The organism is Streptomyces hirsutus, assembly GCF_001418415.1.
Taxonomy (GTDB): Bacteria; Actinomycetota; Actinomycetes; order Streptomycetales; family Streptomycetaceae; genus Streptomyces; species Streptomyces hirsutus.
The window spans coordinates 1-45,081 of sequence record NZ_LIQT01000057.1 but is presented as its reverse complement, the minus strand read 5'-3'; the positions used below and the strand labels follow the sequence as shown (position 1 = coordinate 45,081).

34 protein-coding genes and 3 pseudogenes are annotated in these 45,081 nt (G+C 70.5%); 21 read left to right on the top strand and 16 right to left on the bottom strand.

The annotated features are described in order from the left end of the window. Positions 1 to 79: 79 nt before the first annotated feature. Positions 80 to 1,756: a TlrC/CarA/OleB/SrmB family ABC-F type ribosomal protection protein gene (locus AOK11_RS05160; protein WP_055592430.1), complete on the bottom strand. Its 1,677-nt coding sequence runs from the start codon at positions 1,754 to 1,756 to the stop codon at positions 80 to 82. A 462-nt stretch (positions 1,757 to 2,218) separates the two neighbouring features. On the opposite strand from AOK11_RS05160, the gene AOK11_RS05155 reads away from it, so the two are divergent. The 4 genes from AOK11_RS05155 to AOK11_RS05140 all read left to right on the top strand — a co-directional run bounded on the left by AOK11_RS05155 (position 2,219) and on the right by AOK11_RS05140 (position 4,601). Continuing rightward, positions 2,219 to 2,608 carry a VOC family protein gene (locus AOK11_RS05155; protein ID WP_055592429.1) on the top strand — a complete coding sequence of 130 codons (390 nt, stop codon included), beginning with the start codon at positions 2,219 to 2,221 and terminating at the stop codon, positions 2,606 to 2,608. A gap of 114 nt (positions 2,609 to 2,722) precedes the next feature. Next, on the top strand, positions 2,723 to 3,139 hold the full coding sequence (locus AOK11_RS05150) for a hypothetical protein (protein WP_055592428.1): 417 nt from the start codon (positions 2,723 to 2,725) through the stop codon (positions 3,137 to 3,139). Between the two features lie 147 nt (positions 3,140 to 3,286). After that, positions 3,287 to 3,745, top strand: a complete 459-nt coding sequence (locus AOK11_RS05145; protein WP_055592427.1) for a hypothetical protein — start codon at positions 3,287 to 3,289, stop codon at positions 3,743 to 3,745. A gap of 166 nt (positions 3,746 to 3,911) precedes the next feature. Then, a complete protein-coding gene (locus AOK11_RS05140) occupies positions 3,912 to 4,601 on the top strand; it encodes an SMI1/KNR4 family protein (RefSeq protein WP_055592426.1) in 690 nt (229 codons plus the stop codon). A gap of 26 nt (positions 4,602 to 4,627) precedes the next feature. Here the strand turns inward: AOK11_RS05140 and AOK11_RS05135 are convergent. Next, a pseudogene (locus tag AOK11_RS05135) lies at positions 4,628 to 4,951 on the bottom strand (transposase); the annotation flags it as partial. 580 nt (positions 4,952 to 5,531) lie between these two features. On the opposite strand from AOK11_RS05135, the gene AOK11_RS05130 reads away from it, so the two are divergent. From AOK11_RS05130 to AOK11_RS46125, 4 genes are all read left to right on the top strand, one after another. Continuing rightward, a complete protein-coding gene (locus tag AOK11_RS05130; RefSeq protein ID WP_240497227.1) occupies positions 5,532 to 6,461 on the top strand; it encodes a hypothetical protein in 930 nt (309 codons plus the stop codon). 151 nt (positions 6,462 to 6,612) lie between these two features. Continuing rightward, positions 6,613 to 7,062, top strand: a complete 450-nt coding sequence (locus tag AOK11_RS05125; protein ID WP_055592424.1) for a peptidase inhibitor family I36 protein — start codon at positions 6,613 to 6,615, stop codon at positions 7,060 to 7,062. A gap of 251 nt (positions 7,063 to 7,313) precedes the next feature. Continuing rightward, positions 7,314 to 11,162 carry an nSTAND1 domain-containing NTPase gene (locus AOK11_RS05120; RefSeq protein ID WP_240497226.1) on the top strand — a complete coding sequence of 1,283 codons (3,849 nt, stop codon included), beginning with the start codon at positions 7,314 to 7,316 and terminating at the stop codon, positions 11,160 to 11,162. 219 nt (positions 11,163 to 11,381) lie between these two features. Next, complete coding sequence (locus AOK11_RS46125; protein ID WP_276204797.1) at positions 11,382 to 12,203, top strand: C40 family peptidase; 822 nt, start codon at positions 11,382 to 11,384, stop codon at positions 12,201 to 12,203. A gap of 261 nt (positions 12,204 to 12,464) precedes the next feature. Here the strand turns inward: AOK11_RS46125 and AOK11_RS05110 are convergent, their stop codons facing one another. The 3 genes from AOK11_RS05110 to AOK11_RS05105 form a co-directional block, all read right to left on the bottom strand. Then, on the bottom strand, positions 12,465 to 13,376 hold the full coding sequence (locus tag AOK11_RS05110) for a helix-turn-helix domain-containing protein (protein WP_055592422.1): 912 nt from the start codon (positions 13,374 to 13,376) through the stop codon (positions 12,465 to 12,467). Between the two features lie 395 nt (positions 13,377 to 13,771). After that, entirely contained in the window at positions 13,772 to 14,092 is a 321-nt protein-coding gene (locus tag AOK11_RS44520) for a group II intron maturase-specific domain-containing protein (RefSeq protein ID WP_240497225.1), read from the bottom strand. A gap of 29 nt (positions 14,093 to 14,121) precedes the next feature. Next, positions 14,122 to 15,204 (bottom strand): reverse transcriptase domain-containing protein, encoded by a 1,083-nt coding sequence (locus tag AOK11_RS05105; RefSeq protein WP_240497224.1) that lies wholly within the window; start codon positions 15,202 to 15,204, stop codon positions 14,122 to 14,124. 769 nt (positions 15,205 to 15,973) lie between these two features. Between AOK11_RS05105 and AOK11_RS05100 the strand changes: the two genes are divergently transcribed. Then, a complete protein-coding gene (locus AOK11_RS05100; protein ID WP_055592421.1) occupies positions 15,974 to 16,456 on the top strand; it encodes a hypothetical protein in 483 nt (160 codons plus the stop codon). Positions 16,457 to 16,776: 320 nt separating this feature from the next. On the opposite strand, the gene AOK11_RS05095 is transcribed toward AOK11_RS05100, so the two are convergent. Next, complete coding sequence (locus tag AOK11_RS05095; protein ID WP_055592420.1) at positions 16,777 to 18,195, bottom strand: sugar porter family MFS transporter; 1,419 nt, start codon at positions 18,193 to 18,195, stop codon at positions 16,777 to 16,779. A gap of 337 nt (positions 18,196 to 18,532) precedes the next feature. Between AOK11_RS05095 and AOK11_RS05090 the strand changes: the two are divergent. Together AOK11_RS05090 and AOK11_RS39175 are read left to right on the top strand one after the other, a co-directional pair. Then, positions 18,533 to 18,760: pseudogene (locus tag AOK11_RS05090) on the top strand (IS982 family transposase); the annotation flags it as partial. A 7-nt stretch (positions 18,761 to 18,767) separates the two neighbouring features. Next, on the top strand, positions 18,768 to 18,992 hold the full coding sequence (locus AOK11_RS39175; protein ID WP_079034643.1) for a DUF397 domain-containing protein: 225 nt from the start codon (positions 18,768 to 18,770) through the stop codon (positions 18,990 to 18,992). 57 nt (positions 18,993 to 19,049) lie between these two features. Here the strand turns inward: AOK11_RS39175 and AOK11_RS39170 are convergent. Both AOK11_RS39170 and AOK11_RS05085 read right to left on the bottom strand, forming a co-directional pair. Next, positions 19,050 to 19,271 (bottom strand): annotated as a pseudogene (locus AOK11_RS39170) (hypothetical protein); the annotation flags it as partial. A 193-nt stretch (positions 19,272 to 19,464) separates the two neighbouring features. Further along, on the bottom strand, positions 19,465 to 20,577 hold the full coding sequence (locus tag AOK11_RS05085; RefSeq protein WP_055592432.1) for an NsdA family TPR-like regulatory protein: 1,113 nt from the start codon (positions 20,575 to 20,577) through the stop codon (positions 19,465 to 19,467). 311 nt (positions 20,578 to 20,888) lie between these two features. Between AOK11_RS05085 and AOK11_RS46120 the strand changes: the two genes are divergently transcribed. From AOK11_RS46120 to AOK11_RS05060, 6 genes are all read left to right on the top strand, one after another. Further along, positions 20,889 to 21,023, top strand: coding sequence for a hypothetical protein (locus tag AOK11_RS46120; RefSeq protein ID WP_276204796.1), 135 nt, complete (start codon positions 20,889 to 20,891; stop codon positions 21,021 to 21,023). A gap of 154 nt (positions 21,024 to 21,177) precedes the next feature. After that, positions 21,178 to 23,016 carry an albusnodin/ikarugamycin family macrolactam cyclase gene (locus AOK11_RS05080; RefSeq protein WP_079034641.1) on the top strand — a complete coding sequence of 613 codons (1,839 nt, stop codon included), beginning with the start codon at positions 21,178 to 21,180 and terminating at the stop codon, positions 23,014 to 23,016. Further along, positions 23,000 to 23,305: a PqqD family protein gene (locus AOK11_RS05075; RefSeq protein ID WP_055592417.1), complete on the top strand. Its 306-nt coding sequence runs from the start codon at positions 23,000 to 23,002 to the stop codon at positions 23,303 to 23,305. Before AOK11_RS05080 ends, AOK11_RS05075 begins: the two co-directional genes overlap by 17 nt. Further along, positions 23,302 to 23,724: a lasso peptide biosynthesis B2 protein gene (locus AOK11_RS05070; protein WP_240497222.1), complete on the top strand. Its 423-nt coding sequence runs from the start codon at positions 23,302 to 23,304 to the stop codon at positions 23,722 to 23,724. The genes AOK11_RS05075 and AOK11_RS05070 overlap by 4 nt, the downstream gene beginning before the upstream one ends. 90 nt (positions 23,725 to 23,814) lie before the next feature. Further along, entirely contained in the window at positions 23,815 to 24,825 is a 1,011-nt protein-coding gene (locus AOK11_RS05065; RefSeq protein ID WP_055592415.1) for a protein-L-isoaspartate(D-aspartate) O-methyltransferase, read from the top strand. Positions 24,826 to 25,081: 256 nt separating this feature from the next. After that, positions 25,082 to 25,672 (top strand): SMI1/KNR4 family protein, encoded by a 591-nt coding sequence (locus tag AOK11_RS05060; protein WP_055592414.1) that lies wholly within the window; start codon positions 25,082 to 25,084, stop codon positions 25,670 to 25,672. 83 nt (positions 25,673 to 25,755) lie between these two features. Here the strand turns inward: AOK11_RS05060 and AOK11_RS05055 are convergent, their stop codons facing one another. Further along, positions 25,756 to 26,796: an IS630 family transposase gene (locus tag AOK11_RS05055; RefSeq protein ID WP_055592413.1), complete on the bottom strand. Its 1,041-nt coding sequence runs from the start codon at positions 26,794 to 26,796 to the stop codon at positions 25,756 to 25,758. A 45-nt stretch (positions 26,797 to 26,841) separates the two neighbouring features. Next, positions 26,842 to 28,392 carry an FG-GAP-like repeat-containing protein gene (locus AOK11_RS05050; RefSeq protein ID WP_055592412.1) on the bottom strand — a complete coding sequence of 517 codons (1,551 nt, stop codon included), beginning with the start codon at positions 28,390 to 28,392 and terminating at the stop codon, positions 26,842 to 26,844. A 128-nt stretch (positions 28,393 to 28,520) separates the two neighbouring features. Here AOK11_RS05050 and AOK11_RS05045 point away from each other — a divergent pair, with 128 nt between their 5' ends. The 3 genes from AOK11_RS05045 to AOK11_RS05030 all read left to right on the top strand — a co-directional run bounded on the left by AOK11_RS05045 (position 28,521) and on the right by AOK11_RS05030 (position 30,111). Continuing rightward, a complete protein-coding gene (locus AOK11_RS05045; RefSeq protein WP_055592411.1) occupies positions 28,521 to 28,718 on the top strand; it encodes a hypothetical protein in 198 nt (65 codons plus the stop codon). Then, positions 28,715 to 28,918 (top strand): DUF397 domain-containing protein, encoded by a 204-nt coding sequence (locus tag AOK11_RS05040; protein WP_055592410.1) that lies wholly within the window; start codon positions 28,715 to 28,717, stop codon positions 28,916 to 28,918. Before AOK11_RS05045 ends, AOK11_RS05040 begins: the two co-directional genes overlap by 4 nt. A gap of 893 nt (positions 28,919 to 29,811) precedes the next feature. Further along, the gene (locus AOK11_RS05030; RefSeq protein ID WP_055592408.1) at positions 29,812 to 30,111 is read left to right on the top strand and encodes an NIPSNAP family protein; all 300 of its coding nucleotides are present in this window, start codon (positions 29,812 to 29,814) and stop codon (positions 30,109 to 30,111) included. On the opposite strand, the gene AOK11_RS05025 is transcribed toward AOK11_RS05030, so the two are convergent. Both AOK11_RS05025 and AOK11_RS05020 read right to left on the bottom strand, forming a co-directional pair. After that, positions 30,105 to 33,683, bottom strand: coding sequence for a WD40 repeat domain-containing protein (locus AOK11_RS05025; RefSeq protein WP_063793418.1), 3,579 nt, complete (start codon positions 33,681 to 33,683; stop codon positions 30,105 to 30,107). The genes AOK11_RS05030 and AOK11_RS05025 overlap by 7 nt on opposite strands. 382 nt (positions 33,684 to 34,065) lie before the next feature. Then, positions 34,066 to 35,979, bottom strand: coding sequence for an ATP-dependent nuclease (locus AOK11_RS05020; protein WP_063793417.1), 1,914 nt, complete (start codon positions 35,977 to 35,979; stop codon positions 34,066 to 34,068). 759 nt (positions 35,980 to 36,738) lie between these two features. Here AOK11_RS05020 and AOK11_RS42685 point away from each other — a divergent pair. After that, positions 36,739 to 40,008, top strand: coding sequence for a type ISP restriction/modification enzyme (locus AOK11_RS42685; RefSeq protein ID WP_157869284.1), 3,270 nt, complete (start codon positions 36,739 to 36,741; stop codon positions 40,006 to 40,008). 28 nt (positions 40,009 to 40,036) lie between these two features. On the opposite strand, the gene AOK11_RS05010 is transcribed toward AOK11_RS42685, so the two are convergent. The 4 genes from AOK11_RS05010 to AOK11_RS04995 form a co-directional block, all read right to left on the bottom strand. Next, positions 40,037 to 40,453 carry a hypothetical protein gene (locus tag AOK11_RS05010; protein ID WP_055592405.1) on the bottom strand — a complete coding sequence of 139 codons (417 nt, stop codon included), beginning with the start codon at positions 40,451 to 40,453 and terminating at the stop codon, positions 40,037 to 40,039. 112 nt (positions 40,454 to 40,565) lie between these two features. Then, positions 40,566 to 42,734, bottom strand: coding sequence for a UvrD-helicase domain-containing protein (locus AOK11_RS05005; RefSeq protein ID WP_055592404.1), 2,169 nt, complete (start codon positions 42,732 to 42,734; stop codon positions 40,566 to 40,568). 64 nt (positions 42,735 to 42,798) lie between these two features. Further along, the gene (locus AOK11_RS05000; protein WP_055592403.1) at positions 42,799 to 44,442 is read right to left on the bottom strand and encodes a serine/threonine-protein kinase; all 1,644 of its coding nucleotides are present in this window, start codon (positions 44,440 to 44,442) and stop codon (positions 42,799 to 42,801) included. Between the two features lie 110 nt (positions 44,443 to 44,552). Further along, the gene (locus tag AOK11_RS04995; RefSeq protein ID WP_055592402.1) at positions 44,553 to 45,017 is read right to left on the bottom strand and encodes an ATP-binding protein; all 465 of its coding nucleotides are present in this window, start codon (positions 45,015 to 45,017) and stop codon (positions 44,553 to 44,555) included. Positions 45,018 to 45,081 lie beyond the last annotated feature (64 nt).

Here is a 45,081-nt window from a genome sequence, read left to right as displayed (position 1 = left end):
GGCGAAGACGCTCCCGATCGGCTCGGTTCGGTCATCCGGGTCCGCAGCACCACACCGGATCCGGGGCGGGACCGAGGAGTCAGCTCGTCCTGAACTCGACGACGCGCCCGTGGTCCACGGCGAGCCGGGCACCGGTGAACCGGGACCGCATCCGGCGGTCGTGGGTGACGACGACCACGGCACCCCGGTAGTCCACCAACGCCTGCTCCAGTTCCTCCACCAGTACCGGGGTGAGATGGTTGGTGGGCTCGTCCAGCAACAGCAGATCCATCGGGTCGCTCACCAGCCGGGCGATCTCGATCCGGCGCCGCTGTCCGTACGACAGGTCCTTCACCCGTCGCCGTAGGTCGGACGGGTTGAACAGGCCCAGGGAGAGCAGTTTTCCGGCATGGTCCTCCAGGTAGCCGTCCCGGCCGTGGGCGAAGGCCCGCAGCACGGTCAGCTCGGGCGACCAGGGCGTCTCGTCCTGCCGCAGGTGCCCGACCCGGCAGCCGACGCGCACCGATCCGCTGTCCGGCTCCAGTTCCCCGGAGAGCACTCGCAACAAGGTGGATTTGCCCGCACCGTTGGGACCGGTGATCAGCAGTCGCTCGCCCGGGCGGATGCTCAGGGAGGCGACGGCGAGCCGGCCCGCAACGCGCACGTCGGTGAGCTCGACCGCCGCCTCCTCCGTCTCCTCCGCCTCCGGGCCCGCGGTGTCGATACGGGCGGCGAAGGACAGCGGGTCCGCGGGGGCCGGGACCGGGTTCTCGGTCAACTGCGCCACACGTTGCTTGGCGTTGCGGATCCGCACCATCGCGCCGTGGTCGCGCCCGCGCCTGCGGTACGCACCGTGACCGAACACGGAGAGGGACATCTTGCGCGGGATGCCATCCATCCGCGCCACGTTGGAGGCGATCAGCCCATGGTTGCGGTCGAGTTCGGCGCGCCACTCCTCGTACTCCCGCAGCCGCCGCTCGCGTTCCACGGCCTTGGCCGTCAAGTAGCCCTCGTAGCCGTTGCCGTAGCGGGTGACGCGGCCGGAATCGACCTCCAGGATCGTGGTGGTGAGCCGGTCGAGGAACACCCGGTCGTGGGTGACCGCGACCACGGTGCCGCGATGGCCCCGCAGGTGCTCCTCCAGCCATTCCGTCGCCCGGTCGTCGAGGTCGTTGGTCGGCTCGTCGAGCAGCAGCAGTTCCGGCGCCGAGGCCAGCGTCGCCGCGAGGGCGAGGCGGGAGCGCTCGCCGCCGGAGAGGGTCCCGAGCTTCCGGTCGCGGTCCAGGCTCGGCAGCCCGAGACCGTGCAGCGCGACCTCCACCCGCACATCGGCCTCGTAGCCGCCACGGGCCTGATACCGCTCGACGAGGGCGGCGTAGCGCTGGAGGGCGGCGGACAGCTCGGATGCGGGGCTGTCCGTGTCGGGGCCGTCCGTGTCGTGTTCGGCCAGTTCCGCCTCAGCCCGGCGCATCGCCGCTTCGAGCTCGCGCAGGTCGGACAGGGCCAGGTCGACGGCGTCCTGGACGGTGGCGTCGAGCGGCAGTTCCAGCGTCTGCGCCAGGTAGCCGACGCCGCCGGGGGCGACCACGGTGAGCAGGCCGTTGTCGGGCTGCTCGCGCCCGGCGAGGAGCTTGAGCAGCGTGGATTTGCCGGATCCGTTGTCGCCGATCACTCCGACCTTCTCGCCCGGCCTGATGGTGAAGCCGACCCGGTCGAGTACGACGCAGTCGTGGTAGTGCTTGGTGATGTCATGCAATGCGCATTGCGCAATCGGCACGCGTGTGTCTCCTGATTCACCGTGAGGATGAGGGAATGCGTGAGCGCGCTCGGCGAAACGGCCGGAGGACGACACCGACGCCACCGCAGCGGACAGAACCGGTCGGCCAGCGGTGTTGTTCAGTGGTATGTCACGAGCACGCTGCTGGATGCGGCAACGGAGTCCAGCTCAACGCCGCGCATCCTCATCCTCACAGAGATCCCATGCGAGAAACCATAGAGGGGCGACTGGAGCCCGGCAAGGGGATAAGGAGGCAGGGGCGCCCCACATGGGCGAGCCGAGGCATCGCCGTCGAGGTCCCTCGGGTAAGGAGCCTCGACGCCTGCGTTCCCGCGTAGGCTTTCCCGCCGAGGTGACGTACGAGAGGGGAATGGTTGGGCCGGGGTGGGGTTGCGTTTCGTTTCGTGGGGTTTGCCGAGGAGGCGTGAGTGTGTCCCGGTGGTTGCCCTGTCTGGGGGAGTCATGACGAGCAGGTTCACCGAGTTGGCCGTCGACTGCCGTGATTCGGAGAGACTCGCGGCCTTCTGGTGCGAAGCCCTGGACTTCGAGGTGATCGACCGGAGCGAGGGCAAGGTCGAGATCGGCTCCTGGGTGCCGACCGTCGAGGAGGTCCGGGCCCGTCAGATGCCGCCTACCCTGCTGTTCATCCGGGTGCCCGAGGGCAAGGCCGTGAAGAACCGGCTTCACCTCGACGTCAGTCCGGTCGACTGCGGCACCGAGGACGAGGTGACCAGACTGATCGGCCTCGGCGCTACCAGGACGGATGTGGGCCAGGGCCCGGACCGGAACTGGGTGGTCATGGCGGATCCCGAGGGAAACGAGTTCTGCGTCCTGCGCACCCTGGCACCGTAGAACCGGGCTGTTTCGTTCGGCTCACCTCGTTGTCGAAGTCGGCTCGTCGAGTGGGGCACGGCAGCTTCGACGGCTTGCGTAGCCTGGCGTGGTCCACATGCCAGGAGGCCAGCGGTGGAGAACATACGGTCTGTGGCCATCGGGGGCGGTCTCGGCCTCCTAGGAGCCGTTTTCGGGTCCTGGTTCACCGCGCGCCGACAGGACCGCATGTGGCTTCGTGAGCAGAAACTCGAAGCAGGGGTCGGTTTCAACACTGCTGCAGGTCAGCTCTTCGACCATCTCCGGGAAGCACAGTTGAGCGACGACGGAGCCGGCGCCAACGAGTTGGTGGCCCGGATGCAGGAAGCCTGCTCGGCCCTGTATCTCCTGTGTGCCCACGACATCATCGATCTCGCTGACGCTCTGGCGCGTCAGATCTGGAGCACCCGGCCTCCCGACGGCAGGAAGGATCGCAAGGCACATCACAGAGAGACCTTGGACCTCCTCCGCCGCTTCACCCGCCGGCTCCGACAGGAGGTCGCCAGACCGTAACTGCCATGGGGTCATCGCACGGGGCGGAGGAAGATACCGGCCACGAGCTGACAGCTTGACGTAGTGATGACAGTGAGAACCGGCGTCGGACCGGTACCAGTCGGGTGGCCGGCCGATGCCGGCTGAGCGCGTTCGTAGCCTTGGGCCATGGCCGACATCTACGAACTCCAGCTCACGCTCGACCTGCCGGACTCCCTCCCGCCACAGGACCTCGCCCTGCTCCGCTGGCACTTGGGAGAGGAAGGCAGCCGTCAGGACGACGGGCACGATGGCCATGACGGGTACGAGTATCCCCTCTGGGGCGCCCGTGGGCCGGCGCGGCGGATCGGTGGCGTCCTGGTGGGGGAGTTGTGCTCCGCCGGCGGTGGTTGGGCGCTGACCGTGCGGCAGGAGGTGCATCCTGACGAGTTCGACGATCTGCGCAGGGTCGTGCTGTGGCTCGGCGCGCGTACGACGAGCGTCGGTGCCGTCGGACACCTGCGCTTCTACGAGTCGGACGTCCCCGACGTGTTGATCGCTCAGGCCGGTGAGGTGCACCGTGCCGTTCTGCGGACGGACGAGAGCGCCCAGTCCCCGACCGAGGTGATTCCCGACCCCTGGGCCTGAGTCGCCGAACGGGACGCCACTGACCGGCATCAGGGGTCAATGTCCGCCGTCTCCTGGTCGAGGGCGACGACCGACGATGCTTTCCCGGCGGTGGCTGCCCTGAGCCGACCGTCCGGCGGAAGACCATCCGGCCCGTTGTGTCAGTGGGGGTACATAGGGTCTGCGCATGGTTGATCAGAGGTGGGCCGGGGTGCGGGAGCGGGTCGCGGCGCTGGGCGCGCTGCCGGCGGGCAGCGAGGTGTTCGGTTCGCACGGACACCACTGGGCCTTGGAGGAGCCGCTTACCGAAGACGAACTCACGGAGCTGGAAACCCAGCTGGGCGTAAGCCTGCCCGCGGAGTACCGGACGTTCCTCACTCAGGTAGGTGGGGGCGGCGCGGGCCCCGCCTACGGTCTCTTCCCGGTACGGCGCGTGCAGGGCCGCTGGCGTTGGGAGGGAGACGGCGCCTACCTGGCGGACCTCTCCACGCTGGCCCAGCCGTTCCCCGAGAAGGGCCCGGACCCGGAACTCCTCGACGCGCTCACGGCCGAGCGCCCCGAAGAGGAGGACTTCGACGAGATCGAGGACTTCGACGACGCCATCGAGGCCTGGGACGAGCGATGGGGAGCCGTCATGTTCGCCCCCGCGCGCACCGCCGGCGCCATCGTGATCTGCCACCTGGGCTGTGCTCTGCGGGAATGGCTGATCATCAGCGGCCCTCACCGCGGCACGGTCTGGTCCGATCCCCGAGTGGACGACGCCGACCTCGAGCCACTCCTGGACACCGAGGGCAAGCCGGTCACCTTCGCCCGCTGGTACACGGACTGGCTGGCCAAGGCCGAACACACCGCACGGCAGTCGGCAGCGGGCACATGAGGAAGGGGGTGCCTCCATGTCTTTCGTCAAGCGAGTCGTGGGGTCCTGGGTTCGTGGAAGGTTCCGTCGCGGAGCATGGCGAACAGGACGCTGATGCAGTGGCGGGCGAGGCGGAGGAGGGCCTGGGTGTGGGTTTTGCCGCGGGCCCGGCAGCGGTCGTAGTAGGTACGGGAGGCGGGATCATGCTGGGCGGCGAACGCGGAGAGGAACATCGCGCGTTTGAGCCGCCGGTTGCCGCTTCTGGGGGCGTGTTCACCGTGGATCGAGGCTCCCGATGACCTGGTGGCCGGGGCGAGGTCGGCGTAGGAGGCCAGATGGGCGGCGGACGGGAACGAGCTGCCGTCGCCGACGGCACCCGTCGAGCCCGGTGACACCACCCCCGGGTCATCGGTTCGACAGGGGGCAACAGCCATGCCGAGCCCGGAGGCCGGCGGCCCTCTTGCAGGACCGCGAAAAAGATAACTGTGAGAGTTCTTCTGCGGCCCGGGATGGGTTGCTGCCAGGCTCGGCGCCGGGCGATCCGGCGGGCGCCTGGTGGAGGGCGCCGACCCGGCTGCCCGGCACGGTGCCCACCACTGCCCACACGGTCTTGCCGGGACCGGAGCAGCGGTCGGTGACGCCCCAGTCGTCGGCCAGGGTGGTGACGAGGAAGAGGCCGCTGTTTCGGAGAGCAGGTGCGGCTGCTGCGGACGAGCCGGGGGCCGACCCGGGCCGCATCGTGACGCGGTGAGGGGGCCGCTCCTCACCCGCACCGCTACCCGCACCGCTTCCGACCGTCCCCACCGCGTTGCCTCCATCCCCGCGTTTCCCCTGCTCACGCCTCGTTTCCCGGGCAGCCGCCCGGCGGGCAACAGGAAACCCGTCGACCTCCGTCGGCAGCGGGGCAAGTCTGGGTTCGTCAGCAAGCGGCAGCGAAGGGAGGTTGGGTCCATGAGACGTGCACTCGTGTCCTTGTGCGCGGTCGTGACGGTCGTGGCGGCCGTCACGACCGGATGCGGCGACGGCGGTGGCGGCGGCGACGGCCGGGCACAACAGGATCCGCGTCCGCGTCCCCGGGCACTGACCTGGCAACAGGAACTGCGCGTCGCCGACGCGCAGCAACGTCTGACCAGGCAGTGCATGAACCGCCAGGGCTTCACCTACTGGGAGGACCGTGGCCTGACGCTCCGGGAGAGCCGTCCGGTGCGCTACGTGCAGGACGACGTGGCCTGGGCCCGTACGTACGGGTACGGCGGCCGGATCGAAGTGAAGAGCCTGCGCGTCCGCGAAAGCAACCCCAACGGAACCTACCGCCGGAACCTCTCCCCGTCCCGGCGCATCGCCTTCGACACCGCGCTCGACGGCGGCGGCAGCGCCCGCATGCTCATGGCATCGCTGCCGGGCGGCGGGGAGACGCGCAAACGCGTCGGCGGCTGCACGGAGGAGGCCGAGCGCGCACTCTACGGCGACCCGGCCGAGTGGTATCGCACCGGCAAGATCGCCACCGGCCTCAACGCCCTCTACGGCAAGGAGTTGATGGAAGACCGTCACCTGACCGCGGCGGTACGGGCCTGGTCCCGGTGCATGAAGAGGGCGGGCCGACCCTACGAGGACCCCCAGGCGGCCCGGGAAGCCGTCCGGGCCAACGCCGTCCGGCTGGGTGCGGACCGCGCCGGCGAGGCGTTCGCCGCCGAGCGGAAGACCGCCGTCGCCGACGCGACCTGTGCCCGCGAGACCTCCCTGCGCGCCGTGGCCACGGCGCGGGAGACGTATTACCTGGACCGCCTGCGCGACCGGTTCGGCAAGGACATCGACACCTACCGGCACCTCGGTCAGCGGGCCTACGACCGGGCGGTGCGCATCGTTCCGGAGCGAGGCTGACCACTCCCCGCTCCTGGGCGGACACCGCCCCCGGTGAGGGCACGCCGGGCCACCGGCCCGGTGCGCCGACACCGACGCACCACCGCCAACGCACCACCACCGATGCACCACATCGTCAGAGGAATCGTCAGAGAAAACGAGGGGAAACAGCATGCGCAAGTTCACCGTCACGGCCGCCCTCCTCGGGCTCACCGCCCTGGGCGTCGTCGTACCCGCCACCACCTCGCAGGCGGCCGGGAACACCGTCGCCGGACCGGGCTGCGACAGCAAGTGGGGGCCACGCAACGGCAACATGTACGCCTGGGAGGACCTGGACTGCTCGGGCGCCGAACTGATCCGCTCCGCGGGCAACAGTGACTGGTGGGTCGGCTCGCAGGACAGGGCGACGTCCGTCATGAACCGCGGCTTCACCGGTGGCCTCGACCACGTCGCGTTCTACGAGAACTCCGGCTTCGGCGGCGGCCACGCCTGTCTCGCGCCGGGTGAGCTCTACGCCGACAACCTGACCGACAACCGGTTCACCAACGGTGTCAACGCGAACGACACCATCTCCTCGCACCGGTGGGTGGCCCGCAGCGCCTGCGGAGCCTTCCTGACCTGACCTGACCTGACCGTCCGTGCGACGGGGAACGAACGTCCGGAATCGCCCTGTGATTCCGGACATTCGTTTTTGCGCCACACGGGTGGAAAGGTTTGGCTGCGCTCACCACCCCGGCAGTACCCTGGGCGTCCACCGTCTCACGGCCGTACTGCATGGGGGACACCGTGGGAGATCCGCAGCACGGGCAGGAAGTCGACCACCAAAGCGGGCAGGATCGGAACGCGCTGACCACGCACTCCTTTCCCGCGCAGTTGAGACGACTCAGACAGGCACGTGGCCTGTCGCTGACCGACCTGGCACGGCAGACGCATTACAGCAAGGGCTACCTCAGCAAGATCGAGACCGGCACGAAGCGGGCGACCGCCGACGTCGCCCGTATCTGTGACCGAGTATTGGGCGCAGAGGGGGAGTTGCTCAGGCTCGTACAGGAGAGACCGCCCGCCGACAGCGGGAGCGGCGCCGAGGCCGCGGCTTTCGAGCGGCAGCCCGACGGGATGTGTCCGTACCGCGGCTTGTCGGCGTTCACCCCGCAGGACGCGCACTGGTTCTTCGGCCGGGAGCGCGCGACGGCCGCACTGGTGGAACGGGTCTTCGAACGGGTGGGGAGCGGCCCTTTGATGCTCGTCGCCCCCTCGGGCGCGGGCAAGTCGTCCCTGCTCAACGCCGGCCTGGTGCCCGCCCTGCGGCGCGGCGACTTCCCGATGCCGGGCGCCGACCGGTGGCCGGTGGTGACGTTCACCCCCACTTCACGGCCCCTGGACGAGCTCCTGGAACGCACCGCGAAAGCGGTGGGCGGGGACCTCGCCGTCACCGTCGAGGAGGTGCGCGAGAATCCCGACGCGGTACTGGACGCCATACGCGCGATGATGGGCGATCCGCCGGAGCCGTCCGGGGGACGCCGGCCCCCGCCCTGTCGATCGGTGCTGATCGTCGATCAGTTCGAGGAGCTCTTCACCCTCTGTGCGGACGAGGACGAGCGGCGCTCCTTCGTCCGGGTGCTCTGCGCGCTGGCGGCCTCCCGGCCGGAGGAGAGCGCACACGGCCCCACCGTCGTGGTGCTGGGCGTCCGGGCCGACTTCACCGGCAACTGTCTGGACCTTCCCGAACTGGCCCCGGTCCTCACCGACGGGCTGTTCGTGCTGCCGCCCATGTCCGTGGTGGAGCTGCGGGAGTCCATCACCCGGCCGGCGGAACTCGCCGGCCTGACCCTCCAACCGGGCTTGATGCCCCTGCTCCTGCGCGACGCGGGGCTGCGCGACGAGCCGGGCAGCACGCTGCCGGGCGGCACACCGCCCGGCAGCGCACTGCGGGGCAGCGGGAAGGACGCCGGTTCCGGAGCCGACGTGACACCTTCCGGCGTACTCCCCCTCGTCTCCCACGCCCTGCTGGCCACCTGGCAGCGGCGCGAGGCGTCCGCGCTGACCGTCGCCGGGTACGAGCGGGCCGGCGGCATCCGGGGTGCGATCGCGCGGACTGCCGAGAACGTCTTCGCCCGGCTGTATCCGGCCGAGCAGAAGACGATCCGCCGCGTCCTGTCCCGTCTGGTGTACGTCGCGGACGGCGGCGGGGCGACCCGCCGCCGGACGAGCAGGACCGCCCTGATGGAGCAGTTCGCCGACGCGGACGGCGCGGCCGCCGCGCTCGACGCCTTCGTACGGGCCCGGCTCATCACCCTGGACAGCGACACGGTCGAGATCACCCATGAGGCCCTGCTGCACGCCTGGCCACGGCTGCGGGACTGGATCCACGCCGACCGCGCCGGGCTGCTCCTCCACCAGCAACTCGCGCACGCCGCCGCCGAATGGCAGCGCGAAGGCCGTGATCCGTCCGCGCTGTACCGCGGCACCCGGCTGAGCACCGTACGCTCCTGGGCCGACGAACTGGACGGCTGGAGCCGGCTCGGCCCCGGCGAGGAGGCGTTCCTCAGAGCGAGCCTGGCCCAGCAGGAAGGCCATGAGGGACAGGCCAGACGCCAGGTCCGGCTCCGGCAGTCGATGCTCGCCACGCTCGTCGTCCTGCTGGGGCTCGCCCTGACCGCCGGAGGCCTCGCCTATCAGCAGCGCGAGAGCGCCCTCGGCCAGGAACGCGTCGCGCGTTCCCAGGCACTCGCCGTGCGTTCCCAGGCACTCGCCGGAGGCCGGCCGGAGGCGTCGATGTTGCTGGCCGGGGAGGCCTACCGGACCCACACCACCGCCGAAGCACGCGGTGCGCTGCTGAGCACGCAGTCCCAGCCCTTCTCCGGCCGGTTGAGCGGTCACCGGGGGCCGGTCAACGCGGTCGCCTTCGCGCCGGACAACCGGTCCCTGGCGACAGCCAGTTCCGACGGGACGGTGACCCTGCGACGGCTGTCGGACCGTCGCACGACCGCCACGTTCGCCGTGTCCGGGCCCGTCCGCTCGATCGCCTTCAGCCCCGACGGCCGCACCCTCGCGGCGACGTCGACGCGCGGGCCCGTGAGTCTCTGGGACGTCGCCGGGCGGCGGAGGAAGGCCGTGCTCGCCGACAGTACGAAGGGTGCCCGGGCGCTGTCCTTCGACCCCCGTGGGCACCGGCTCGCCGTCGCGACCGCGCAGGGGCCGATCCAGTTGTGGGACACCGCGCGCACGCCCCGCGTCACCGCCTCCCTCAGCGGGCACGAGGGAACGGTCAACGCCCTGGATCACGCCCGCGACGGCCGGACCCTGGTCTCCGCCGGAGCCGACCGGGTCGTGCGGCTGTGGGACACCGACCGCGCCCGGCTCCTCGCCGAACTCGAGGGTCACACCGACGAAGTGCTGGGCGCGGCGTTCTCCCCGGACGGCCGGAAGGTGGCCTCCGGGGGCATCGACCGGACCGTACGGCTGTGGGACGTGCGCGGCGGCCGGCTCGGCGCGACGTTGTCCGGGAGCAGCGACGACGTCAACGCCGTCGCGTACACGCACGGCGGCGCCACGGTCGTCGGCGCGGTCGGCGACGGGACGACCAGGCTGTGGGACGTCCGCAGCGGCCGGCAGACCGCCGTGCTCGCCGGTCACACCGACTACGTGATGGGGGTGGCCGTGACCTCCGCCGGCACCCTGCTCGCCACGGCCGGTTTCGACCGGTCCGTGGTCCTGTGGAACCTCGGCGGCCCGGCGCTGACGGCCCGTCCGTTCACGGAGGTCTGGCAGGCCCGGTACAGCCCCGACGGGAGACTGCTGGCCACCGCCGACGCCGACCACACGGTACGTCTGTGGGAGGTGAGCGGGCGCCGGCTCCTGGCGACGCTCCGGGGACACACCGAGGCGGTCTTCTCGGTGTCCTTCGCACCCGACGGGCGGACCCTGGCATCGGCGGGCTCCGACGGCACGATCCGGCTGTGGGATGTGGCCGCACGTGGGCCGCTGGCGGCCCTGACCGGCCACACCGGGCAGGTCTACTCCCTCGCCTTCGCCCCCGACGGCCGGAGTCTCGCCTCGGCCGGCGCCGACCGTACGGTGCGCCTGTGGAACGTGGCGAAGCGTGCGCCGCTGGCGACGCTGACCGGCCACCGGGACTTCGCCAACGGCGTCGCCTTCAGCCCCGACGGCCGGGTTCTGGCGAGCGCCGCCGACGACCTGACCGTACGGCTCTGGGACGTCTCCTCGCACCGCCCGCTCGGCACGCTGAACGGCCACACCGGCGCAGTGCGGAGCGTGACCTTCACCCCTGACGGGCGGACGCTGGCCAGCAGCGGCAACGACGGCACCGTACGACTGTGGAACGTCCGCGAACGTCGCTCCGAGGCCGTCCTGACCGGTCACATCGGCTCCACCCGGGGCATCGCCTTCGCTCCCGACGGCCGCACGCTCGCCAGCAGCGGCAACGACCGTACGGTGCGCCTGTGGGACGTCGCCGGCCGGCGCCCGTGGGCGACGCTGACGGGCCACACCGACGCGGTGTGGAGCGTGGCCTTCGCTCCGGACGGGCGCACGGTGGCCAGCGCCGGCACGGACGGCACCGCACGGCTGTGGGACCTCGACCCCGGGGACCGGCTGGCGGAGGTCTGCCGACTGCGCGCGGGCATCGGTGCGGACGAGCGCGCGAGGCTCCTGCCCGGCACCCCCCTCTCCGACGGGGCGCCCTGCGACGGCCGGGGGTGAGGGCGGCCCACCTGCTCGAAGGGGGTTTCCCAGGTGTTTCCCGTTGCCCATCGGCGGGAGGCGACACCTGGATTCTCGACAACCGCGAGGCACGGCCAGCAGGCTCCTCTACGACCACTCCCTTCACCACCCACAGGAAACGGGGGTCCTGGCATGGTCCGCCGGACCGGTTCCATCCACACACTGATTGCGTTACTGGCTTTCCTCCTCTGGGCGCCGGTGTCCGCTGCCGCCGCGAACACCGGGGCGCCCGCGCGGCCCGCGTCCGCCGCCGCGTGCGGCGTCCTCGCGCCCGGAGCCTCCGCGGCGGCCGAACGCGCGATCGCCGCCGCCTGCGCCGAGGTCGCGGCCGGTACCTGGTACACGTGGGGCGGCGGGCACGGCGCCCAGCCGGGCGCCACGTACGGCCAGGTCGACCCGACCGACCCGGACAGCGAGCACGACCCCGAGCGGCTCGGCTTCGACTGCTCGGGCCTGGTCCGCCACGCGTACGCCAAGGCGGCGGGCTCCGACATCCTCAACGGCATCGCCGGCCAGCAGTACTACACGCACCGCGCCGCCGCCCGCTTCACCGCCGCCCAGGGCCTGGCCCCGCTGCTCCCCGGCGACCTGCTCGCCTGGGGCACCTCGCAGGACCTGCACCACATCGCCATCTACCTGGGCGCGGGCAAAATGGTCGAGGCCAAGGAATCCGGCACCAGGCTCATGGTCAGTGACGTCCGCCTGAGCAACGGCTACTTCGGCGCCGTCCGCGTCAACACCGGGCCCGCCACCGGTCACATCCACCAGACCTGGGGCACCGACGTGTGGACCAAGGCCGAACCCTCCGTCAGGGCCGCCCGCGTCTACGCCTTCCCGTACTCCACCACCATCCGCGTCCACTGCCAGAAGCACGCCGAACCGGTCACCTCCGAGGGCTACACCAACGACGTGTGGTCGTACCTGCCGGACTACAGGGCGTGGGTGACCAACATCTACATCAAGGGAGCGGCGTGGCTCGACGGCGTGCCCGACTGCGGGACGACGCCACCGACACCGTGACGCGCCGGCGCCGACAGCATGAACCCGCGGGCTTGTTGCCCCGATGTCGGGGAACGGATCCGTGGGTTCGCGCTCGACCCGCAGGGTCGACCTCGGCGGGCTGCGCCGGCAGGGCGCGTGCGGAGTCCGCGCAGCGCATCGCGGTCTTCTCATCGAGCCCGAAGACCTCGGCAAGGCGGAGGGGGTCAGGGCCTCGGACCATGGCCTCTTCACGTTGCCGGTCGACGCGTAGTCGCTCCAGGGTCGCCGCCTGCCGGCCGGTCAGGCCTGATCCGCGGCGCGCAGGGCCCGCGCCAGCCACTCCAGCTCCTCGGTCGCGTCGGGCGCCGAATCCTGCCCGCGCACGCGGGCGACAAGCCTGCGGTAGTGCTCCGCCCCTGCCTCGATCCCGGCCTCCAGGCTGCGCAGCACGGCGGTCCGATCGGCGTCGCCGAACAGCTCGGACAGCACCTCGGCCGCCTCCGGTGCCTCGGGGGCGACCCCGCGTTCTCTGACCTCCGCGACGGTCTGCACGATCTGCCTGGCCCACCAGAGGGACGCCCCGGGGGGACGACTCTGCCCCGGGGCGGGCGTGTTGAGCTCCATCCAGGTGCGCAACCGGGCGCGAAAGCCGGGGTCCCGCACCAGTTCGGCCAGTTCGATCCAGGCGTCGACCTGCTCAGGTGCGGGATCGTCGGGCAGTTCGATGCCGAAGGTGAGGATGCGGTCGCGCAGGCGTGGCTCGACGTCGAGACCGCCGAACACCTCCTCCTTGAACTCGTCGATGATCTGTTTGCGTTCGGCGGCGGAAAGCCGCGCCAACCTGTTCATCAGTGCTGTCTCCTCAGCGGTGGAACCACGTGTCGCCACGGTGGACAGGACGGCCCGGCTCACCTTGAGCGAGCGGATCTGCGCGTCGAGCGCGGCCACGTGCGCGTCGGCGACCTCGGCGACCGTGGTCCGACCACTCAGCACCCGGCACACGTCGTCGAGCCCGAGGCCCAGCTCCCGCAGGGTGCGGACCAGTTCGACGCGGGCCACGGACTCGGCGTCGTACAGCCGGTAACCGCTCGCGGAGCGGGCCACGGGCGGCACCGCTCCCTCGTCCGACCAGAAGCGCAGGGTACGCACCGGAAGTCCGGTGCGGTGCGCGAGCCGGCCGATGGTGAGCAGGTCGGGGCGTTCGTCGTCCATGGGCGAGATCCTGGACCCTCCAGCCGCTGGAGACTCAAGCGCCTCGGTGCGACATTCCGTAAGTTCTCCAGAGCTCCGCTGAGTCCCCCTCACCACCGTCGGCGCCGACAGCATGCGCTTCCTCGCCTTCGATCAGGCCGCAGATCGATCAGATCGGATGAGGAAGCTTCAGGAATTCCGGAGTTGCGTCATCAGCCGGCCGAGCACGCGAACGAGAGAAGCCCCGGGCCAGGGGCTCAGGACCCCAGCAGGGGCCACGGGAGCTGTGAAGTCGGCCCGGGGCGCGGTTCCGGTCTTCCGACCGGCCCGTTTCCCCGGACCGCTTCCCGCACCCGGCGTGCCCGTTTCCGGGCACCGGGCGCTCCACAAGCCCTGTCATGGGCTTCCGTGGGTCCTCATCCCGTGACCGGCCAGGGAGTTGGGATCTTCGCTCCCCGGTATCGGTAGCGTGTCGTGCCTACCTTCGCCGGATTGAACAGTGATCGTTCCTCCGAGGCCGGCCACCAGACACCGCCCTTGTAGTAGCGGCGGCGCAGGTCCTTCCAGCTGGACCGGCGGTGTTTGCGGCGCAACCATCGGCCGACCTGTTGCCACGTGTAGAAGCTCAGGTAGCCGAAGGCGGCACTGGACACGCCGGGGCGGAAGTAGACGCACCAGTCCTTGAGCGCCGGATTGAGCTGGCGCAACAGGGCATCGAGCGGCTGGCTCGTGTCCATCTGCCGGCAGAGTGTCCTGACCTTGCCCGTCACGGCCTGCACGGCCTTGCGTGCGGGATAGGTGTAGACGTACTGCTTGGACGTGCCTCGCTTGCAGTGGCGCTGGATGCGCCAGCCCAGGAAGTCGAGGCCCCGTCGATGTGGGTGATCAGGGTCTTCTCCGGTGACAGGCGCAGGCCCATCACAGAGAGGACTCCGGCGATCTCCTCGCGCAGGACCTCAGCGTCGGCTTCGGTGCCTGAAACGACCAGGCACCAGTCGTCCGCGTACCGGATGAGCCGGTAGTTGGGCAGACCTTTACGGCGGCGCTTGGCCCGCTCACTCGCACTGACTCCGGGGCCTCCCGGGGCCTGGGCGATGTGCTCGTCCAGGACCGAGAGGGCCACGTTGCTCAGCAGCGGCGAGAGGATCGAACCCGGCGGGGTTCCGGCGCTGGTCTCTCGCAGTACGCGGTCCTCACCGAGGATGCCCGCTTTGAGAAACGCCTTCACCAGTGCCAGGACGCGTTTGTCCCCAACTCGTCTGCGCACCCGGTCCATCAGGGCCGGGTGCGAGATTTCGTCGAAGCAGGCCTTGATGTCGCCCTCGACGACCCACTCATACGAGCGGGACGTCATGTGACGCACCTCGGCCACGGCGTCATGAGCCCGACGGTTCGGGCGGAACCCGTAGGAAAACGGGAGGAACTCCGCCTCGAAGATCGGCTCCAGCACCAGCTTCAAGGATGCCTGGACCACCCGGTCGGTCACGGTGGCGATTCCCAGATGACGCAGCTTGCCGCCCGCCTTGGGGATCATCCGTTCCCGCACCGGCAGCGGCTGGAAACTACGGTTCTTGACCTGCGACCGCGGTCCGTCGAGGAAGTCCTCGACGCCCTGCCCGGCCTCGACGGAGCGAGCTGTGCGCCCGTCCACCCCGGCCGTGCGTGCACCCTTGTTGCCCCGCACCCGATCCCACGCCACCAGAAGGAAGGCGGGATCGGCGACGAGATTGAAGAGGTCATCGAACCTGCGATGAGGATCATCACGGGCCCAACAGTGCAGCTTGGTCTGGATCCTCAGTACCTTGCGCTCCGCCTGATACACGGCGTGCTCAAGTTCGTCGGTATTCACCGGCGATACCCTCCTGACCTTCCAGTAACTTCTACTGCTGACTTGCTGGCCCCCTTCGCCATGTACGGGCCTCTCGCCCGCTCGGACTACTACGGGGCCTCCGCCCCATCCGGCAGCCCTCGGTCGACAACGGACCTGCCCGCCACCGGACTGGCCGTCCGGCGGGAAGGGCGACTGCGGATGGTTCCCACGTTCACCACGAAATCGATCAAGGAGGGAGGTGCCCACCTATACCCCGGCAGCCTCGCCATGCCTACGCCGCAGGCTTTCGGCATGGCCTCCGCACCGGACCCGCGACCCGGCCTCGGAGTTGAACGCCACCCAAACGAGCGACGGTCACGCGCTGCATCACGACCCGTATCCGTCAGGTTTGAGTCGAGTGCGACAGTTACAGGGCTTCGGACAGTGGTTCCTCGCGTACACCTTCTCCTCGCTGCTAGCCGGACCCGGGCCGTCTGACAGTGCCGGCCCGTCCCGTACGTTGTCGGGGCTGCTCTCACCGTTGCGCGCGTTTCCGCACTTCGGCTGCCCCCAGCTTCACCGGCCAGCTGCGACTGACCGGCGGTGAGGTCCTTTCACCCTCACTCGATTTCATAGCGCCTCGTGGCGCACCACGAGATGTCGCACATCAAGGGGCCTCTGCCCGCTGTGACATGACTGTGACGAGTGGAGTGGCGTCCGCCACAGACGGCCCGGTGCGGTGCTGATGAGGTGGCCGCATGCGTGCCGCCCCCCTCGTCTCTCAAGCCCTGCCCCCGCTCGGACGGGGGTGACGGGCTTGCTGCTGGCGGGTTTAGGCCTCTCCGCGGTCTGTGCCCTCGGCGCGCTCATCGCCGTGGTGGGGGTCGTCGCGATGGCGTTCCCCGGGCGGCCCGAGCCCTGGGCGGTGCGTCTGCTGCGCCGCGCGGCGGGAGCGGCCGCGTGGGCGGCCGTGGCCGTCTACTCTCTGGGGCTCTCCGGCGTTCTGCTGTCGGAGCACGCGTTCAACAACGGCGCGGACTCGATTCCGGCTCCGGCCTGCCGCGACGGCTTCGACGCGGAGACGAGACAGGGCCTCTCCCACCACCGGTCCTCGTACCTGCCGCTCCGCTTCGACTGCGTCCGCGACGACGGCACCGTCTACTCCAGTGAGCCCGGCTACGTGTGGATGAACTGGGCGACCGCGTCCCTCGCCCTGGCCGCTGTCCTGCTCGCCACCGGCGCGGGCTACGCCACCGAACTCCGCGCCCGTAAGGCCGCGAGGGTGTCATGACGCTGCTCCCGGTCTTCGTCGGGCTTGTGATCGGCTGGGTCGCGCTGCGCGCCCATCTCGATCTGATCGCCTTCGGCACCAAGCACCCGCGGACGGCCGAGGAGCACCGGGAGTAGATCCAGCTCCGGCTGCGGATCACCGAGGAAGCCGCTCTGCGAGCCCTGGGGATCGGCGGCGGTGTTCTCATCTGGTGACGTACGGGATGCGGTGGCGTACGAAAACCGCCGCCCCGCTCGGGCAGTGACCGAGCGGGGCGGCGGACGGGACGAGGGGAGGGGCGGCGGGGACTTGGGCCCTTCTCCTCGGGACTGTGCCGGGAGTCACCCCATCTCCTCCAGCGCCTTGCCCTTCGTCTCCTTGACGAACTTCAGGACGAACGGGATGGAGAGCGCCGCGAAGAACGTGTAGATCAGGTAGGTGCCGGAGAGGTTCCAGTCGGCCAGCGACGGGAAGCTCACGGTGATCATCCAGTTGGCGATCCACTGGGCGGAGGCGGCCACGCCCAGGGCGGCGGCGCGGATCTTGTTCGGGAACATCTCGCCGAGCAGCACCCAGACGACCACACCCCAGGACAGGGCGAAGAAGAGGACGAAGAGGTGGGCGGCGACCAGGGCAACCAGGCCCTGGGTGGCCGGCAGCTTGCCGTCGACCAGCGGGTGCGAGAACGCCCAGGCCTCCAGGGCCAGGCCGACGACCATGCCGGAGGAGCCGATGAGCGCGAGCGGCTTGCGGCCGATGCGGTCGACGAAGAGCATCGCGATGACGGTGCCGACGATGTTGATGATCGATGTCGTGAACGAGTAGAGGAACGAGTCCGTCGGGTTGATGCCGACCGACTGCCACAGCGTCGCGGAGTAGTAGAACGCGACGTTGATACCGACGAACTGCTGGAATGCGGACAGGCCGATGCCGATCCAGACGATCCGCTTGAAGAGGAAGCTGCTGCCGAGCAGGTCCTTGAAGGTGGACTTGTGCTCGCGCTTCATGGCGTGCTCGATCTCGGCCACGCGGGCGTCGAGGTCGACGCCCTTGCCCTCGACCTCGACGAGAATCTCGCGGGCGCGCTCGCGGCGGCCGACGGAGAGCAGGAAGCGCGGGGACTCGGGAATGACGAAGGAGAGCATCCCGTACAGCACGGCCGGGACGACCATCGCGCCCAGCATGACCTGCCAGGCCTCCAGGCCCAGCAGTTCGCCGCGCTGGTCGCCGCCAGCGGCGTGGAGCAGACCCCAGTTGACCAGCTGGGAGGTGGCGATGCCGACGACGATCGCGGCCTGCTGGAAGGAGCCGAGGCGGCCGCGGTAGGCGGGCGGGGCGACCTCGGCGATGTAGGCGGGGCCGATGACCGAGGCCATGCCGATGGCGAAGCCGCCGACGATGCGCCAGAAGGCGAGGTCCCACAGGGCGAAGGGCAGGGCCGAGCCGATGGCGCTGACGGTGAACAGGGTCGCGGCTATCTGCATGCACCGGATGCGGCCGATGCGGTCGGCTATGCGGCCCGCGGTCGCGGCGCCGACGGCGCAGCCGATCAGGGCGATGGCGATGACCTGGGCCAACTCCGCGGATCCGATGCCATAGCGGCTCCGGATGGCCTCGACGACGCCGTTGATCACGGAGCTGTCGTAGCCGAAGAGGAAACCGCCCATGGCGGCCGATGCCGCGATGAAGATGACGTGCCCGAGATGTTCGGGGTGAGCCCTACCGGCTCCTGGCCTGGGGGCCTGCTCTGTGCTGGTCACGTGTACTCCTCGGGCGCACCGGCAAAACTGCCGGGGTGGGGTCAGCCCTTCCAGGTGAAACCTGAAGGCAAAAGCAACGCTACAGAGATCGTGCCTTCAAATATCAAATTCGACACCCCTGATTCTGCGGGATTCCATCGCCCTTCGAGCGGGCTTGCGTTCAAATGTTGTAGTCGAATATCGGACATGATCCGACTACCCCGAAGTCGCGGAGGCACGCGGGATCCATGGCACGGGAGTTTCCGGGCAGCGGGGCCTCGGCCCGGGCCCGTGCTTCGGCTGGACGAATCTTTCCGGATGCCTGCGGGCATGAAGCGAGGGTGCTCAAGATCCGTTTGTGACGACGAACTCGACCACCCTCGTGACCGGGCTGTACGTGAAGATCGACGATGACTGGGCCGGGATCGCCCGGCTGCCGGGCAGGCCACCGAGGCTGAGTCACTCCGAGTTGCTGTGCCCGGCCGTCACACAGGCCCTGCTCGGCTTTCACCGCGAGGCCCGCTGGCTGCGGCACGTACGAGCCTACTACCGCGGCATGTTCCCGTACGTCCCGCAGGACGCCGGCGCCCGAACTGGACTGGTTCAAGAGCAGTTGCAGCACAGGCGGCGGTGGTGAATGCGTAGAAGTCGCTTGGGCCAGGAGCAGCTACAGCGGCGCTGAGGGCGGCCAGTGCGTAGAGGTCGCCGCAGTACCCGGAGCGGTTCTCGTACGGGACTCCAAGTGCCCTGCTGAGGCCAGGCCGGCTTTCGGGCCGGAAGCATGGGCCGGACTCGTGGGTACGACCGCCGGGCGCTGACCGGCGGCGGATGCATGAACGGAGGGGCCCGGCGCGTGCCGGGCCCCTCCGTCTGCCTCAGAAGTCGTCCAGACCTTCCTCGCTGCGGATCATTCGCCAGGCCGCGCGGCGAGCGCTGCGGTCCAGGTTGGACTTGAACTCGCGGTCTGCGCCGAAGTAGCGCTTGCCGAGGGTGTCGATGGTGGACACGTGGTCCATCATGTTCTCCTCGAACTTCTTGTCGAAGACGATGCCGAAGTTGGCCTCGTCGTTGACGACGGCGGCGGCGCGGACCTTCGGGGCGCAGCCGATTACCGCTTGCCGTGGTGGTGAGCCGGACGTGGAAGTCCCGGCCGGGGACCCGCCCGTGCCGTACGGCGTCGGCGCACAGCTCGGCGGTGATCAGGGTCGGCGTCTCGTTGACGTCGCTGTCGTACGGGTGGCCCCAGACGTCCAGGCACTGCGAGACGAACAGCAGGGCCAGGCGGGCGCCTCACGCGCGGGCGGCGATGCGCTCGCCGAGCTCGGCGGCGGCCGGGCTGTCGGGGACAGCGGAGAGGCGGGCGACGATGTTGGTCAGGCCGTCGTTGATGCGGACGGACTGGACGCCGTCGGCGCAGTCGAGAAACTCGTTCCAGGTGGCCAGGGCCGTCTCGGTGTTGCCGCGCTTGAGCTGGACGTGGCCGAGGTCGGCGAGCACGATCGCCCGGGTGCGCTTGCGGTCGAGGCCGTGGATGTCCAGGGCGAGATGGAGGTGTTCCTCGGCGGCGGCGAGGTCGCCGAGCTTGGCTTGGATCATGCCGGACTCGTGCGCCCACCGGCCGTGGCTGTAGTGGCTCGCCCACGACTGGCCCGGCAGGGCCGGGGCCTGCTCGATCGCGATCTGCGCGGAGGTGAGCAACTTCGCGGCGGTGGTGTGGTCGCCGTCGGCGGCCGCAGCGCGTGCGAAGGTGTTGCGGTAGTACGCCAGTGCCTTGGGGTTGCTGAGCCCGCGGCCGCGCTGCTCGCATGCCTCGGCGAGCCGTACGGCGGTGGGGATGTGCCCGAGGTCGATGGCCTGGTCCACCAGGCCCCGCAGGGCAGTCGCGGCGAGTTCGTTCTCGCCGGCCTCGGCGGCGAGCCGGTAACTGTGCAGGTGGTACTTCTGGCTCAGGCCCTGATTGCCCTCGTCGCGGGCCATCCAGCCGATCAGGTGCACCAGCTCGCTGGTGGCGGCGAACAGTTCCCGCCCGGTCTTCTCCGTGTAGCGGCCATCCAGCCACCGCTTGACGTCCACGGTCAGGTACCGCACGGCGAGGTGGCGGGCGTGACCGCCGCCGAGCTCGGATGCGGCATCGCCGAGGGTGGTGGCCATTGTGCGGACCGCGGTGACCTCGCCCATGCCGACCGCGACGGGGCCGGTCCGGTTCGCGCGGCGGGTGACGGCCTCGACGTCGGGAAGGTCGAGCGCGGCCAGGCCGACAGCGGCAGATGCCGCGAGGAACTGCCGTCGGTCCACGTCGCTGCCTCCCAAGAGCATGACCGAGGTCACGGTATCGGCGAACTGGCCCCCATTGTCCCCGGAAAGATCGATGTTGAGGACCTGTTCGATGAACGGCAGCCACACCCGGGGAACACGTAACCCCTTCTCCCACCGGTAGACCTGCTGCCGGTCGAGGAACCCGGTCTTTCCCCAGCGCGCCACCGACAGCTCGTCCGCGAGCTTGTCCTGGCTGCACCTGGGGCGCCGTGCTTCGCGTGCGGCGCGGATGCGCTCCCCGATGGTCATGTGCGGCCCGATCGTCGGTTGTGCTGGTTCACAAATGGCCTACAGCTGGCAGACATTCTGGCAGCTATCCACGAATCGTGTCTGCGCGTTGACTGTTGGTAACAGCCCGGCGGGACGGCCGTCGGGCAGCGAGCGAAGGGATGTTCGTCATGGACCACTCCACCACTCAGGTCACCCCCGTCTACCAGGCCCCGGTCGTGCTGGACGCCGGCGTCGTCGTCACGGTGACGCTGGGCACCAACAACTTCGACACCGCCGACGACACCGAGTACAAGAACGCCTGAGCCGCGAACGGCCGGGGCTGGGCGGGGAATCGAGTGTCACGCCCTGGTCCCGGCAGTAAGGAGGCGCCGGGCTGTCCGCTCTCGTGCTGGGCACGGAGCGGCGGCCCGGCGCCTTCGCCTTTCGACACGTACATGAAGAAGGGAGAGGGCATTGATGAGGTGGAGCGCGGGGTGGTACGGGACCGCCGGGAGTGACCGGCGGCCCGCTGGGGGCCGGGTGGTGACCGGCCTGGATGACACGTGGACGTGCGGGTGGGCCACGGCGCGGGTCCGCGCCGTCGGGGAAGGACCCGTAGGGCTGGCGGTGATCGGCGAGTGCGGCGCGGACGACGCCCAGCTCCAGGGCGCGCTGCCGGTCGTACGGGCCAAGGGCTGGCGGGCGCTGACGCGTTGGCCCGGCTCGTACCTCGTCATCGCCCGCAGCGGCGAGACCCTCACCGTCCTCGGCGACCTGGCCGGGCAGCACCCGGTGTACTACCGCACCGACGCGGCCGGTACCTGGTGGGCGACCGCCGCGTCCGCACTCGCGGCGCTGGACGGTGCGCCGGTCGACGTCACCGCGCTTGCCGCCCACCTGGCGTTCGGGCAGCCCGACGTGCTCGCCGGCCGGAGCCTGTTCCGCGACGTGAAGCGGGTGCCCGGCGGGCATCTGCTGCTGCTCAGCCCCGACGGGGCGGCGGTGGAGAGGTACGAGCCGGTCACCTACCCGCGGGTCGACCTGCGACAGCAGGCCCCAGTGGTACGGGCCGCGCTCGCCGAGGCGGTCGCCGCCCGGGTCGACGGCCGGCCGGTCAGCGCGGACCTGGCGGGGCTGGACTCCACCACGCTCGCCTGCCTTGCCGCCCAGCGCGTGCCGGTGGCCACGGTGACGTTCGCCGACGCACGCCTGCGTGACGACGACCTCGCGTTCGCGCTCCGCACTGCGGCCACCGTGCCGAACCTGGCCCACCATACGGTCCCCGGCGCTGCCGGCACCGTGTACTACGCGGGCCTTGACGACCTGTCCGGGCTGCCGATGACCGATGCTCCGAACGCGTACGTGGTCACCGCCTCCATCAAGCGGGCCGTCCTGGACACGGTCGCCGCCCACACCCCGGGGCCGGGGGTGCACTTCACCGGCGCGGCCGGGGACGCCGTGCTCTCCGCCCCCTCGTCGTACCTCGCGGACCTGCTGCGCGAGCGGCGCCACCGCCGGGCTTTGCAACACGCCCTCGCCCACGCCCGCCTCCGGCACACCTCCGCCTTCACCGTGCTCGCCCGCGTCCGCCCGGCCTCGCGCACCGACCTGACCGGGGCCTGGTGCCAGACGGCCGCCGACCTGCGCCGGCCCGCGCGGGACTGGATTCCCCAGGCCCAGCGCCCGCTTGCCTGGACCCCGCTGCTGGCCTCGGCGGACTGGATGACCCACGGCGCCCGCCTGATGCTCTCCGCCGCCCTGGACGAGGCCGCGGGCATGCTCACCGACGCGCCGGCCCGGCTGGCGGAATGGTCCGACCGGCAGGACCTCGCCCGGGTCGGCGCGAACACCGCCGGGTGGCGGACCCTCGCGCTGGCCGGGCACGGCATCGAGCTGGCCGCCCCGTTCCTGGACAACGAGGTGATCCGGGCCTGCCTCGCCGTCCCCGCCGACGAGCGCGGCGCTCCCGGCACGTACAAGCCGCTGCTGGACGCAGCGTTCGCCGGCAGCGGTGTCCTGCCCGACTTCGTCCTCGCCCGCACCACCAAGGGCGGATTCAACGCTCTCGCGTACACGGGCCTGCGCGACAACGGGCCCGTCCTCAAGGGCCTGCTGGGCCCGTCGTCGCAGCTCGCCGCGCTCGGGCTCGTCACCGAAGCACCGGTCGCCGACGCGCTCGCCCGGGCCGCCACCGGGCAGCCCACCGCCCAGGGCGCCCTACACCTGGTGGTGGCCGCCGAGGTCTGGCTGCGGCAGCACGCCGCCTCCGCCTCGCCATGGTGGGAGGAGGTGGCACCCCGTGTGGAGGCTGCGTGAGCGCACCCACCCGGTACTCACGGACGAGGGCGGCGCGATCCTCAGCGAGCGCACCGGTCGCTGGTCCTACCTGACGCCGACCGCGGCAGCCGCCGTGATGCTCCTGGTCGCCTCCACCAGCGAGGAGGAGGCCGCCGACCGCTTCGCCGAGCGGTACGGCATCCCCGCCGGGCAGTCTGCCGCCGACGTCCACACGGTCGTCGAGACGCTCACCGCCCAGGGCCTCGCCCACGACGGCCCCGAACCGGCCCGGCAGTCCTGCCGCTGGTGGAAGGGGTGGCGGTCATGACCAGTATGGAGGCGTACTCCACCGTCCGTACCGGCACCTACGGTGAGCGCCTGGCCGCCGCGGTCGGCCTCGCGCTCGCCCTGACGCTGCTGCGGCTGCCGTTCCGGCACACGATCTCCGCCGCCCGCCTTGCCCGCCGCGTCGGTCGGCGTGAGCTCGACCTTGCCCAGGCCAATGCCCTCGTCGGCGCCGTACGGCACACAGCCCGCTGGTGGCCCGGGCGGGCGGCCTGTATGGAGACCTCCCTCGGCGCCGTGTTCGCCGCCGCCCTGCTCGGGCGCCGCCTCGACTGGTGCCTGGGAGTCCGCTTCGCCCCGCCGCCGGTGGAATACCACGCCTGGGCCGAACTGCCCGGACACGGACCCGTGGGCGAGTACACCGCCGCCGGCTGGCACCACCACACCGCCCTGACGATCTGAGCCGCCAACGAACCGCCGGGCGCGTGTCCTTCACCCGCCCGGAGCGGTTGTCGCATACGAGTGCCCTTACGCCCCTCGAAGGAGTGAGCAGTGACCGCCGTCGCCGATGTCACCCGAGCCGTCCCCGAACGCCACTACACCCACCACGACGGCCGCGGCGTCACCCCGCACCGCTCCAACCCGGTCGTGATCCACAGAGAGATCACCACGCTCGACGTCCAGGAGGGCATGAACGTCGTCGAGTTCGGCACCGGCTCCGGCTACTCCGGGGCCCTGCTCTCCGAGCTGGTCGGCAACTCCGGCCACGTCACCAGCCTGGACATCGACGCCTACCTGGTGCGGTGGGCGGGCCTGATCCACAGCGAGCGCGGCGTGCACAACATCCGCTGCCACGTTGCCGACGGCACCGCCGGCTTCCCGGGGCGGGCCCCGTACGACCGGATGGTGGCCTGGTGCACCCCGCCCCTGCTGCCCAAGGCATGGGTGGACCAGGTCGCCGACGACGGCCTGATCGTCGCCCCGCTGCCCATCGCGGCCGTACCCAACATGACCGTCGTCGCCAAGATCCGCGTACGCGAGGGCGAGCCGGCCGTCGAGGCGGTATTCACCGGCGGCTACATCGAGGCGACGACCTCGCCGAAGGACAACCTGGACCTCCCGGGCCGGTGGGTGGACTGGGAGAACCGAGTGCCCAGCCCCTCATGGATCTCCATTGCCTGGCGCGACGCGGACGACCACTGGAACACCGGCGCCCGCACCGCGCTCACCCGGCTGACCAAGGACGCGTACACCGAGCCGTACGAGGGAGGCCGGCTCGACTGGCCGTCCTGGCGCACGTTCGCCGCCGCCCGGGCCGACCCGCAGCTCACCATGGCAGGGCTGAGCCCCGACCTGTGGGCCATCGGGCACTCCACCGCCTCCACAGCCGCCGTCCTCCAGCAGGACGGCCAGATCCTCGCCGACCGCCCCGACTCCCCGTCCCTCGCCGTCCTGCGCGACTGGCTGACCGCGTGGGAGTCCGCCGGCCGCCCCGCCCCCGAGGCCTACACCGCCGCCCTGACCCGCGGCGCGAAAGGGTGGGACCTGCGGCTGACCCGGTAAGACCGGCAGCCCTACGAACTCAAGGCACCCGGACGGGGAGCGCGACGGCCCCCGTCCGGGCGTCTTGGTGCGTGTTCACTGCCCCCGACCTTGCAGCAGCCACGGCCTGGGCTCACGGACTCGACTCCCACGACTCGTGCTGTGACCGGGATGGGTCACCGGGTTGAGGTTTGTGCCAGCGCCGGCCATTCCCCTTCTGCGGGGAGCGTGATCGCGTAAGTTGGGGCTTCTCGAAGGTGTGCATGAAGGAGTGGAAGTGGGCGGGAACCCTCGGATAGCGGCGCTCGAGCAGGTCGTGCCGACGGCGCACGGCGTGGATGAGCGGATCGACTGGAGTGCGGTCGAGGAGATCTGGGGGACCCGGTTTCCGGCCGACTATGTCGCCTTCATGGAGGTGTACGGGGCAGGGCAGCTCAGTGGGGAAGTCGGAATAGTGCTGCCGGGTCCGCGGCCCGATGCCTATTCGGACGGCTCCGGCCTACGGCAGGAGACGGCGAACGCCCGCGGTACCTGGGAGATGCTCGGCGGCAGAGCGGCCCTCGACGTGGACCCGAACTCCATCCTGGCTTGGGGCGTCACCAGTGGCGCAGACATCTATTGCTGGCTGACCACGGGCGAGGATCCCGACCTGTGGCCCGTGCTCGTGTGCGGGCGGCACACGAATCCCCATTTTCAGGTCCACCCTTTCGGAATGGCGGAGTTCCTGCGCAGACTGCTCACCGATGAAGAATTCCAGGAGGAGACGATCAGTGTCGTCCTTCCGAGAGAGCCCTCCTTCGTCAACTGGCGTGAACAGCAACGGCGTTGGGAGGCGGGCCTCGACCCTTCCACAGGGGAGCCCTGGTAACAGCAGCCGCTTGGGAGCGGCTGCTGGACGTCTTGACCGAGCTCGGGATCAAAGAGTCCGCAGAGATCACTGTTCGCGGCTGATTACGCCGCCTTCAAAGGCCGTCCGCCCCAGCGGATGCCTTTCTCGCTGCGGATGCGGGCGCGCTCCTTGCGCTGGGCGGCGAGCAGGTCGGGGCGGCGGGCGTTGGCGTTGCGCCAGCGCAGATAGCGGTGCAGGGCCCGGGTCTGGACCACGTGGTTGGGGTAGTTGGAGTTGGCCAGGGTGAACTGCCGCAGCGGGCCGAAGTGTGCCTCGATCGGATTGGCCCATGAGGCGTAGGTCGGGGTGAAGCACAGCTCGACCTTGTTCTTCTTCGCCCAGCGGCGGATGTCCGCGCCGGTGTGGGCGGAGAGATTGTCCAAGATGATGTAGATCGGGGCGCCGTCGGGGCGGGCAGCGCGGATCGACTGCAGCGCGGCCAGGCTGTTGGCGGTGCCCTTGCGGCGGCGGTTGACGCCCCACAGGCGGTCGTCGCCGACGGAGTAGCAGCCGTGGAAGTAGGTGACGCCGTGGGTGCGGCGGTAGGTCGCCGGTAGACGGTCGGGCCTGCCCCGCTTCGCCCAGCAGGAGCCTGCGGTGGGCCTGATCCCGAGGGGCCCGAACTCGTCGAAGGCGAAGACCCGGTCCGGGAAGCGGTCCAGCACCTGCTCGATGCGGTCGAGCTTGGCATCGCGTTCGGGGTCGGGGTACTCCTTCCAGGTCTTGGTGCGCTGAAAGGTGATGCCACGCCGCAGAAGCAGGCACCGTAAGGCCTCACGGCCGATGCGGATGACGCGTCCGTGGACACGGCGCAGGTAGGCGGCGAGTTTGCGGATCGACCAGCGGGTGAAGGGCTGCCCGAGCTTGGTGGGGCGGGTGGTGGCCGTCGCCACGACGAAGTCCTCGTCGTCAGTGCTGAGCAGGCTGGGGGTACCCCCGGGCGGAGCCTGGGGGAGGACGGCCTCCCGCCCATCGAGGGTCCAGGCAGCCAGACCGATCTCGTTGAACCGGTGAATCACCTCCCGCACGGTGTCCTCGTCGGCCTGGACCAGCCGGGCGATCACCGGCACCCGGTTTCCGCCGGCGGACGCCAGCAGCATCATCGCCCGCCGATAACGCACCGAGCCGGTACTGTCCCGGCACACTCCCTAGTCGTCGATCGCCGCCCCGTACAGCGCGTCCGTCGGCAGGCCGCCGAACGCGCGCGGGCCGTAGTTCCAGGAGCCGGAGGTGGTCAGGCCCGAGCGGCCCGCGGAGAACACCCAGACGTAGCCGTCGTTCGTGTTCTCACCGGGTGCCGAGGCGAGCAGGCCGAAGCGGCCGTCGTTGTTCGGGTCGGTGAAGGAGACCTGGCCGCCGAACTTGTCGCCCTTCTCGACGGTGCCCGGGACCTTCGCGGTGCCCTGGTTCACGGACAGTGCGCCGGTGGACGTCATGCCCTTGGCCGAGCCGCGCAGGACCGTGACGGCGCCCGCGTCGGCGACGGCGCCGATGTCCTCGCCCGCGACACCGATCGCCACGTCCGCGTATCCGTCGCGGTTGCTGTCGCCGACGGAGAGGTCGGTGCCGAAGCCGTCGCCCCGCTCGTTCGTACCCGGCACGCCCGCCGAGTTCTGGGTCCACCACACGGGAGGGGTGCCCGGCCCCTCCCGGCCGGCCGCCCCGTCCGCACTGCCGTAGTAGACGCCGACCACGCCGCCGGTCATGTTCTCGCCGTCGTCGTCCGGGCTGTGCGGCTCGCCGGTGACCAGGTCGTCGTAGCCGTCGCGGTTGATGTCGCCGGACGCGACGACCGGGCCGCCGCGCACCGCGGTGATCGGCAGCGGCTCGTCGTTCGACGCGGTGCCGGGCAGGATGTACGACCAGCCGTGGCCCGGCTCGGCGCCCACGCTGGTGCCGGAGACGACCAGGTCGGCGAAGCCGTTGTTGTCGTAGTCGCCCGTGGTCATCGACTTGGGCCGGATGCCCGGCGCGTTGGCGGCGGAGGCCTTGCTGAGCGTCTTACGCGGAGGCGAGGTGAGCGTGGTGCGCGACTTCTGCACCGGCCGCCGCGCCTGCGCGTCCGCGCTCTTGGCGGTGGGCTGGGGGGAGGGCTCGAAGGTGTAGACCGTCAGCCCGACCGAGTCCATGACGGCGAGGGAGTCGCCGGGAGTGGTGTCGTCGAAGCGGGCCGCGGCGAGCGAGGCGCCGAACCTGCCGCCCGTGGTGAGGTCGTCGGACTGCAGCCAGTTGCCGGCCGATCCGGTGAGGCCTTTCGGCGTGCCCCACAGGACGACCGCGGCGCCCGCGTCGGCGACGGTGCCGATGTCCTCGCCGGGGATACCGATGATCGCGTCGTCGTAGCCGTCGCCGTCGAGGTCGCCGGTGGCCAGCGACTTGCCGAAGTTGTCACCGGTCTCGGCGGCGCCGGGGACGCCCGTGGAGTTCTGGCTGAAGGCCTTGCCCCTGGTCGTGCCGATGCCCTTGGGTCCGCCGTACTGCACGGTCACCATGCCGGAGCCCTTGCGCCCGCCGACCGTCGCCCCGGGGGCGCCGATGAGCACGTCGTCGTATCCGTCGCCGTTGAAGTCGGTGTTGCGGTCGTTGGCGTGTGTTCCGCCGGGTGTTCCGGCGTAGGCGCTCGGAGCGGTCGCGATGACCGCGCCCGTCACGAGGAGAAACGATGCCGCCGCGACGGCGGCCGAGCGGTGCTTGCGCATGAGCGGCTCCTTGGCTCAGGTATGACCGGCTGGCTCGGGGGCGTGGGGGGGGGTGTCCGGATAGGTCCGGTTCCTATGTTCAGTGCCTTGTTTGACGCTGCATGGAAAGGAAGGGTTGTACCGGAGGCATGTCTGTTTTGCTGAAGAAGGTCACCTCTTCTCCTAAAAAGATCGTTTCGAGCGTTGAGGTACGCAACGACAGCCGGCTCCTCAGCGAGCGGAGGTCGGTGCGTGAGTACGAGGAGCAGTACGGCATCCTGCGTGCTCAGGCCCTGACGCCATGCGAGTCCCTGGGGCTCCTCGAAAAGATGCTGGGAGAGCTATGAACACGGAAGACACGGCGTACGGTGACACCAATCTGCCCTGGTGTGTCAGCAGTTACAGCACGGGGTCGGGCGGAGAGTGCGTTGAGGTCGCGCTTACGGCCGGCGGCGTACATGTGCGTGATTCGAAGCGCGTGGCGCAGGGCGGGCCCGTGCTGAAGGTCGGCTCGGCGGCGTGGTCGGCCTTGCTTGAAGCGATGTGAGCCTGATGCAGTCGTGAGCCGTCCGTCTGATGGCCGGTCGAGCCGGTGGGCTCCGACGGACAAGCTCGCCATCGCCTACGAGAGCGCACTCCACCTCGCAGCCGTCTTGATCTGGGCGCGATCACGGAAAGCTGAGGTCGCCCACTTGCCAGGGAATGTCTGACTCAGGGTCTGGCCGTGGCGTCGACTGCCTGCGCCCGGCAGTCCGAGCACCTTCCGGACCTCCTCGCGACGAACAGATGCCGGTAGACCGTCACCTGACGCCGAGGGATGCCGCAGAGCGTCGCCTCATCCGCCAAGGCGTGCTCCAGAGCAGGGGCACCTGTCTCCCGGCATGCCGTGAAGCACGTCGAGGCAAGCCCGAACGTGAACCTGAAGGATCGGAGGTGGTGACCAAGATGTGGCATGGCCGCTACCCTCGCACGTGGCCCGATCAGCGTGAAGTCAAAGGGACAGGCCCCAGTGGGTGTTGCGAACCGGCGATGTGCTGCTTGAGCGCCGCGAACTCGCTCGCCCCCTTCACGAGTCGACAGGCGCCGGTGTCTGGGTCGACGAGTATGGGCCAGTTACCGCCGACGCGGATCTGACGCCCGTCCTCGTCCCTCGCGGTGGGGCGCCAGGTGAAGCCGAACCTGCCCGTGACGAACGGAGTTGTCCACAGACCCAGTTCAAAGGCCCACTCGTCCCACCGATCGGTCAAGCCACGACCGAAATCCTCCGCGAGTCGCCTCGCCTCCCCCTTTTCCAAACGCCAGCGGGTTGTCGACGTCCCAGTCGGGCACGCGCCCTCTGGCGTACGGTTGGAACGGCCACTCAGGCCGGTCTTCCGGCATGCCCGGGCGGGGCATCGGGGTGGTCTGCCGGTTGCCTCGACTCGACAGGAGAACCGCTCGATGCCCAGGACCACGCAGCTGCGTACGTACACCGTCCGCGACGGGCTGCTCGACGATTGGGTGGAGCGGTGGCGCAGTGACATCGTGCCGCTGCGGCTGAAGCTGGGCTTCGAGATCGGCGGGGCCTGGACGGACCGGGAACGCAACCAGTTCATCTGGTTGATCTCCTACGAGGGGCCCGAGACCTTCGCGGAGCGCAACGCGCTGTACTGGGCGTCGCCCGAGCGCAAGGCGATGGGCCTCGACCCGGGCGACTACCTCCTGCACACCGACGACCGCACGGTCGAGCAGCGCTACTGACCGCTTGCGGGAGCCGGGTCCGGCGGCAGCAGGTGCTGCCGCCGCTCCTCCGCGTCCAGGGTGCGAAACACCCGCCCGCGCGCCCGTGCCTCCAGCCGGTCGTAGTCGGGGTCGGCCGGCCATACGCGCGCGGTGCCGTCGGCGGACGCGGTGAGCAGGCGCGTGCCGTCCGCGGACCATGCCACCGAGGTCACCTTGTCCCGGTGGACGCCGATGACCGCAAATTCCTCGAACGTGGTGGCGGACCAGAGCCGGACCGTCCGGTCGTCCGATCCGGTCGCGATACGGAGGCCGTCCGGCGACCAGGCGACGGCCCGGACCCTGCCCTTGTGTCCCTTCAGCACGTCGAGGCGGCGGCCGGTCGCCGCGTCCCACACGGCGGCCGTCCAGTCACCGGAAGCCGTGGCCACCCGCTCCTCGTCGGGGGACCAGGCGGCGTCTTCCACGTAGTTGCCGTGCCCGCGCAGCACGGTCAGCTGGGTGCCGTCGGTGGTGTCCCACAGGCGACAGGTGCGGTCGTCGGAGCAACTGGCCAGCTTCCGCCCGCTGGGTGACCACGCCACGCGGCCCACCCAGTCCTGGTGCCCGGTCAGTTTGCGCAACTCCGTACCGTCGACGGCGGACAGGAGACGTACGGTGCCGTCGTGGCCGCCGGTCGCGATCCGCCGGGCGTCCGGGGACCACGAGCACCCCTCGACGGGCTCGCCGTGCAACTCGAACACCGTATGGCCGACGCCGTCCACGACGCGGAACAGTCCGTCGGCGGTGCCGAGGGCGATGCGCCCGCCGTGCGGAGCCCAGGCCACGCTCCACACCCGCTCGCCGAGCGCCGTCACCGGCCCGGAGGGCGCACCGGAGTCCGCGCTCCAGATCCGCGCGGTGCCGTCGTCCGAGGCGGTGGCGAGGATGCTGCCGTCACCGGACCACACGGCCTGGTTCACCGGCCCTTCGTGTCCTTGGAGCAGGACGGCCTCGGCGCCCTGGGGCCGAAGGTCCCACACCCGAGCGGTGCCGTCCGTCGACGCGGTGGCGAGCCGCGTGCCCGACGGTGACCATACGACGGTCCACACCGTGTCGGTGTGGCCGCGCAGCACCGCGACCTCCTTCGCGTCCTCGGTGCGGACGACACGCACCGTCCGGTCGGACGACGGGGTCGTGAGCAGTCGGCCGTCCGGCGAGAAGGCCGGGTTCCACACGTAGTCGGTGTGGCCGCGCAGCAGAAGCCGCAGCGCGCCCGTGCGGGCGTCCCAGATCCGGGCGGTGTGGTCGCCGGACCCGGTGGCCAGCGATTCCCCGTCCGGCGACCACGCGATGCCCTCCACGAACTCGGTGTGGCCGGTCAGGGTCGTCGTGGCCGCTGCCGTGGCCGCGTCCCAGACGATCACCGTTCGGTCGTGGGAGGCCGTGGCCAGACGCGAGCCGTCCGGTGACCAGGCCACGCCCCACACGTCACCCGTGTGACCGCGCAGTTCGTGCACGAGACGGCCGGTGTCGGCTTCCCACACCCTGGCCACCTGGTCCTTGAACGTGGCGGCGATCCACAACCCGTCCGGCGACCACGCCACCTGCCGTCCGATGTCCCCGGCCCCGGTGAGCTGCCGGACCGGTTCACCGGACGCGACATCCCAGACGCGTACGACTTGGTCGCGGCCGGCGGTGGCCAGCCGGGTCGCGTCGGGGGAGAAGGACACCGACTCGACCATGGCCCCGTCGCACGGCAGCACGCACAGCGAACGCCCTGATTCCGCGTCGTACACCCGGGCCGTACCGTCCCGGGACGCGGTGGCCAGCAGGCGCCCGTCGGCGGACCAGGCGACGTCCCGGACCGTGTCCGCATGCCCGTCCAGCCGGGTACGGAGGTGACTGGCGGCGAGCGCCGTCAGCAGCCCGCGCCGCGCGGCCGGCGTCGGCGCGCACTCGCCGAGCGCGGCCAGGGAGAGCAACAGTGCCTGCTCCGGCTCGGTCTCCGCGCTCGCGAGTACCTGACGGCCGATGCTGTCGGAGACCCGGCTGAGGAAGGCCAGGTCCCGGCGTTGCGAGGCGTCGACGATCGCGCGGGCGGGAGCCGAGGCCTGCCCGGCCTCCTCCAGTGCGGCCAGCCACCGCTGGGCGACGGCGAGGCGTTCTCCGGTGAGGAGGTAGTCCACGCTGCGTCCGGAGCGTTCCCAGTCCGCGGCCCAGCGTTCCAGCTCGGCTCGCTCCCGCAGCCGTTCCGCCCTGGCCTCCGCCTCCTGCCGCAGGGGAGCCCACTGACGGAACAACGCCTCGTGCGTCACCTCGGCGTAAGCGTCCCCACGACCGCCCGGATCCGCTGCCGTCCCCTCCGCCGTGTCGGTCCGGATGAGGCGTGCGTCGATGAACGCGTCCACCACGTACCGCTCCTGGACGGTGAGTTCGGACAACCGCACCGGACGGCGGGCGAGGTCCCGCTCCTCCAGGGTGACGAACTTCAGCAGCACCCGCAGGGCGAACTCGATGCCGTCCGGGACGGCGAGAGCAGCCACGGTGTTGTCCGCCTGCCGGGCCAGCGCCCCTGCCACGCCTCCGAGTTGCCGGTATGCCTCCTCGGTCACCGTGCCGCCGGGGCCGCAGGCGAAGTACAGCTCCTGGAGAAGGTAGGCGAGCAGAGGCAGCGCGTCGTCCGTACCGGTGTCGTCCACGATGGTCTCGACGAGACCCGGAGCGAACGAGATGTCCACCAGGGCACCCGGCCGCTCGACCACTTGGGCGAGCTGGGCCCTGGTCAACGTGCCGATCGCCACCGGGTGCTGCAGGAGCCGGGCATGCCCCGTCCCGAGGAGACGCCCCAGCAGGTCCACCCGGCACGTGGCCAGGACCCGGACGGAGGGTTCCTGCCGGAGACACGTGTGCAGCGTTTCCAGGAACTGGGCCTGTTCCCGCTCACCCGCGAGGGTGACGAGCTCCTCGAACTGGTCGACGACGAGCAGGACCCGCCGGAACTGACCGCCCCGCAGCCGGGACAACTCGGCCGCCAGGTTCCCCGGTCCCTGCCGCAGACGCCGCAGCACCACATCGGCCGACTCCCTGCCGCCACCGGCCACGGCCAGGGACGCGGCCAGGGAGTGGAGCGGGTTCGACCCCGGCGAGAACGCCGGCACGATCGTCCACCGGCGTCGGCGCAGCCGGGGCAGCACCCCGGCTCGCACCAGTGAGGACTTGCCGCTGCCGGACGCTCCCGTCAGCAACAGGAACCGGTCGGCGGGGCGGGACGCGGTGGCGTGCAGCCTGCGCGTCAACTCGGCGGCTTGAGCCTCCCGGCCGAAGTAGACCGCCGCCTCGTCCTCGTCGTAGGCGTCCAGACCCGGATACGGGATGCGGTTGCGCGGCCAGTCCGCCTGCGCGGGAGCAGGGTTCTCCAGCCGGTACACGACGACCTGCCCGACCACCATGGCCACGACCAGCAGCCCGATGGCCGGTACGGATCCCCGCCGGATCAACTCCAACGCCCAGGGCGCGTCGTCCGTGCTGGTGGCGTAGTTGGTGGCGATGCCGAGCAGGCAGGCGACGAGCGCCAGCATGACTTGGAGCGCCACCTGCATCCGGTGCCTCATCCGGCACCCCTCACGATCGCGCCCTTACCCGCCCGCACGCAGAGCCCCCGTTCCGCCGACCGCCTCGCACTCGGCCTTCACCACCTGCGGCGGAAGGCCGAAGGACCATCCTCGGGGGCTCCGTGGACGCGATCAACACCGCATGCCGTATTCGGCCACATCGATGACCTGGCCCGCATCACCGGAAGCCGGGCCAACGGCTGTATCAGGGCACCTCGGGCAGGACAGATTTGACGTGCCGCCCTTGGCCCTGGTGTTCCTTCTCCAGCACTTTTTACCCCCGGTCCGACACCTCGGCCCCGCTTCTGCCAAGAACGGGCTGGGCCGGTCCTACCAGGGGACACGGGAGCCGCGGCAACGAGTCCGGGGGAAAGGAGAGGTGCTACGGCCGGGGCATCGGCTGTCTGATCAGGTCCATGGCGTTTTCCAGCAGCGAGTGCAGCACCTTCGGCTCACCGTTGGCGGTGCGCGCGGCTTCGGCGTACGTCGGCACGTGCTTGCCCTGGACGTAGCCGGCACCCTGCTTGATCAACTCCTGGCAGCGGGCGGTCCACGCGGGCCAGTCGTCCTTGAGGTACGTTTCGAGGTCGTCCTCGAAGACCGTGTAACTCGCTTCGGATACGGTCGAAGGGCTTGCCGCAGTGAGAACGCGCAGGTAGTCGAAGATCTTTTTGTTCTTCCCGCTCGACTCCCGAAGCCTCGTATCCCTCTTCTCCCTTTTCTCCTGGCTCTCGTTGGCCGGACCGGCCTGGTTCTTCGGCCCTGTGTCCGCGTCGAAGACGAGGTAGCAGTGCACGCCGAAGCCGGTGAGGATGGCGTGGCAGAGGAGCATGTTGTCCTTGCCCTCGGCGTTCAACACGCAGATGCCTTCGGCTCCGAGGTTGAGCCCCTGACGCTCGGCGAAGGCGAGGAGGATGCCTTCGTCCGTCACGCCCTCGACCACGACGGTGACGTTGGCGAACAGTGCCTCGGCGAGGTCCTTCACATAGCGGGTGGCCCCTCGCCGCGCGATCGACTTCTCTTCCACGTATCCGTCGAGCGACTGCCGCAACTGCGCTTCGGTGAGTTCCCACAGATGCACTTCGGGGTGGTCGCCGCCGGGGACGCGGTACAGCCTGCGGACCTGCCGGTAGTCGCTCGGGTTGATGAACACCGGGCTGTGGGTCGCGTACATCACCTGGGTCTGGTCCTCGGCCGACTCGACCAGGCTGCGCAGCACCTGCGCGAAGACCCTGGTCTGCGCCGGGTGCTGGAACAGCTCGGGCTCCTCGATCGCCAGGAACAGGGAACGCGTGCCGCTTTCGGGACGGCGGCATTCCGAGAGGTACCGGAGCGCGGCGATGATCAGCGCGCGCTGGAATCCGTGGCCCTGGCGCCGAACCGGCGTGAGGGCCGCTCCGTCGCGGATGTTGACGGCGAACGCGGTCCTGGTCCGCTTCGGGACCTGGGCCGTCGGGGTGACGACGACGTGCCGTCCGGTGGTGAAGCGGGCGACCTCCTGGGAGAGGGCACCGGACAGATGCGTGAGCACTGGCGCGTAGATCTCCTCGTGCACCTTCTCGCGCGCCGCCCGGGCGTCCTCGTCGATGGCCGTGAACTGGGCTTCCGCCTCTGAGCGGTCGACCGCGTGCTCGAGGATCCGGCCCACCACGGACGCTTTGTTGTCGTCGGTCTCCTCGTACGCCCGCAGGTCGGCGGAGATGAAGACGAAGTCGATCAGCTTGCCGAGCACTCCCTGGCCGGCGAAGCCGAAGAACTGCGTGCTCTCGACCTCGGCTTCGGTGAGCCGGTCGCGGTGCCTCGCCTCCCAGGAACGCATCTCCGTTTCGGCGTTGTCCCAGCTGCGGACGGGGGGCAGGTCGAGTGCCGGGTCGCTGTCGCGTAAGGCCTTGTACGCGGCGGTCTTCTCCCGGCTTCCGGTGCCCTGCCGGATCTGCTCGAAGGGGGAATAGGCCAGGGCCTTGCCCGTGATGCGGTCCTCCCCGTTCTCCCAGGTGCGCCAGATGCTCAGGCTCTCCACGCCTTCCGGCGCGTAGTGGCCGAGCGCGGCGCGGTCGGAATCGGTGAGCCCGTCGAACTCGACCTCCACACGGATCCGCTGGGTCTCCGCGGCCGAGTGGACGTCCTCCTCGCTGAGGGTGCCGCCCTTCTCTCCGTTGAAGAACCAGTCGAGAGCACGCAGGACGGTGGACTTGCCGACGCCCGTCGGGCCGATGAGCGAGGTGATGGAGTCGAAGGAGACATCGAGGCTGCGCAGGCAGCAGAAGTTCTCGATGCGGACACGCTTGATCTTCACGGTTTTCCTGACGTGTGACGGAACGGGATGCCCGGCTTCGGGCCGTGGGCCGAATCCGAGGCCACGGCTCAAGTGCGGGACGACGCGTTGGCGCTGGATGCCCATGGGGCATTGGGGGGACATGTGCTTCCGGTGGTGGCCCCCCAGCCACCACCGGAAGCATGAGCACCTAACCATGACGGTGAAAGCACTGTCAATCTCCAATGCTCGAGGGGGAGGTGTGTTCGAATGTCGGTGAGGGTGCGATGGCTGCGTGCTCGCGGCCGTCGTCCCGAGCTGCCTGGTCGCGGCGGGACGCCGTGCGGCGGCTGGCGGGGCGCGGGGCATCGCGAGAAGCCGGATGGCCTTCAGTGGCCGGCGTTGCGGAGCGGCACGTCCAGGGAGTCGCTGGTGGAGTGGCGTGCCAGTCACATGTGCTTGGCGAGGTGTGTCAAGAGTCAACCACGGCTTATGGATTGACAGTGCTTTCAATGTTTGCTTGTCTGGTGTGGCTTTCGTTGGGCCGGTGAGGCCGCCCCGTGAACGGGGCCCGCTCCTGTCGGGTGCGCGAGCTGGAGTGTGAGCGGGGGCGTGTCATCGTGGCGCGCGCCCTTTGCTGAGTGCATACACCACCGGGAAGGTCGTCCAGAGGGCTGACGCACCGCCATGTCCTTGTCAGCATGGACGCGGTGGGGGCCCCGGGGACCGTGCGCCGGTGTCAGTGATCGTGTCCTTGGGGGGACCATGGGTGGGGACCAGTACGGGTGGCTTCGTGCTGCCGTGTCGCAGTTCGGTGGTATGTGCAAGGACAAGCTGTCCGGGGGCGGTGGCCAGGAGGCCGCGATTCGCGGACCGCTGGAAGTCCTGCTCCGAGTGGTGAGCGAACACCACGAACAGCACCGGGTGAGCTGGCACGACGAGTACCCGCTGCCGGATCTCGGTGTCCGGCCCGACTACGCGGTGAGCGTGGACGGGGAGATCAGCGGCTACGTCGAACTCAAGCGCCCAGGGCTGTCCGTCGATCCGGACACCTTCGGCCGCGGCAACCGGGAGCAGTGGCACAAGCTCCGGGACCTGCCCAACCTGCTGTACTCGAACGGCACGGAGTGGCGGCTCTTCCGTGGCGGTCGGCAGGTCGGCGAGACGGTGTTCTTCGCCGGCTCGCTGCGGAGCGCGGGCGAGAAACTCGCCGTACCCGACCCACTGGCCTTCGACGCGCTGCTCCAGCAGTTCCTCGGGTGGAAACCCGAGCCGATCAGACACGTCGCCCGCCTCGTGCAGGAGATCGCCCGCCTGTGCAGGCTGCTGCGGGCTGCCGTTCAGGAACAGCTGGCGGCCGAGGCCAGGTCGTCCGCGCCCGACGACGATGTGTGCGCACGACCCTTCACCGGCCTCAAGAACGACTGGCGCCGCTACCTCTTCCCGTCTGCCGACGACGGGACCTTCGCCGACGGTTTCGCCCAGACCGTCACCTTCTCGCTCCTGCTGGCCCACACGGAAGGCATCCCGCTCGCGCCCGGCTCCTTCCACGAGATCGGCCGCCGCCTGGACGACGGCCACGCCCTCATGGGCAAGGCGCTCCAGCTCCTGACGGACAATGTCAACGCGCGCTTCACCGTCACGCTCGACCTGCTGACGCGTACTGTCGCGCAGGTGGACTGGCCGGCCGTCCGCAGCGGGAACCGGGACGCCTACCTCCACCTCTACGAGCACTTCCTCACGGTCTACGATCCGGGCCTGCGTCAGAGGAGCGGCTCGTACTACACGCCCCGCGAAGTGGTCGAGGAGATGATCCGTCTCACCGAGGACGTCCTGCGCACCCGACTCGGCCGGGAACACGGCTTCGCCGACGACGACGTACGGATCGTCGACCCCGCCATGGGCACCGGCACCTTCCTGCACACCGTCATCGAGCGCGTCGCCGAACAGGCCGCCGAGCGTCACGGGCCGGCGATGGCCCGCGACGCCGTACAGCGGCTCGCCTCCCGGCTCTACGGCTTCGAACTGCAGATGGGGTCCTTCGCCGTCGCCGAGCTGCGCGCCTCGGACCTGCTCAAGAAGTACGGCGTCCCGGTGCCCGAGGGCGGTCTCAACCTCTTCGTCACGGACACCCTGGACAACCCGTACGCCGAGGAGGAGTACCTGGCATCCACGTACGAGGCGCTCGCCCAGTCGCGCAGACGCGCCAACAAGGTCAAGGCGGACACCCCGATCACCGTCGTCGCCGGCAACCCGCCGTACGACGACAAGGCCGAGGGGCGCGGCGGCTGGGTGGAGAAGCGCGCCGACGGCAGGGAAACGCCGCTGCTCGACGACTTCCGCCACGCGGGCAACGGCCGCTACGAGCACATCCTCAAGAACATGTACGTGTACTTCTGGCGGTGGGCGACCTGGAAGGTGTTCGACGCCCACGCCGAGGACCGGCACGGAGTGGTCTGCTTCATCACCCCGTCCGGGTGGGCCACCGGTCCCGGCGGGCGCGGTATGCGGGACTATCTTCGGCGGACCTGCGACGAGGGCTGGATCGTCAACCTCTCTCCGGAGGGCCAGCGTTCCGATGTCGCCACCCGCGTCTTTCCAGGGGTCGCCCAGCCGCTCGCCATCTTCGTCTTCGTCCGCCGGGCGGGGACGGAACGAGGACCGGAGCACCGGGCGCGCGTGCACTACCGGGCCGTGTCGGGGAAGCGTGCGGACAAGTTCCGCCAGTTACGGGCGATCCGGGTGGACGACGACGGATGGCGGGACACGCACACGCATCCGACACGGCCGCTGACGCCGGTGACGGAGTCGGGCTGGGAGGAGTTCCCCGAGCTCAACGACCTGTTTCCCTGGGGCAGTCTGGGTGTCACGTCGAACCGTTCATGGGTGAGCGCACCCTCGGCGGAGATCCTGCGCCGCCGATGGGCGACGCTGATACGCGAGTCCGACCCGGCCCACCAGGCGGAACTCTTCAAGGAGACGCGTGACCGGACTCTGACAGGCAGGCGAGACCCGTTACCCGGCCAGTCCACTCCCAGGCATCCGCTCGCCGAGGAACACGACACCACCCCGCACCTCGTGCTCATGGCCCTGCGCAGCTTCGACCGCCAACACCTCATCGCCGACAACCGCGCACTCGACTATCCGCGCCCCGACCTGTGGGCGGCGGCCCAGCGCGGCGGACAGCTCTTCCTCAACCAGCAGTCGTCGCATCCGATCGACTCCGGCCCCGCGCTGGTCGCCACGCACCTGATCCCCGACACGCACCACTTCAACGGCCGCGGCGGCCGCACCATGCCGCTGCTGCACCCCGACGGCTCCGTCAACACCGCGGCCGGTCTCCTGCCCCACCTCGCACGGACGCTCGGCCGTGCCCGGATCGAGGCCGAGGACCTGGCGGCGTACGCCGTCGCCGTCGCGGGGCACTCCGCCTTCACCCGGCGGTTCACCGAGGAACTGCTGACTCCGGGCGTACGGCTCCCGCTCACCCGCGACGGCGCCCTCTGGGACGAGGCCGTCGCCCTCGGCCGCCAGGTCCTGTGGGCGTCCACCTTCGGAGCCCGGTGCGCCGACCCCGCACAGGACCGCCCGGTCGGCAGCCCGGAGTTCCCGTCCGGAGACCCGCGCAGGGTGCGGTACGACACCCACATCGGCGACACGCTTCCCGAGCGGATACGACACGACGCCGAGTCGGGGGCGCTGCACGTCGGTGAGGGGAAGTTCGCCCCCGTGCCGGAAGCGGTGTGGACGTACGACGTCGGCGGAATGCCGGTCGTCAAGAAGTGGTTCGGCTACCGGAAGGCCTCACCCAACAGCAAGAAGACCAGTCTCCTCGACGACATCCACGTCGACACCTGGCCGTCCGAGTGGACGACTGAACTCATCGAACTGCTCTCGGTCCTGCGCCGCCTGACCGATCTCGCCCCTGCTCAGGACGCCCTGCTCGCCGCGGTTCTGGCCGGCCCGGTGGTGACGGAGGACGAACTGAGAGCGGCGGGGGTGCTGCCCGTACCCCCCTCAGCACGCAAGTCCCGGCACCCGGCGGTCGACGGGCTCTTCCCCGATGACTGAACGGTGATCGATTCGTGCGAGCCGCGCGTCAGCCGCACTGCTCCGGAGCGGCCGCGGCGGTGACCGCTGCTCGTAGAGTGATCTCGCCCTGAGCCAGCAGACGGAGTGTCGGGGCGAGGCGGGGACATGTCCTCTCCACCGCATCGGCGAAGCGCACCACGTCACCGAGGCGGGCGTGCGCGGCACTGAGCTGCGCCTCGTAGTGAACGGCCGTGCCGAGATCGGTGACCCGCGCGCACCCTGCTTCCGGCACGACAAGCCCGAGGAGGACGAGCCGGCGCAGGTCCGCCGGCGTCACCTCGTGATCCAGACCCCGCGCGCTCACCTCTTCCTCACTGACCCCCGTGGCGATGTCACCGTCCTCCCGGACCGGGAGGGGCGCGAGCACCAGCTCCGCCAGCAGGCGGGCCTGTGAGTCCGTGAGCACCACGTGGGGCAGTGACATGGAAACATCCCTAGCACACCCGGGCGGGCACCGCGGGGCCGCCACGGCACTCCGGAGAAGCCGGAGGCTGCCGCGCGGACCCGCTGCCGGAGGCCGACCCGGCTGAGGCGGCTCAGGCGGCGTCGGTGACGCCCGCCTCGGCCAGGAACGGGCTCGGTTCGCCCGGCCAGGAGACGTACAGGCTGTCCCGGGCCCGCGTGCAGGCGACGAAGAGCAGGCAGCGTTCGGACATCAGGTCCGTCTCGTGCTGCTTGGGATCCACCTCGGGCGGGGTGACCGCCTTCGGGAACGGCAGCGCCTCGTCGTTGACGCCGATCACGGCGACGCAGCGGAACTCCAGCCCCTTGAACGAGTGCATCGTCCCGACCCGCACGGCCGTCGCCTCGGCCGCCGCGGACTCGCCGGTGGCGGTGCGCAGCGTCACCGCGGGGATGCCGGCGTCCTTCAGGTGCGCCACCGCCTTCCCGCACGTCTTGTTGAACCGGGCGCTCACCCCGATCTCCCCGGCGCCGACACCCGCGTCCATCCACGCCCGCACCTGGGCGACGAGCAGGTCAAGTTCGGCCTCCTCGGTCGTCGCGCCCCGCACGGCGGGCCCGTCGCCGTGCAGGGCGGAGCGGTACCCGAGCAGGGTCTCGTTGCGGCCGTCGTCCTCCAACTGGGAGATCGGACGGCCGATGAGCAGTGCAGTGGACCAGCGCAGGATCTCCTGTGTACTGCGGTAGTTCTTGCGCAGCTTCACCGACCGCCCGGTCACCTTGATGCCGAGCGACTTCAACGACACCTTCGAGTCGTAGATGCGCTGATGCGGGTCGCCCGCGATGAACAGGTCGTCCGGGCGGGCCGGGACGGCCGCGCGCAGCAGGCGCCACTGCGCCGGATGCAGGTCCTGCGCCTCGTCCACCACCACGTGCCGGTACTGCGGCCCCTTCGCCTCCAGTAGCCGCGCCGCCTCCGCACACGTCTGCAGCCAGGTGCGGCACCCGTCTGCCGCGAGGTCGGCCGTGAACCGCTCCACCGTCTCCCACACCAGCGGCCGTTCGGCCGCCGTCAGCCGACTGCCGCGGCCCCGCCGGTCCGCCGCCTCGTACTCGGCCAGGGTGCCGACGCCCTGGGCCAGGACGACGTGCCGGTACTCCTGCGCGAGGAACTGCGCGCTGCCGGTGAAGCCCGTCGCCTTGGCGGCCTTGTCCCAGCGGCTCACCTCCTCGTTGCTCATCAGCGGTCGCAGGGCCACCGCGCCCGGCGCCTCCGCGACGACACGGCTGGCGAAGCCGTCCACCGTCGAGATGTCCACACGCTCGCGCAGCTCCGGGTCGTCCACCAGGGACTCCAGGCCCGAACGGAGTGCGTTGACCAGTGCGTTGGTGTACGTCGTGAGCAGGATGCGGTCGCCGTCACGCAGGTGCCCGAGCAGGTGCTTGACCCGGTGCAGCGCTACGACGGTCTTGCCGGTGCCCGGCCCGCCGGTGACCTGCGCGGGCCCCGAGTACGACGCCCGGTAGGCCACCTTCCGCTGCGAGGGGTGCAGGAACACCCGCCAGGCCGCGAAGGGCTTCTCGAGGATGTCCCGCAGCTCCTCCGACGCCGTGACCAGCGCGATCCGTGCCCGGCTGTGCCGGATCGCCGTCTCGAAGTCCTGTGTGTCGACCGGCTGCGTCGCCGCCTGGAGGGCGGGCGCGACGATGTCCTGCCACACCTCCTCGACCGTGCAGCCCTCCGCGAGGTACTGGAGCACCTCGCGCTGGTCCTGTGGCAGCAGCGGCGCGAAGACCTCCAGCTGCTCCTTGTCGACGAGCGACCGGGCCTGCCGCAGCGTCTCGGCGTCGATGCCGAGCGCGTTCAGGTCCCCGTCGGAGAACTTCTCGAACAGCCGCGCCTTCGGCGAGGTCTGTGCCACCCGCTCGTACGCCGGCGTGATCTCGTCCAGGGTGGCCGCGTCCCGGATCTCCACGGCCCGGGTCACCGTGTTGATCGTGGACTTCTGCTTCCTGGCCCAGGCGATCGCCTTGTCGTGCTGCATGACCCGCAGCAGGACGAAGGTGTCCCCGGTCGTCGGGGCGAGGACGACACCACGCCAGAACAGGTCGATGCGGATCGTCCGGATCTGCTTGTCCCGCGGCTTCTGCAGACTCTCCAGCTTCAGCCCCGGATCCTTGAAGAGCTGGTCGAGACTGAGCCGGTCGAACTTCTCCCAGGCGTCGAGCACGCCCTTCCTGACCGGTGGCTGGAGCTTGGGGAGTTCGGCAAAGAAGCCGATGTCGAAGGCGAGCTGCGGCATGGAGCGATCCTAGGGGCCGAGGAAGTCGTCGTGCTGGGGGCAGAGGGGGGCCGGGAAAGGGGACTCACGTGGGCGAGCTGGAGGCGTCGCCGTCGAGGTCCAGGCGGATCACCGCCAGCGTCTCGGCGACCTCGGCCGTGAGGTCGTGGTCCGGGCCGAACACCAGGCACAGGTCCTCGTGCAGCGGGTCCAGGACGTTGAACGCCTCCGCTGCCCGCCCCTGCGCGAGCAGCAGCATGCCGATGTCGCGGCGCAGCTCCACGGCGTTCTCGCTGACGTCGCCGTCGATCGACCGTACGGAGTCCAGTACGCCCCGCAGTCCGGCCAACGCCTCGGTCGCCCGGCCCAGTTCGCCGTTGCAGCGGGCCGCCTGCGCCCGGCAGTCCAGCGTCGCCTCGTGGTGCGGGCCGGCGACCCGGGCGTACGCGTCGGCCAGCGCCTCGAACTCCGGCAGCGCGGCCCGGTGATCGCCGGCCAGTTGACGGCTGAAGGCCCGGCGCCTGCGCAGCGCGAGGACCGCCTTGCTCTCCGAGCCGAGCACCAGGGCCGCCGTCTCGATCATCTCGCCGACCACCTCGGCGGCCTGCGAGAAGCGGTCCTCGTCCCACAGTGCGGCGCAGTGTTCGTACACCTCGCGGATCTGCTCCCGCAGCTCCTCGCGCTGCGCGGGCGGCAGCATCGGCGCCGCAGCCCCTGCCGCGTCGGGCCCGGTGCCGGCCGCGGTGGCCCGCGCGCCTACGGCTCCGGCACGCGAGCGGGGCGCGTACGGGCGGCGGAACACCCCGGTCGGGTCGGGCGCCCCGACCGGGCCCGCCTCACCCGGCAGCCGCGCGTCCTCCGTGTCCTCCGCGTCGTCCGTCGGCGACGGCAGGAACGGACGCAGCCGCTCGTACACCGCCTGCACGTCCACCGGGCGCGCTTCGGGCGCCTTGCGGAGCAGGTCCAGGACGAGTTCCTCCAGCTCCGCGGGCACCTCCGCGCGCAGCTGCCGCAGCGGTGTCGGCGCGGCCGAGATGTGCTGGGTCATCAGCTGGAACTCGCTGTCCCCGGCGAACACCGGTCGCCCGCACAGCAGCTCGTGCAGCACGCATCCGAGCGCGTACAGGTCGGTGCTCGGGGTGACCCGCGCGCCCCGCACCTGCTCCGGCGCCATGTACTGGTACGTGCCGATGGGGCTGCCCGTCGCCGTCAGCTTGGTGACGTCGGTGCGCAGGATGGCCGCGATGCCGAAGTCCAGCACCTTCACCGTGCCGTCCCGGGCCACCAGGATGTTGCTCGGCTTGAGGTCCCGGTGCACCACGGGCACCTCGTGCGCGTGCGACAGCACCGTGGCGACCTGCGCGGCCACGGCCACCGCCCAGCTGACCGGAAGGAGTTCGCCCGGGTGCACGTACGCGGTCAGCGGGACGCCGTCGACCAGCTCCATCACCAGGAACAGCTGGTCGTACGACTCGTCCAGCACCGCGTCGTACACCTGCGGCACGCCCGGGTGCTGGATCCGCGCGGTGACCCGCGCCTCCCGCCGGAACCGCTTCTCGAACTCCTCGGCCAACTGCGGCGACGTCACTGCCTGGGGGCGCACCAGCTTCACGGCGACGGGCCGGTCCAGCACCGCGTCGAAACCACGCCACACGTCGCCCATACCGCCGTGACTGAGGGGTTCGAGCAGGTCGTACCGATCCGCGATCCGTCGTGTGTCGTCCGGCACGTGGCCCCGCCCCGCCCCTCGTCCTCGCCCGTCGAGCGCCCGATGTGATCCAGGGGCATCTTGGCCGGTAAGCGACGGAAGAGTCCAGTTGGGGCGGGCGAGGGAGCGGTCTACGGGAGCGGGGGCGGTGAGATCAGGCCAGGCGCGGCGCACTCCGCCCAGACCGTCTTGCCGGGCCCGCCCGAACGGCGCGGGCAGCACCCCCACCGGTCGGCCAACGCCGCGACGAGCAGCAGCCCGCGCCCGTCCTCGCCGTCGGCCGACGGCGAGGACGGAGGCGCCGGCAGACGTTCCCCACGGGTGTCGCTCACCTCGATGCGCACGGTTCCGGTCGCGGTGTCGGCCGTCAGCAGCAGGTGGAAGTCGCGGCCGGCCACATGCCCGTGCCGTACGGCGTTGGCGCACAGCTCGGCCGCGACGAGCGTGACGACGTCGTGCGCGTCACTGCCGTACGGCACGCCCCAGACGTCCAGCCGGTGCCCGCACATGTGCCGGGCCAGCCGGGCGCCTCGCGGAGTCGAGCTGAAGCGCATCGCGAACCGGTGTGCGGTGAGAGGGGGTTGTGTTGCGGTCATGCGCTCACGGTGACGCTCCGTCGACCGGCGCGACCAGGAGTGACGCGCCGGTCGACGGAGCGTC

Bases quoted from the DNA above. Each gene is read 5' to 3' on its own strand.
- AOK11_RS05125 (WP_055592424.1), top strand. From the start codon at position 6,613: ATGCGCAAGTTCACCGTCACGGCCGCCCTCCTCGGGCTCACCGCCCTG.
- AOK11_RS05155 (WP_055592429.1), top strand. From the start codon at position 2,219: ATGACGAGCAGGTTCACCGAGTTGGCCGTCGACTGCCGTGATTCGGAG.
- AOK11_RS04995 (WP_055592402.1), bottom strand. From the start codon at position 45,017: ATGACCGCAACACAACCCCCTCTCACCGCACACCGGTTCGCGATGCGC.
- AOK11_RS05070 (WP_240497222.1), top strand. From the start codon at position 23,302: ATGACCAGTATGGAGGCGTACTCCACCGTCCGTACCGGCACCTACGGT.
- AOK11_RS05030 (WP_055592408.1), top strand. From the start codon at position 29,812: ATGCCCAGGACCACGCAGCTGCGTACGTACACCGTCCGCGACGGGCTG.
- AOK11_RS44520 (WP_240497225.1), bottom strand. From the start codon at position 14,092: ATGGACACGAGCCAGCCGCTCGATGCCCTGTTGCGCCAGCTCAATCCG.
- AOK11_RS05005 (WP_055592404.1), bottom strand. From the start codon at position 42,734: ATGCCGCAGCTCGCCTTCGACATCGGCTTCTTTGCCGAACTCCCCAAG.
- AOK11_RS05050 (WP_055592412.1), bottom strand. From the start codon at position 28,392: ATGCGCAAGCACCGCTCGGCCGCCGTCGCGGCGGCATCGTTTCTCCTC.
- AOK11_RS46120 (WP_276204796.1), top strand. From the start codon at position 20,889: ATGGACCACTCCACCACTCAGGTCACCCCCGTCTACCAGGCCCCGGTC.
- AOK11_RS05045 (WP_055592411.1), top strand. From the start codon at position 28,521: ATGTCTGTTTTGCTGAAGAAGGTCACCTCTTCTCCTAAAAAGATCGTT.
- AOK11_RS05140 (WP_055592426.1), top strand. From the start codon at position 3,912: ATGGTTGATCAGAGGTGGGCCGGGGTGCGGGAGCGGGTCGCGGCGCTG.
- AOK11_RS05080 (WP_079034641.1), top strand. From the start codon at position 21,178: ATGAGGTGGAGCGCGGGGTGGTACGGGACCGCCGGGAGTGACCGGCGG.
- AOK11_RS05055 (WP_055592413.1), bottom strand. From the start codon at position 26,796: ATGATGCTGCTGGCGTCCGCCGGCGGAAACCGGGTGCCGGTGATCGCC.
- AOK11_RS05010 (WP_055592405.1), bottom strand. From the start codon at position 40,453: ATGTCACTGCCCCACGTGGTGCTCACGGACTCACAGGCCCGCCTGCTG.
- AOK11_RS05145 (WP_055592427.1), top strand. From the start codon at position 3,287: ATGGCCGACATCTACGAACTCCAGCTCACGCTCGACCTGCCGGACTCC.
- AOK11_RS05025 (WP_063793418.1), bottom strand. From the start codon at position 33,683: ATGAGGCACCGGATGCAGGTGGCGCTCCAAGTCATGCTGGCGCTCGTC.
- AOK11_RS05110 (WP_055592422.1), bottom strand. From the start codon at position 13,376: ATGGACGACGAACGCCCCGACCTGCTCACCATCGGCCGGCTCGCGCAC.
- AOK11_RS05130 (WP_240497227.1), top strand. From the start codon at position 5,532: ATGAGACGTGCACTCGTGTCCTTGTGCGCGGTCGTGACGGTCGTGGCG.
- AOK11_RS05040 (WP_055592410.1), top strand. From the start codon at position 28,715: ATGAACACGGAAGACACGGCGTACGGTGACACCAATCTGCCCTGGTGT.